General features: G+C 46.2%; 40 protein-coding genes (1 of these 40 running past the window's edge). 24 read left to right on the top strand and 16 right to left on the bottom strand.

Annotation, left to right across the window (positions count from 1 at the left end; translation table 11 throughout):
- The 3 genes from S2091_RS08490 to S2091_RS08500 all read left to right on the top strand — a co-directional run.
- Window positions 1-1,007, top strand: partial view of an efflux RND transporter permease subunit gene (locus S2091_RS08490; protein ID WP_105531367.1) — the final stretch only. It extends 2,089 nt beyond the left edge of the window; only the last 1,007 of its 3,096 coding nucleotides appear in the window; the start codon falls outside the window, past its left edge; its stop codon occupies window positions 1,005-1,007.
- The gene (locus tag S2091_RS08495; RefSeq protein ID WP_105531368.1) at window positions 1,007-2,494 is read left to right on the top strand and encodes an efflux transporter outer membrane subunit; all 1,488 of its coding nucleotides are present in this window, start codon (window positions 1,007-1,009) and stop codon (window positions 2,492-2,494) included. Before S2091_RS08490 ends, S2091_RS08495 begins: the two co-directional genes overlap by 1 nt.
- A 210-nt stretch (window positions 2,495-2,704) precedes the next feature.
- Window positions 2,705-3,070 (top strand): RidA family protein, encoded by a 366-nt coding sequence (locus S2091_RS08500; protein ID WP_105531369.1) that lies wholly within the window; start codon window positions 2,705-2,707, stop codon window positions 3,068-3,070.
- A gap of 3 nt (window positions 3,071-3,073) precedes the next feature.
- On the opposite strand, the gene S2091_RS08505 is transcribed toward S2091_RS08500, so the two are convergent.
- Entirely contained in the window at window positions 3,074-4,519 is a 1,446-nt protein-coding gene (locus S2091_RS08505; RefSeq protein WP_105531370.1) for an aminotransferase-like domain-containing protein, read from the bottom strand.
- Window positions 4,520-4,757: 238 nt separating this feature from the next.
- Here S2091_RS08505 and S2091_RS08510 point away from each other — a divergent pair, with 238 nt between their 5' ends.
- Genes S2091_RS08510 through S2091_RS08540 form a run of 7 tightly spaced genes read left to right on the top strand, consistent with a single transcriptional unit; the run spans window position 4,758 to window position 11,883 of the window.
- Window positions 4,758-5,954 (top strand): ABC transporter substrate-binding protein, encoded by a 1,197-nt coding sequence (locus S2091_RS08510; RefSeq protein ID WP_105531422.1) that lies wholly within the window; start codon window positions 4,758-4,760, stop codon window positions 5,952-5,954.
- 37 nt (window positions 5,955-5,991) lie between these two features.
- The gene (locus tag S2091_RS08515) at window positions 5,992-6,852 is read left to right on the top strand and encodes a branched-chain amino acid ABC transporter permease (RefSeq protein WP_105531371.1); all 861 of its coding nucleotides are present in this window, start codon (window positions 5,992-5,994) and stop codon (window positions 6,850-6,852) included.
- 12 nt (window positions 6,853-6,864) lie between these two features.
- Window positions 6,865-7,863 (top strand): branched-chain amino acid ABC transporter permease, encoded by a 999-nt coding sequence (locus tag S2091_RS08520; RefSeq protein WP_105531372.1) that lies wholly within the window; start codon window positions 6,865-6,867, stop codon window positions 7,861-7,863.
- Complete coding sequence (locus tag S2091_RS08525; protein WP_105531373.1) at window positions 7,860-8,624, top strand: ABC transporter ATP-binding protein; 765 nt, start codon at window positions 7,860-7,862, stop codon at window positions 8,622-8,624. The genes S2091_RS08520 and S2091_RS08525 overlap by 4 nt, the downstream gene beginning before the upstream one ends.
- Window positions 8,621-9,325, top strand: a complete 705-nt coding sequence (locus S2091_RS08530; protein WP_105531374.1) for an ABC transporter ATP-binding protein — start codon at window positions 8,621-8,623, stop codon at window positions 9,323-9,325. The genes S2091_RS08525 and S2091_RS08530 overlap by 4 nt, the downstream gene beginning before the upstream one ends.
- Window positions 9,326-9,347: 22 nt before the next feature.
- Entirely contained in the window at window positions 9,348-10,823 is a 1,476-nt protein-coding gene (locus tag S2091_RS08535) for a M81 family metallopeptidase (RefSeq protein ID WP_105531375.1), read from the top strand.
- A gap of 43 nt (window positions 10,824-10,866) precedes the next feature.
- Window positions 10,867-11,883 (top strand): porin, encoded by a 1,017-nt coding sequence (locus S2091_RS08540; protein ID WP_105531376.1) that lies wholly within the window; start codon window positions 10,867-10,869, stop codon window positions 11,881-11,883.
- Window positions 11,884-11,944: 61 nt separating this feature from the next.
- Here the strand turns inward: S2091_RS08540 and S2091_RS08545 are convergent, their stop codons facing one another.
- From S2091_RS08545 to S2091_RS08570, 6 genes are all read right to left on the bottom strand, one after another.
- Window positions 11,945-12,583 carry a hypothetical protein gene (locus S2091_RS08545; protein WP_105531377.1) on the bottom strand — a complete coding sequence of 213 codons (639 nt, stop codon included), beginning with the start codon at window positions 12,581-12,583 and terminating at the stop codon, window positions 11,945-11,947.
- Between the two features lie 227 nt (window positions 12,584-12,810).
- Entirely contained in the window at window positions 12,811-13,659 is an 849-nt protein-coding gene (locus S2091_RS08550; RefSeq protein WP_105531378.1) for a ferritin family protein, read from the bottom strand.
- A gap of 245 nt (window positions 13,660-13,904) precedes the next feature.
- Complete coding sequence (locus S2091_RS08555) at window positions 13,905-15,014, bottom strand: substrate-binding domain-containing protein (protein WP_105531379.1); 1,110 nt, start codon at window positions 15,012-15,014, stop codon at window positions 13,905-13,907.
- Window positions 15,015-15,348: 334 nt separating this feature from the next.
- Window positions 15,349-16,161: a head GIN domain-containing protein gene (locus S2091_RS08560; protein ID WP_105531380.1), complete on the bottom strand. Its 813-nt coding sequence runs from the start codon at window positions 16,159-16,161 to the stop codon at window positions 15,349-15,351.
- Window positions 16,162-16,188: 27 nt separating this feature from the next.
- On the bottom strand, window positions 16,189-16,929 hold the full coding sequence (locus S2091_RS08565; protein WP_165794951.1) for a DUF1700 domain-containing protein: 741 nt from the start codon (window positions 16,927-16,929) through the stop codon (window positions 16,189-16,191).
- Window positions 16,930-17,051: 122 nt separating this feature from the next.
- Window positions 17,052-17,789, bottom strand: a complete 738-nt coding sequence (locus tag S2091_RS08570; RefSeq protein WP_341476993.1) for an MgtC/SapB family protein — start codon at window positions 17,787-17,789, stop codon at window positions 17,052-17,054.
- Window positions 17,790-18,120: 331 nt separating this feature from the next.
- On the opposite strand from S2091_RS08570, the gene S2091_RS08580 reads away from it, so the two are divergent.
- The 4 genes from S2091_RS08580 (at window position 18,121) to S2091_RS08595 (ending at window position 21,645) form a co-directional block, all read left to right on the top strand.
- Entirely contained in the window at window positions 18,121-19,362 is a 1,242-nt protein-coding gene (locus S2091_RS08580; protein WP_105531384.1) for a TIGR03862 family flavoprotein, read from the top strand.
- Window positions 19,359-19,583: a DUF1289 domain-containing protein gene (locus S2091_RS08585; RefSeq protein WP_105531385.1), complete on the top strand. Its 225-nt coding sequence runs from the start codon at window positions 19,359-19,361 to the stop codon at window positions 19,581-19,583. The genes S2091_RS08580 and S2091_RS08585 overlap by 4 nt, the downstream gene beginning before the upstream one ends.
- 289 nt (window positions 19,584-19,872) lie before the next feature.
- Window positions 19,873-20,691 (top strand): PEP-CTERM sorting domain-containing protein, encoded by an 819-nt coding sequence (locus tag S2091_RS08590; RefSeq protein WP_105531386.1) that lies wholly within the window; start codon window positions 19,873-19,875, stop codon window positions 20,689-20,691.
- A 126-nt stretch (window positions 20,692-20,817) separates the two neighbouring features.
- Complete coding sequence (locus tag S2091_RS08595; RefSeq protein ID WP_105531387.1) at window positions 20,818-21,645, top strand: sterol desaturase family protein; 828 nt, start codon at window positions 20,818-20,820, stop codon at window positions 21,643-21,645.
- Here S2091_RS08595 and S2091_RS08600 read toward each other — a convergent pair whose 3' ends face one another.
- Window positions 21,646-22,320 (bottom strand): TetR/AcrR family transcriptional regulator, encoded by a 675-nt coding sequence (locus S2091_RS08600; RefSeq protein ID WP_105531388.1) that lies wholly within the window; start codon window positions 22,318-22,320, stop codon window positions 21,646-21,648.
- A gap of 104 nt (window positions 22,321-22,424) precedes the next feature.
- Here S2091_RS08600 and S2091_RS08605 point away from each other — a divergent pair, with 104 nt between their 5' ends.
- The 3 genes from S2091_RS08605 (at window position 22,425) to S2091_RS08615 (ending at window position 25,226) form a co-directional block, all read left to right on the top strand.
- Window positions 22,425-23,414, top strand: coding sequence for an NAD(P)H-dependent flavin oxidoreductase (locus S2091_RS08605; protein ID WP_243405358.1), 990 nt, complete (start codon window positions 22,425-22,427; stop codon window positions 23,412-23,414).
- A 153-nt stretch (window positions 23,415-23,567) separates the two neighbouring features.
- Window positions 23,568-24,662 carry a carbonic anhydrase gene (locus tag S2091_RS08610; RefSeq protein WP_105531389.1) on the top strand — a complete coding sequence of 365 codons (1,095 nt, stop codon included), beginning with the start codon at window positions 23,568-23,570 and terminating at the stop codon, window positions 24,660-24,662.
- A 207-nt stretch (window positions 24,663-24,869) separates the two neighbouring features.
- On the top strand, window positions 24,870-25,226 hold the full coding sequence (locus tag S2091_RS08615) for a hypothetical protein (protein WP_105531390.1): 357 nt from the start codon (window positions 24,870-24,872) through the stop codon (window positions 25,224-25,226).
- 91 nt (window positions 25,227-25,317) lie between these two features.
- On the opposite strand, the gene S2091_RS08620 is transcribed toward S2091_RS08615, so the two are convergent.
- Window positions 25,318-27,219, bottom strand: coding sequence for a S53 family peptidase (locus S2091_RS08620; protein ID WP_105531391.1), 1,902 nt, complete (start codon window positions 27,217-27,219; stop codon window positions 25,318-25,320).
- A gap of 500 nt (window positions 27,220-27,719) precedes the next feature.
- Window positions 27,720-29,609: a S53 family peptidase gene (locus S2091_RS08625; RefSeq protein WP_105531392.1), complete on the bottom strand. Its 1,890-nt coding sequence runs from the start codon at window positions 29,607-29,609 to the stop codon at window positions 27,720-27,722.
- A 467-nt stretch (window positions 29,610-30,076) separates the two neighbouring features.
- Here S2091_RS08625 and S2091_RS08630 point away from each other — a divergent pair, with 467 nt between their 5' ends.
- A complete protein-coding gene (locus S2091_RS08630) occupies window positions 30,077-30,889 on the top strand; it encodes a Rossmann-like and DUF2520 domain-containing protein (protein WP_243405359.1) in 813 nt (270 codons plus the stop codon).
- Window positions 30,890-30,915: 26 nt separating this feature from the next.
- Here S2091_RS08630 and S2091_RS08635 read toward each other — a convergent pair whose 3' ends face one another.
- The gene (locus tag S2091_RS08635) at window positions 30,916-32,436 is read right to left on the bottom strand and encodes a sensor domain-containing diguanylate cyclase (protein WP_105531394.1); all 1,521 of its coding nucleotides are present in this window, start codon (window positions 32,434-32,436) and stop codon (window positions 30,916-30,918) included.
- A gap of 207 nt (window positions 32,437-32,643) precedes the next feature.
- On the opposite strand from S2091_RS08635, the gene S2091_RS08640 reads away from it, so the two are divergent.
- Window positions 32,644-33,021 (top strand): MAPEG family protein, encoded by a 378-nt coding sequence (locus S2091_RS08640; protein WP_105531395.1) that lies wholly within the window; start codon window positions 32,644-32,646, stop codon window positions 33,019-33,021.
- Window positions 33,022-33,033: 12 nt separating this feature from the next.
- On the top strand, window positions 33,034-34,056 hold the full coding sequence (locus tag S2091_RS08645; RefSeq protein WP_105531396.1) for an AI-2E family transporter: 1,023 nt from the start codon (window positions 33,034-33,036) through the stop codon (window positions 34,054-34,056).
- Window positions 34,057-34,101: 45 nt separating this feature from the next.
- Here S2091_RS08645 and S2091_RS08650 read toward each other — a convergent pair whose 3' ends face one another.
- A complete protein-coding gene (locus S2091_RS08650; protein ID WP_105531397.1) occupies window positions 34,102-34,776 on the bottom strand; it encodes a hypothetical protein in 675 nt (224 codons plus the stop codon).
- Between the two features lie 146 nt (window positions 34,777-34,922).
- Between S2091_RS08650 and S2091_RS08655 the strand changes: the two genes are divergently transcribed.
- Window positions 34,923-35,408, top strand: coding sequence for an asparaginase domain-containing protein (locus S2091_RS08655; protein ID WP_105531398.1), 486 nt, complete (start codon window positions 34,923-34,925; stop codon window positions 35,406-35,408).
- A gap of 16 nt (window positions 35,409-35,424) precedes the next feature.
- Entirely contained in the window at window positions 35,425-35,754 is a 330-nt protein-coding gene (locus tag S2091_RS08660) for an antibiotic biosynthesis monooxygenase (protein WP_105531399.1), read from the top strand.
- A 104-nt stretch (window positions 35,755-35,858) separates the two neighbouring features.
- Here S2091_RS08660 and S2091_RS08665 read toward each other — a convergent pair whose 3' ends face one another.
- Window positions 35,859-39,428, bottom strand: coding sequence for an indolepyruvate ferredoxin oxidoreductase family protein (locus S2091_RS08665; RefSeq protein WP_105531400.1), 3,570 nt, complete (start codon window positions 39,426-39,428; stop codon window positions 35,859-35,861).
- Between the two features lie 395 nt (window positions 39,429-39,823).
- Here S2091_RS08665 and S2091_RS08670 point away from each other — a divergent pair, with 395 nt between their 5' ends.
- Window positions 39,824-40,498 carry a MarC family NAAT transporter gene (locus S2091_RS08670; protein ID WP_105531401.1) on the top strand — a complete coding sequence of 225 codons (675 nt, stop codon included), beginning with the start codon at window positions 39,824-39,826 and terminating at the stop codon, window positions 40,496-40,498.
- Window positions 40,499-40,576: 78 nt separating this feature from the next.
- On the opposite strand, the gene lnt is transcribed toward S2091_RS08670, so the two are convergent.
- From lnt to S2091_RS08685, 3 genes are all read right to left on the bottom strand, one after another.
- Entirely contained in the window at window positions 40,577-42,109 is a 1,533-nt protein-coding gene (gene lnt, locus S2091_RS08675; protein ID WP_105531402.1) for an apolipoprotein N-acyltransferase, read from the bottom strand.
- Between the two features lie 31 nt (window positions 42,110-42,140).
- Entirely contained in the window at window positions 42,141-43,061 is a 921-nt protein-coding gene (locus tag S2091_RS08680; protein WP_105531403.1) for an HlyC/CorC family transporter, read from the bottom strand.
- A gap of 76 nt (window positions 43,062-43,137) precedes the next feature.
- On the bottom strand, window positions 43,138-43,947 hold the full coding sequence (locus S2091_RS08685; protein ID WP_105531404.1) for a UDP-2,3-diacylglucosamine diphosphatase: 810 nt from the start codon (window positions 43,945-43,947) through the stop codon (window positions 43,138-43,140).
- Window positions 43,948-44,095: 148 nt separating this feature from the next.
- On the opposite strand from S2091_RS08685, the gene S2091_RS24015 reads away from it, so the two are divergent.
- Entirely contained in the window at window positions 44,096-44,305 is a 210-nt protein-coding gene (locus S2091_RS24015; protein WP_165794952.1) for a hypothetical protein, read from the top strand.
- Window positions 44,306-44,879 lie beyond the last annotated feature (574 nt).

The following is a 44,879-nucleotide window of genomic DNA, read 5'->3' on the forward strand; positions in this document are numbered from 1 at the left end:
CATCGGCCTCTTTATTTCAAGAGCCACCCATCCCGCAAATGGCTATAAAAATTAACCGTGAAGCGGCAGCACGTTTTGGCATTAATGTAAATGACATTGCCAACTTAATTCAAACCGGCGTTGGCGGCGCACCAGTCACGACGATTTATCAAAGTGAGCGCATCTACAACTTAACCGTGCGCTTTCCTAAGGCGAATAAAAACAGCCCGGAAGCACTTGGCAATTTGCATTTAAACAGTTCAACCGGTGCAAAAATCCCGCTTTCGCAATTGGCTAGCATTACATTACAAACCGGTGAAAGCACGATTTCGCACGAAACCAGTGAACGTCAGATTACCATTCGGATTGATAACCGTGGCCGTGATCTGACTTCTTACTTAGCCGAGGCACAGCAACGGATAGATAAAGAAGTGAAATTTGATGCGCAACACAATCGTTTGGAATGGGCTGGGCAATTTGAAAATCAGCGCCGTGCACAAGCACGTTTAGTGGTTATTCTTGGCGTCATGTTATTGATGATGGCCGTGCTGCTGTACTTCCAGTTTGGTAAATTACGCCAGTCATTCTTGATACTTGGTGTAGTCCCGCTGGCCACCTTAGGCGGCTTAATTGCCTTGCACGTCACCGGCGAAACCTTGAACGTTGCCACAGCAGTCGGCTTTATTGCGCTGTTTGGTGTGTCAGTACAAAACGGGATCATTATGGTAGCCAATTTCCGGCGTGTGCATGGCGAAGGTTTATCGCTCAGCCAAACCGTGATTGAAGGCGCTACCGAACGGTTACGCCCGGTATTAATGACTGCCACAGTTGCTTCGATCGGTATGTTGCCCGCTGCATTGGCAACCGGCGTTGGCACCGATGTGCAACGAGGTTTAGCCACCGTCGTGGTGGGTGGTTTAGTGGTCTCCACTTTGCTGACTTTATTTATTTTGCCGACCTTTTACTTTGCGATGGAAACGTACGTTGCCGGTAAATCATGGGGCATACGCCGTAGGCAGGATCGCTGATGAAAAATCAATCAAACTCTTTATTCCGTCCATTTTTTCGCCCATCTCCAATCAGTCTGGCGATAGCTTGTATAGCTCTCGTTTCAGGCTGTGCTGTAGGGCCAGATTATATGCGCCCAAACACAGCGCTCCCTACTCAACATACCGAGCAGGCATTGGATGTTGCTGCAGCACCCGAAGGCGAAGTTACGCAAAAATTTGTGGCAGGTCAGGATATTCCGGCGCAGTGGTGGGAGTTATTTCACTCTGCATCGCTCAATGAATTGATACAGGACAGTTTAAAAAACAGCCCTAACATTCAAGCGGCGCAAGCCGCTTTGCGTGCTGCCCAAGAAAACGTGGCCGCCCAGCAAGGCGCTTATTTCCCAACGCTTTCTGCGCAATTTACGCCAACCCGCCAGCATGTGGCGAGCGCATTAGCCAGCCCTGCATCATCCAACGCCAGCATCTATAACCTGCACACAGCACAACTTTCTATTTCCTATGTGCCGGATGTGTTTGGCTTAAATCGACGTCAGGTTGAATCGCTGCAAGCGCAAGCAGACATGCAGAGCTATCAATTGCAAGCTGCCTATTTAACGCTGACGTCCAACCTTGCCAACGCAGCTATTACCGAAGCGTCGTTACGCGCACAATTAGCTGCGTTAAACGATGTGCTGACTGCGCAGCAGAAAATACTGGAAATGGTGCAGCGTCAGTTTAAATTAGGACAATTAGGTGAACTCGATATGGCAGCGCAAGAATCCGCTGTCGCGAATGCGCAAGCCGCCATCGCGCCCGTGCAAAAGCAGTTGGCGCAGCAACGCGATTTGATTAAAGCCTTGGCGGGTCGTTTCCCTAACGACAGCACCGCGGCGCAATTTGAACTCGCCAGTTTGCAGTTGCCGGGCGAAATTCCACTGACATTACCATCCACGTTAGTAGATCATCGTCCCGATATTCTGGCCGCCGAAGCGCAATTACAGTCAGCCAGCGCAGCAGTTGGCGTCGCCATTGCCAACCGTTTACCGAACATTACGCTCGGCGTCGATTCTTACGGATCAGCTGCGTACACATTGGCCAATTTATTTAAATCAAGCACGACATTTTGGAATTTGGCTGGCTCCGTAGTGCAACCGATTTTTGATGGCGGCACACTCAAACATAAGCAAGGTGCGGCGCAAGCGGCATACGAACAAGCCGAAGCGCAGTACCGCTCCACCGTCATTTCGGCCTTCCAGAATGTAGCCGATGCGCTGCAAGCAATTCAAGCTGATGCGCTTGCTTTACACGCTGCAAAAAATGCAGAAATGGCGGCCAATAAAACGTTGGTCATCGCGCAAAAGCAATTGGCTTTAGGGGATATTAGTCCCAGCAGCATGCTCACTATTGAACAAAACTACCAGCAAGCTAAACTAGCTTTAGTGCAGACACAAGCGATGCGCTATGCCGATACTGTGGCGCTGTTTCAGGCTTTGGGCGGCGGTTGGTGGAATGCGAAAGCTTAAGGATTTAGCTGAAATTATTAGGTAATTTATGTGATTTATTTCCTAATTTAGTTTTTTTAAGGCAATATATTACTTGGGATGTGCGCAAGATCGTCATCCTCGCACAAGCGGGGATGACATTAGTAACGATGTGATTTAGCAACGTGTTGAGCTCAACTGAACGACATTATCTACAAGGGAATTCTCCCTTCTACCAAGAAAAGTGACGCTATGAACATCACCCGCTATGAAATGGGACCGCGCTTTAGTGAAATGACGGTAGTGGATTTAGGCACGGCCAAGCTAATTTATCTGGCGGGTCAAGTCGCCCAAAACACCTCACTCGACGTATCAGGCCAAACCCGTGAAGTGCTGCAATACATCGATCAACTACTCGCCAAAGCCGGCGCGACTAAAACCGATATTGTTGCGGCCCGTATTTATCTGGGCTCCACTGGCGACTACGCTGTGATGAATGCCATTTGGGATGATTGGGTAGTGCCAGGCCACACGCCAGCCCGCACTACGGTCGGCTCCAGATTAGTTAATCTGGAATATAAGGTTGAGATTGAAGTGACTGCAGCAATCAACTCCTAACTGTCATTGCTGCCTTCTCACATCATTTTTCGCCAGCAGAGTAAAAAATTCGACTAATTCATTCACATCCGCGTACGCCACATTAAAACGAAACCACGGATGCTGTGGCGCAGTGAAATGAAAAAAATCACCAGGTGCCAACCAAATACCTTGTTGCAAGGCGCGGTCAGCAATTTCGCGTGCGTTTAATGTGGAGTGCTCGAATTTAGCCCAACAAAACAATCCGCCGCGCGCGATAGCAAATGGCTTCAAACCTGACTCCGTTAGCCGTGCATTAACACGAGTGCCGGCATCTAACAATGTCAACGCCAATTGCTCTACATGACGCCGATGATGACCCTCAGTTAATACGCTATGCACCAGCCGTTCGGTAATTTCAGAATTGGTCAGGCTTTGTACCATTTTGGTATGCACCAATTGCCTGGCTAATTCGCGCTGACAAACGATATACCCCAAGCGCAAAGACGGTGCTATCGTCTTCGAATATCCCCCCACATAAATCACCCGTTGCAAACCATCCAGTGCCGCCAGCATCGGATCGGTTGCTTGCCCTAGCTCCCTGAAAATATCATCTTCCACCACCCAAAAATGATGCCGCTCGGCCGCTTGCAATACCTTCATAGCACACGCCGGTGTATAAGACGTACCGGTTGGATTTTGCAGCACACTCGCAGTAAAAAATAATTTAGGCTGATGCAACCGTGCCAAACGATCCAACTGCTCCACATCAATCCCGCCGGGCGTACGCGGCACACCGATCACATTTAAATCTGCCAGCTTTAACATCGCCATCAAATTACAATAGCCAGGTTCATCAATCAATACAGTGTCTCCGCGCTGCGTCATGGTACGAATAATGATGTCTAACGCTTGAGTTGCACCGTGGGTAGTCAGTATTTGTTCCGGTGCAACCTCTAACGACCAGTTTGCCAAAAACTGCGCAATGACCAGCCGCAGCGGCAGATAGCCATGAGGATGCCCATACCCCACTTGTTGCGCTCCCGGTGCGCGCATGAGTCGCCGCTCAGCCTGATGCAAGCCGTCATGATCAAGCCACTTGCTCGGTAACCAGCCGCAACCCGCTTTATTCGGCACCCGTTCATCTGCAAACACTTCTGACAATAACCAGGCCGAATCAATCACCGGTTTGCTTACCTTAAACGTTGGCATGGATTGCGCGACATTACCTTGGAATGCAACAAAGAAACCAGCACCTCGGCGCACCACCAATAAACCACGCGCTACTAATTGTTCATAGGCTTCTACTACGGTAGAAATTCCCATTTTTTGTTCTACTGCAAATTGACGCACAGAGGGCAAACGCTCGCCCGATCGCAATCTCCCTTGCTCAATTAACTGCGTCATCGCCAATACCACCTGCTCCACCAAACGCACTGGACTAGCGCGATTTAACATCAAACTGAATTGCAGAATATGCGGTTTTGCCATAGTCAGATCCTATTTGTGATCAACACAGAGACATCAAAATAACAATACAGTTTTACAACTAAATCAAAAGTGTACCTCACAATTCCATTTATATATTGCGATAATAAATATACATAAATGCCATTTAATGGCAAAACAACTATCAGGAGACAACACCATGAAAAATCACCAGCTGATCTTCAGCCTTCCCATCGCTGTAGCCCGCCCACCTTTTTTAACCCCATCTGGAGTTGCAACCATGATTAATCGCCGTGATTTTCTTAAATTTTCTGCGCTCGCCGCACCCGGACTACTTCCTGCAAGCAACATATTTGCGCAAACTAATACGATCCGTTTTGGCTGTCCGGTACCCATGTCCGGCCCATTTGCAGCCAATGGCAAATTTTCTGAGATGGGAATGAAATTCGCCATTCAGCAAGCTGGCAAGGTGATTGGAAAAGAGCTTTCCTACACAGCGATAGACACAGAAGGCAAGCCGGCCACCGCAGTACGTAAAGTGAAAGACTCAATCGAAAAAGGAACCCGTTTTTTTATCGGCGGCGCATTGTCTTCCGAGTCCTTGGCAATGGGTAAAGAAGCCGCCAGGGCCAACAGCGTTTTTGTTACTGCCGCCGGTGCTGATGAAATTACGGGTAACGAATGTAATCGCGCCACACTCCGCTGGTCAGTGCCCACTTTTGGCGCAATAGAGCAAACCGTGCGCCCTTTACTAGATCAATTTCCGAATGCCAAACGCTGGTACACCATCACACCCCAATACGTTTTTGGCGATGGTTTGCTAGCAACAGCCAAAAACATTTTTAAAGAAAAAGGTATTGAACATGTGGGTAACAGTTCCCACTCGCTGGCAGAAAAGGAATTTAGCGGTTACCTGACTAATGCCATGGCAGCTAAACCAGACGTGCTTTTATTGCTTAATTTTGGCTCGCAATCATCCGACATGCTGCGTCAAGCAGTCAGCTTTGGCCTGAAAAATAAAATGAAAATTTTAATGGCGTGGGCATCCGGTCTGGAGCAATTTGAAACCTTGGGGGCCAATATTTGCGAAGGCGTTTATTTTGGTGTGCAGTATTGGCATGGCGTTGATGCGCCGTTTAATAAACAATTTGTGAGCAACGTTAACAATCACTTAAAGATCGATCCCAACTACAGTTTCGCCGCTATTTATATGGGAACCAAGATTGTATTGGATGCCATTACCAAAGCCAACAGCACCGATCCCAAAGCAGTCATCGCCGCGATTGAGGGTATGAAATATGAAGGCATCACCGGCACGGAAGAAATTCGCGCCAGCGACCATCAGGTAATTAAAAACTACTACCTGCTGAAAGGAAAAGCCAAATCCGCCATGCGCAATAAGAATGATTATGTCGACATTATTTCGTTCGGAAAATCATTTCTACCTCTCGATAAAACCATGTGCAAGATGGCTTAGCTGTCTGAGTTCAAACCACTTAACTAAATAGGACGCCATGAATATTTATTTGCTACAAATTGCCAATGGCATCGGTATCGGTATGTTGTATTTTCTGCTGGGTGTCGGATTAAGCATCGTGTTTGGATTATTGCGATTTGTGAATTTTTCGCATGGCGCTTTCTTTTTATTAGGAGCGTATGTCAGTTTTGAATTGGGGCAACTTGGGCTGGATTTTTGGTGGTCATTATTGCTTGCACCAATTCTGGTTGGCGCTTTCGCATGGCTAATCGAAAAATGTGTGTTACGCCATATTTATCCCTTGCCACATCATTTCCACATTTTGTTCACCGTTGGTCTGGCACTGGTTATACAGGAGGCTGTTATCTGGTACTGGGGGCCGCTCGGTAACAACATTGCTCCTCCGGAGTTGTTACAAGGTGTGGTCATTTTGGGTGATTTTATTTATCCCGCCTATCGCTTGTTCGTCATCGGTTTCACCGCTGTTATGGCCTTATTACTTTGGTGGGTTTTGGAAAAAACACGGCTTGGTTCCATCGTTCGTGCAGGCAGTGAATCGACAGAAATGGTCTCCTTATTAGGAATCAATATCAATCGCATCTTTAGCCTTGTATTCGCACTCGGCGCGTTCACAGCAGGTTTGGCTGGCGCATTAGCAGCGCCGATACGTGGAGCGGAACCGTTCATGGGAATTGAAGCATTGGGAATAGCTTTTGTTGTGGTGGTGATTGGCGGCTTAGGTAGTTTTAGCGGCGCATTGGTTGCCGGGCTTTTAGTCGGCATTATGCAAAGCCTGATGAGCACCATCTGGTCGGAAGGTGCTTTCCTGACGATTTATATTGCCATGGCTGCGGTGATGCTGCTGCGCCCGAATGGCCTGCTTGGTCGAGCCAGTTAACAAGGAAATCTCATGAAAAACATCATCCATTTTCGTACTACTTTACTCATCATTGCTACCGTATTGATTCTGCCCCTGACCTTGGATTCCGGCACGCTCGCTACCGAGGTATTAATTTTTTCACTTGCCGCATTGGGCTGCAATTTATTGCTAGGTTATACCGGCCTGATGTCGTTCGGCCAGGGGATTTTTTTGGGAGTGGGTAGTTATGCAACTGGTTTATCACTGCTGCACTGGCAATTACCTGTTTTGCTTGCGCTGTTATTGACCATGTTAATTGGCGCATTGGTAGCGCTGTTAGTTGGCTGGTTTTCCATTCGCCAGCGCGGCACTTATTTTGTCATGTTGACGCTGGCGTTTTCGCAGATGTTTTATTTTTTAGCCTACACCATGACCAGCGTCACCGGCGGTGACAATGGCCTATTAAATATTCCGCGCCCATCCCTCTCCGTGTTCGGCATAGAACTGTTAGCAACCGCCACGCCGTGGCAATACTACAGTTTTGTTGCGTTGATTTTTGTATTGGTATTTTTCCTGTTGCAGCGAGTAGTAGATTCAGTTCTTGGCCGAACCTTACTTTCCATCCGCGACAATGAAGCGCGTGCGACTGCCATTGGTTACGACATCCGCCAATTCAAACTGGCCGCCTTTATTATCTCCGGCGCCATCACCGGATTAGCCGGTGGACTGCACGCCATGATGACCGGCATTGCGCCACTGACCAATATTGAATATCACATCAGCGAATCGATTTTAATCATGACGGTGATCGGTGGTACCGGCAATTTATTTGCCTCGGTGTTGGGTGCTGCGTTCTATGTATTGATGGGAGACTGGCTGTCTGAATTATGGCCTCGCTGGTTGATGTTATTGGGATTTTTATTAATCGCCATCAGCCTGTATTTGCAACAAGGTTTATTCGGTTTTTCAAAATCACTGATTCAACAAATCACCAATCGATTTCGCCCTGATAGGGCTCCAGACAATGCCAAACAGGAGAAACATTCATGAAACCCATCCTACAGGCCATCAACGTCAGCAAGCACTACGGAAAATTTACCGCCGTTAATGACATTACCCTCGACATCCTGCCCGGCACAATACATTCAGTAATCGGCCCCAATGGCGCAGGTAAAACTACCCTCTTCCACACTCTGACCGGGACTGTGCCGATCAGTGCCGGCAGTATTTTATTGAATGGAGAAGAAGTCGCACATTTACCTGCGTATAAGCGCGTATCAAAAGGCTTGGCGCGTTCGTTTCAGGTTACCAACCTGTTTCCCAATTTAAGCGTGACCGAAAATCTACGACTCGCTGCACAAGGTCGTTATTTCGCACAGGCACTTAATCCATGGCGACGCGTTGAGTCTCTTAATCTGGCTGGTGACATTGCGAGCCAATTAATTGAACAATTACAACTACAACATTTTTCACAGCGCGCCGCCGGCGAATTATCACACGGACAGCAACGTCGCCTGGAAGTTGGCATGGCCATGGCCGGGCAACCCAAAGTCATTTTTTTGGATGAGCCGACATCCGGAATGGGGGTAGATGACATCGCCGAAATGAAGCAATTTATCCATGGTTTGCGCGTTCAATACACGGTACTGCTGATCGAACACAATATGGATATCGTCATGGACATTTCAGACCAGATCACGGTTATGCAACAGGGTCAAATCTTAGCCGCTGGCAAGCCGGAACAAATCCGCAATAACGAACTGGTGCGCCGCGCCTATCTGGGCAGCATGATCACAGGAGGAAAATCATGATACTCACGCTCACTGACGTACATGGTTTTTATGGCAAAAGCCATATTTTGCAAAGCATTAACATCAATGTGGCGGCAGGTGAAGTGGTGACCTTATTGGGTCGTAATGGCGCAGGAAAAACCACCACGCTAAAAAGTATTGTAGGAGTCGTGCCGGCGCAACGCGGCAAGATCATGTTTGAAGGTGAAGACATCACATGTATACCCACTCACAAGATTGCGGAACGCGGCGTTTGTCTCGTTCCAGAACATCGCGGCATTTTTAAATTACTCACAGTAGAAGAAAATTTAACGATGTCGGCCAAACGAGATTCAGCATGGAAACTGGATGACATCTACCGCATTTTTCCAAGATTAAAAGAACGGCGCAACAACGGCGGAGGGCATTTATCCGGCGGCGAACAACAAATGCTGGCAATAGGACGGGCGTTGATGACGCATCCAAAAATACTCATGCTCGATGAGCCGGTAGAGGGATTGGCACCAGTGATTGTCGATGAAATCGTCGCGCAGTTAAAGCTGATCAACGCAACCGGCATGACGATCCTGTTGATTGAGCAAAATCTGGAAGTGTGTACTCAACTGGCTGACCGCCATTACATCATTGAGCAAGGACGCGTCGTGCACTGCGCAAGCAATCAGGAATTTTTGAATGACGATGCCGTGAAAGACCGGTATCTCGGCGTTAATCTTGCAGCATAAACCCTATTTTTAAGAGACAAAAATGCGACTTCTACTAGCCATGTTTAAACATGAAACCAATACCTTTTCACCAGTCCCTACAAAATTTGAACGATTTTTTCCCGGCTATCCAAACGCCTTATCCGGTACCAAAGCCATTAACGAATTGCGAGACACCGGATGTTCGTTGGCCGGTTTTATCAAGGTAGCGGAACAGCACGGTGCAGAAATTGAGGTAGCCGTAGCAGCGACCGCATGGCCGAGCGGCCCGGTAGACAATGAAGCCTATGAGCGTATTTCGGCATTGATACTGGAACAGGTCAAGCAAGGTGGTTTTGATGGAATTCTGTTGGATTTACACGGTGCAATGGTGTCCCATTCCTGTGAAGACGGCGAAGGCAGATTACTGCAACGCCTGCGTGAAATAGACTCGACAACTCCAGTCGGAGTCACCCTGGATATGCACGCCAATATGTACGATGAATTGATCAAGAACGCAACGGTGGTGAATGGTTATCACACCTACCCGCATATCGATATGTTTGAGGCTGGCGTTCGTACCGCCGACATTATTATCCGCACCATTAAAGGTGAAATAAAACCCGTCATGGCATGGGGGATGAAGCCAATGTTGCCGCATGTATTAATGCAAGGTACACATATGGAACCGAATAAATCATTGCAGGAGCAATGCATCGCCATGGAGCAAAGTAAGGTGCTTGCTAGCTCCCTATTTGTCGGTTTTCCGCAGGCCGATATTGCCAATGCTGGTTTAAGCGTGGTGATTTGTACCAATGACGATGCGCAGTTGGCAAGGCAAAAATGCGATACGTTATTGGATGACGCATGGAAGGTACGCGAACAGTTTTTATACCATTCCGAACCGTTAATCGATTCCATCGTCAGAGCAAAACTATGCATCGAATACCCAGTGGTATTACTAGATCATTGTGACAATTGCGCCTCTGGCGGCACCTTGGATTCCACCGTGGTGTTAGCTGAAATTATCAGGCAAGATTTGAATAACGTGGTGTTCTACGCGATTAAAGATCCACTCGCTGCAAGGCAAGCTGCGCACAGCGGAGTTGGCACTAAACTGACATTGCTGTTAGGCGGAAAAACACCGATGCCAGCCTTACGCGACAGCAGCCATCCCATTAGTGTAGAGGCCACCGTGAAGACAATTTCTGACGGAATTTTTTACAATCGCGGCCCGATGTTGCAAGGCATGATGAACAACACTGGACTGACTGTGGTGGTGGATACCGGCCGTGTCGTGATCGTGATTATTTCCGAAGATATTGAACCACATGACATTAATTGTCTGCTCTCGCTTGGCATTGATCCATTAAAAAAATCATATATCGCCTTAAAAAGCCGTGTGCACTGGCGCGCCGGTTTTGGTGAAATGGCACGCCACGTCATTGAATGCGCCGGTCTGGGCGTAACCACATCCGATTACAGCCAACTGGTGTATCGCCATGTACGCCGCCCAATTTATCCACTGGATGCAATGTAAGCAAATAAAAAATATTGCCACTCAATGTTGCTCAGGAGACTAAATGAATTCGTTCACTAAAAACATATTCGCCATCGCAGTAATAGGCCCAGTTTTTTTCATCACTACTCTGCACGCACAAGAAGTCCCGATCAAATTTTATGGCGTATTGGATGCTTATGTCGGCTCGCATAAAATCAATGGAGCCAATACTTCCGCGGCAACAGCTCTGAACAGCGGCGGGATGACAACTTCTTTTTGGGGGCTTAGTGGTTTCGAGAAAATCAATGCGACGCTCAAAGTCAATTTTGCCCTGGAAGGTTTCTTATTGCTTGACTCAGGACAGGGTGGTCGGTACACCGGCGACGGGATGTTTTCACGCAGCGCCTATATTGGATTATCCGATCAATGGGGAGAAGTTAGCGTGGGACGGTTAACCAATCCCATGTATATCATGGCGGCCAAGTCCAATCCATTCGGGGGATCGACACGACTTTCTCCCTTAGTGAATCAAAACTGGATAGGCGCTTATGGCAGAAATGTAGTGGGTGACACGGCCTGGAGCAACTCGATATCGTATTCTTCACCGTCATTTAATGGAGTAAAGCTGGCATCACAATATGGCAGATCAGAAACCGGGCAACAAAACATGTTCGCAGGATTAAGCTATGAACAGAGCCCTGTTTCTGTGCAGGTTGGACTACAGAGTGTTGAATATGGTCCTGGCGTAAAAGCTGAAGGGAAAAAACAATCCTCCTATTTTATTGGCGCTGCGTCACAAATCAGCACAATCAAGATATTTGCCACCTATTTACACGCGAGTACGCCCGATACGGTGAAGAGCAATAATCTTCAACTTGGACTAGCCGTGCCCGTCGCAAAAGGAACGGTTATGCTATCAAGCGCCAGAACGGCATTAAATCACCACAAAACAACCAACACGCATCGCCTGAGTTCTGCACTGGGCTACCGTCATCCCTTATCCAAACGTACGGATGTCTATGCTATTTATTTGCATGACAAGCTCAGCATCGCAGATGCCGGACACAATATCGCTTTGGGATTGCGTCATGCTTTTTAATGAGTAAAAAAAACCGCATGCAACATTACTGCATGCGGTTTTTTTACTTAACCAGTTAATCCTACTGGCAAGTAACTATCGCAGAAGGCGCTGCGGTGGTGCTTGAAATGGTTCCGCTCGCAGAAGTTACCGTACATGTGTGTCCGGTAGGTTGAGTGCCGACCGACACGGTGTAATTTGAGCCTACGCTCAACGAGGTTGGGAAATTCTGTAGTAAAGCGGTGCCAGCCGCAGTAGCTGCGGTGCCTGTCACCGTCAGCGTATCTGTCGGCACATTATTGACAGCGTCGAGCAAGATCAATTGAGCACCCGACGCTAAACCCGTGATACTGGCTGACACTACGCCATTTGCAGCTGTGCCGCCGGAAGAGCAAGTAACCTGGACATCAGTGACATTCCCACCACTATAAGCAACAGTTCCTGAGCCGTTCACAACAGTACAAGTTAGTCCGGTAGGTTGCGTCGTAACGACAACATTATAAGAAGAACCTGAGCTCACTTTTTGATCAAAAGTGAAGTTAGTACCGGAACTATTAAAAACCACAGTGATGGCGTCTGTGCCGTTGTTAGTCAAACCTACTGAATTACCGGCCAATAAGCCGGATACCGTACCGCCGATAGTTGCATTAATTGAGCCGCCACAACCCGCTAACACCATTGATGCAACCACAAATGCGAACGTTAATTTTAAAAATTTCATGCTCAAGCCTCTTCATTAATAGTGGGTCTGTTAATTTACTGCGTGCAGGTACAACGAACAGGCTATCTTTTAAAATGCTCTTAGTCTTACAGCGATATCAGTTTATTTGGAGAATAAAGGAAGGTCGCAAGTAATAGCCTGTACGAAGTTACGTAAAACCAACAGGCATATTATCATTACTTGCGATGAAGTTCACAGTGCAGTTTGTCCCGAACTGTAACGTAGAATTACTCTAACGCCGCAGCGGCCATCCGTGAGGAAATTTCTTTACGGTAGCGATTTAAGTCTTGCACGGTCGCAAAACTTTGCTCAAATAGTAGCGACAGATTATGCAAAATCCGTTCAACCACTTTCTTTTCCCACACACCGTCAAATTTAATCTGTCCATCTAACCAGCGTTCCAGCCAAGCCGGATCAGGCAAACGACTTTGGATTGTGTCGTGTGGAAATAAGGCTTGATTCACATGCAAATTAGTTGGATGCAACGGTTTTTCAGTGCGGCGTGACGACGCCATTAACACACCGATTTTGGCAAAAGCCGAGCTTGCTGCGTCACCAACTTCATTTAATGCTTTTTTCATGTAGCGCAAATAAGCACCGCCATGACGCGCTTCGTCTTGGCTAATCATTTTATAAATTTGTTTAATGACCGGTTCGGTATGCCAATCTGAAGCACAGCGATACCAATGATTCAGACGAATTTCACCGCAGAAATGCAGCATCAGGGTTTCTAGTGGTGGCGCAGGATCAAATTCAAACCGCACCTTATCCAGCTCTTCTTCGGTTGGTACTAATTCAGGGTAGAAGCGACGTAAATACTCCATTAATACCAGCGAATGCTTTTGCTCTTCAAAAAACCAGACTGACATAAATGCGCAAAAATCACTGTCGTTACGGTTGTCACGCAAAAACATTTCCGTTGCGGGCAAGGCAGACCACTCCGTAATGGCATTCATCTTGATGGTTTGAGCCTGCTCTAAAGTCAATTTTGATGCGTCAAACTGATCCCAGGGAATATCAGTTTCCATATTCCAGCGCACTTGTTCCAACGATTTAAATAATTCGGGATACAACATAGTCTCTTGAATACCTTTATTAAAAAGCAAAATTTAGAATAATTTCCCTAATTCTAACAGAACTCAACTACACATCGCACCAGACATAAAACAAACCTGGCTCACTGTGAATTATTCAGAGTTTGCCCACCAATTACTACCGCAGTATGAAACTAGCTTTGAATAAAACAAAAAGCACAATGAACCCAAGTCCATTGTGCTTTTAAGAAGTAAAAATTTCTAACTTACTTATTTTGCTTAATTCTTTACTTCGCTACCCAATACTTTCTATATTGATTCCGATAATCATTGTCAGGCTCGAAGACATTTTTATCTCCACCATCAAACGGGATATTTTGATTGGTTGCCAAATGCACGGGCATCGAATAACCACTCGCTGCCACACCTGAAAAAGCGCGATTCAACTCATCAACCAATTGCCAACCCTGCATATTCGCAGGCTCAGGAACGGTACCAATTTGCACGTTATTAGCGTGAATTCGTTGGTATGAAGTAACAGAACCATCGCCTGCAGACAATCCTTTTAATTTATTGCCTGCAATCAATGCAGCGATAGCTGGCTTTTCCATTACATCAAAATACACATCGCTCACTGCAATAACATGGGTCCATTTAGAACCGTAATGTTTAACTAAATCATCCACTGTTTGTTGCATCTTGGCAGAAGCATCCGATACTGGCATCTCTTCAACACTCAATAACCGACAAATATCGCATTGCTTGATGATCTCAATAAGGGCTGACGATTTCGCGGACAGATACGGGGTGGAGTTATCGGTAAAAATCACCATACCCATTTTGCTGTTTACTTCAGTTACCCCATACAACGCAGCAATTTGTGCGGACTCTCTCGGATTATTACCCACATTCGCAAACAAACCATCCACTGGGCCAGGTTTAGCTATTGCATGCCAACCCACCACCGGAATTTTTTTCTCCTGCGCTTTATCTAAGCCTTTAGCCTGGCTTTGTGCATCGACTCCCGCCAAGATAATGCCATCCGGCTTCATGGCAAGCGCTTGATTAATAACTGGCGCGCCTTGATAACATGCTGCACGGCAATCTATCAATAAAACTTCCCAACCAGCCATGGCAGCAGCTTCTTTCGTGCCCTTATATAGCTCAGCAACAACGGTATTCACCATATCGCCAGCTATAAATACCACGCGTTTTTTATTTTGAAGTTTAGGACCATCCGTCGGACCATCCCAATGATTTTTATGCGAAGCAGCTTTCGCCACCTTTGCATTTGCCTTGCCCATTGCCTGCATGGCATTTTCTTGAGCGAGTGCTGTGCTCCCAAAAAGCAGCATCGCTAGTACGCCAAGTACAATGTTGAATTTTCTTTGTATCATGATTTCATTTAAAAAAATAATCAGTTAAAGCCAAAAACACGTCTGCTGTTTTGCACCGATACAACGCAAGGATTATTACAGATATTCATAATTGGTAACAATATTTTTTAAAAGAAACACTGAAAAATCACACTACTTGCACTTGTAATATGCCGATACACCATCATCAACAACACAACAATTATCCAATTATCATTACAAAATCCATAAAAAAATGGCTCATTTACGCGCAAAAACTGCTAATTGCACGCAAATGAGCCATGACAACGACATTGCAACTATTACTACTTAATTGATTTGAGGCAACACACTAAAGCCACACATTTTCCACACGTTAATTCCAGCTCATGTCACCAGAGCCTGTATTCGTGACGCTACGCTTGGCCGGATTACCAAACACCTCCGCGTCGCCGCTACCGGTCAAAATCACTCTTACGTCCTGAGTTGCATACAATTTTAAGTCCCCTGAACCGTGCGATTCACCTGACGAATGTTGCGCAATCAGACGCTGTGCATCGATATTACCTGAGCCCGTCGTGAGTATGACCAAGTCCATCGCTTTACCTAACGCCACCACATCGCCGGAACCACTGGTATTGAGTTCTACCTTGTCACTCTTTCCAACATCCAATTCCATATTCCCACTCCCCTTGGTTTGCGCCATCAGGTGCTCATATTGACCAGCGAATGCCAAGTCGCCAGAGCCGTTCAGGTTGATATTAATTTGCGGTCCAGTAAAGCCTTGCACCGTACTATCGCCACTACCAAATTGCGTGAGCGCTGTTAGTTTTGGAATGCTTAAGGTCATTTTTAACGTTTGATTCATGGTCACCAATATTCCTTTGGTGCCAATACGCAATGTGTTGCCGTCTTGCTGCACAACAACTTTGGAGAGCAGCCTAGCATCGCCCTCAAGCACTAAGCTGGATTTATCTGCCTGAACAAGATTGACATCAAAAGGGCCGTCCATTTCTACCTTTTCAACCTCATTGGTGATCGCTACATTTTCTTTGGACAGGTTTTGCGTCGCCAGCGTTATCGTCCCATTTTGTTTTAAATTCGTACTCATCACATTGTAGGTAATACCGCCCAAAGCGATTGCTACCAGCAATAGCGCCAACATTGATTTAGCTATGAATTTCATCATCTCACCCTGTAATTTATAAAATAGGTCTTAAGCATTTTTAAGAACAGAAAAATGCCACGCAGCAAACCGACGCAACATACGGAAGGTAAATCGAGTGGCCAGGAAGCAGCACAACATCAAAAGCATTCCAGCCAAGGTAATACCAATCCCATTCCACAATGTGTTTTTATTTAGGTTGGTCGCAATATGCAGACCTTGATCATGCAAAAAATGGGCGTGATTAAATCCAAGCAAACGCTCTTCCATCGCTTTTGTCGGTAAATCAGCGGAAGAAATTAAGGTAGGAACAATCTCAATATCATTCAGATCAAGATGGGTAGTGCCATGCATTGAAATAAAGTTAGGTATACGATGTGCTGGGATATCAATAAAGCTGACCCCAGCCAAGCTCGATGCGCTAACAAAAATGCCTGTCAAATAGGCGACCAAAGCAAGCGCATAAAACACCGACAATAAAGAAAAATACAGCGTCGCTGGAATCAATAAAAAGAAATCCATCAATATCAGCCCAACACCACTCAAGCCTACCCGGGCAACTTTTTCAGCGCTAACTGCTTGTTTTAAGTTGCCATTAAACGTGCCCAGTTTTAATTTTAAAGCGGCATGCTGTGGTGATCCCCAGCGCTCAACAATAGTTTGCTCACTGAGTCCGGATAAAAGTTGATCAGTGAACTGACGCTCATAGTCAGCCAACGCTGCTTCCAATAACTCACTTGGCAATGTGTCGCAGGCTGACTTAAAAGCCGCAATAAATTCCAACTTAGTCACGATTATTCCCCCAATTAGTTTTGCTTAGAGGGAACTATATTCAAAATTGAGGCAATGCGCAGCGCTTTTGCGACCAAGCGCATTTTTTAAGGGATAGTCGGTATAGAAAAGGGCAATTTAGCCTAGTTGCGCGCATGAGATATATACAAATCCTCCACACCATCCACCGCCTGCAACTCAATCGCCAAATTTGGTAACGTTGCGCCTAATATGCGGTCAGTCGCTAAAACGACGAAATGCCACTCTACGCAGCCTTGTTGATGTGAAATGGAAATAGAACCTTGCGCCAAGGAATAACCGCGATTATTTACAGCGGCTTTAAGCCCAGCCAAATTGGGTAAAAAATCCTTTTTAAACTTAAGCACCACAGCTACAGCGGGACGCGATGGCAAATGTGCCTCCAAGCGTGACACTAAGGTCATGCATACAACAGCGCCAAGTGCGAAAAATATGGCCGCTGCATACAGCCCGATTCCCACCATAATACCGACTGCCGACACAGTCCAAAGCGACGCAGCGGTAGTTAAGCCACTAATGCTATAGCCATCTTTCATAATCACACCGGCACATAAAAAACCAATGCCAGTGACAATGCCTTGTATTGAGCGGGTTGGATCGGCATGAAAATTCGCATTCGCCATTTGCGAGCCAAACCAAAGTTCAGGATAACCGCTAATAATCACGATACCAGCCGACACCATGCAAACCAACCCATAGGTGCGCATACCTGCTGCGCGACCATGATAAGTGCGCTCATAACCCAGCACTAAACCAAGCACTAATGCCCCCAGCAAATTAAGTCCAATCACAAAATTTGCCTGAAGATGCTCGTAAGACCAGTAACTCAGAAAGATATCCATCAACCTCATTTGATCCGCCTCTTTTGAATTTTTGAATTAACGTCTCAAAAGTGAACTAGCTGCATGTTTTTGATCGCATCAAACAACAACTGCCCGTTATTTTTAAAACATTTCGACAAAATCAATAACAAAAAACAACGTTTCTTCATCAAGACGAAACATATTTGGCTTAGAATTCGATTTGAAAATTCAAATAGCATTGTTGCAAAGATTTTTTTTAACTTTTGTAAAAAAATAACAGTCCTACATTGGTTAAATTCAACAGAAAAAACAATGAGCAATATTTTTATATTAGGTCGCAAGTCCATTACTCTCAAGAAAATTAATTAAAATGAATCTAAAGAACTCTGTTCCTAACATCGTTGTTATTGGTGGTGGCCCTGCTGGTTTGATGGCGGCCGAAACGCTAGCTCAGGGTGGAGCGCAAGTTGACTTGTTCGATGCAATGCCATCGGTTGGACGCAAATTTTTACTTGCTGGCAAGGGTGGGTTAAATTTAACGCATGCCGAAGATCTTTCTGATTTCATGCGCCGCTATGGCAGTCGCCAAGTGGCAATCAATTCCTGGATTAACGAATTCAATCCACAAAATCTGCGTCAATGGGCAAAAAATCTCGGCGTAGAAACTTTTGTCGGTACCTCTGGCCGGGTTTTCCCAGCTGACATGAAAGCAGCCCCATTACTGCGCTCATGGCTACATCGCATGCGTACTAAAGGTGTGCGCTTTCATATGCGTCACCGTTGGACCGGCTGGAAAGATAACGCGTTATCTTTTTCCACTCCTGATGGTGAAGTACTGCATAAAGCCGATGCCATTGTTTTAGCCTTAGGCGGAGCAAGCTGGCCACAACTTGGTTCCAACGGAGCCTGGTTGCCATTGCTAGCAGAAAAAGGGGTAGATATTGCCCCCCTCGAACCGTCCAATTGCGGTTTTGAAGTTACCTGGAGTGAACACTTTAAAACCAACTTTGCCGGAGAACCATTAAGCCCGATCGCCATTACTCATACCAATGCGACAGGAACCAGCTCGCGCCGCTTAGGCCAATTTGTCGTTACTGAACATGGTGTGGAAGGTAGTTTGATTTACGCGTTGTCAGGATTATTCCGCGAACAAATTAAAGCGCAAGGAAGCGCCCAAATCTATTTAGATTTACTGCCTGATTTACCATTACATCGCGCAGTTCAACATTGCGAACATCCACGCGGCTCTCGCTCGGTTGCAGGTCATTTGCAAAGTCGTTTAAATTTACGCGGCGTCAAAACTGCCTTGTTACGCGAATTCTGCACACCCGAAACGTTACAAGATCCAGTTTTATTAGCCAATGCCATCAAAGCGCTTCCAATCACCTTGTTAGCACCACGTCCAATTGCCGAAGTCATTAGCACCGCAGGTGGCGTCAAGCTAGAAGCGATGAATCGCAACCTGATGCTGAATGAAATGCCCGGCGTATTTTGTGCGGGAGAAATGTTAGATTGGGAAGCGCCGACCGGTGGCTATTTATTAACCGCCTGTTTTGCCAGTGGTAAAGTCGCAGGGAAAGCCGCATTAGATTGGTACGCTAAGAAAAAATGAACACCATCAACTCTTCAGTAGCAGTGACGCCATCCCCCTGCACCAATATTTGCAAAATAGATGCTCAAACAGGCTGGTGTGAAGGATGCTGGCGCACCATCGATGAAATCGCTGGATGGGGTAGCGCTGGCGAACCTGTTAAAGAACTTATTATGCAAAACATAGAGCAGCGAAAAATCCAGCAGCATCAACACGATTTGTCGCAGTTTGATCCTGAATAAACCAAATCGCCGATGTAAAAAATCGGCGATTTATCCAGAACAAAATACTCCAATTAACTATATTTCATCTAAGAAATTTAATAGCCACAGCAGCTAGGTTAAATGCGATGTCGAATAAATTTACATTTACACGAATTAGCTCTTCTAACTAATTGATATTGCACACTTTTTTATCATGGCATAAATCATGCATATATCTATGCGTGCGCCTATTTCGATAGCAGCGCCTTAAATCTGATCGTCATTTTGCTCAGAAGAATTCAAAATTCTGAAACTTGGGAGTGGCATTATGTCTAATTTTTTTCTTAAATCCGCAGCTATTGTCGGCTTGTCAGCTCTGGCCTGTTCAGCTTACGCAAATCCCTATCTGCCGGGATTAACAAATCTTGATTTCAGTTCGTATTCAGGCACTGCGCCGAAGGGATACTTTACCAATGTTGACCCAACCGGCTGGACCGGTGGAACGGGCCTCATTTTCATTGATTCGACTACTCCGGGACAAGACGCCGCCGGCCCAGTTTACCTCCCAACCTATGGCGATCCATCTCCTAACCTGCCCGGCAACTATGTAGAGGCGGACGGTAATCCAACTTATGGAAGTGGGTTTAACTACTCCGTGTCAGGGCTGACACCGGGCGACAACTACACGCTCATTTTCTACCAGGCAGCCAGTCAGCAAACCGGTTTTGGGAATGGCTTAAACACTACCGAGCGGTGGATTGTTTCACTGGGAACTGCTGGGATGGTCTATTGCAATGGTTGCGGTGCCGCTGATTCGTATTATGGCGGGAATGATAGTACTTACTCTAACGCTGACGGCAGTGCCAGCGTCGTAGCGACTCCGTTGATGACAACACCCTCTGGCGGCACAACACCTTGGCAACAAGTGACGTTAAATCTACAAGCAGACTCCACGACTGATCTGTTGAGCTTTCTGGCCTGGGGTGACAACGGCAACACCGTTAATCTTCCACCAATCGTGTTTCTGACTGGGGTTGATACGCCAAACGAAGTGCCAGCACCTGAGCCTGCAGCATTGACGCTTCTTGGTGTCGGCCTTTTAGCCATTATGCTGCGTCGACGCAGCAAACAAGACGGCGCTAAATGAATAATCTGGCGGCTAATGCGCGCGGACGAGAGATAACCCGCCAGTGCGCAGTTGCCGTCCCTGCTGGTTTACTTAATCAAGATAACGTTACCCTTGCCTGCGTTCCTTGACATTCAACATCTTCAAATGCTTTTGATGAGCGTGGTGCGCCTTTGTGCCTGGCTGGTGCTGCTCTCGCTGATTTTTTTGCCGCTCGAAAAACTATTCGCACTGCAACCGCAAAAATTCTTTTGCAAAAGCCTACTCAGCGATCTGGGCTATTTTTTCATCAACGGTTTGCTGCCCGGCTTATTGCTTGCGATACCGCTGTCCTTTCTCGCTTTTGGCGTCCACTCGCTCGTCCCGCATACGATGCAAACTACTGTCGCGGCCTGGCCGCTGTGGCTACGCATTTCCATTGGTTTCGTCGTCGGTGAAATTGGTTTTTATTGGGGGCATCGCTGGTGTCATGAAGTCCCTTTCCTCTGGCGCTTTCATTCACTCCATCACAGTGCCGAGCACATTTATTTTTTAATCAGTTCACGCGCACATCCAGTCGACAACGTATTCATCCGCTTATGCGGCCTGATTCCCGCCTATGTCCTCGGCGTAGCCAGCCCGCTCACACCCAACGGCAGCTTGGTTCCGATACTGATCGTACTGGTTGCGACAACGTGGGGATTTTTTATTCACTCAAATTTGAATTGGCGACTGGGTCCGCTGGAATGGTTAATTTCTACTCCCGCATTCCATCACTGGCACCACACGCTAGGCGAACAGCGCGATTGCAATTATGCATCGATGCTTCCCTGGGTAGATCAACTCTTTGGCACTTACCATTTACCCCGGAATCAATGGCCTTCGGCCTACGGCATCGAGCAGCAGTTGCCAGCCTCGCTAGGTGAACAACTGCTGTATCCATTCCATCCTCATCCGCCGGTCAGCTTGCCTAAAAGCGTTACAGCAGAACAGTAATTACTTAAGGGTTGCCTCTACGGGATGCTGCAAAGAAAACAGCACGGCACGCACCGCCGCGTCGTATAAATGATCAGCCTGTTGCTGAGTAAGGTAGTAGCCTTTCAGCTCCAAATTAATGACGCCATGCATCGCCGCCCACAACAAACGCGCTGCTGAATTGGGGCTGGCGGCAGGCATTAATCCTTGCTCCATGCAACTTGCAAAATGCGCAATCAAAACCGAAAAAGCTTCCCAGGCTATTTGACGCGATTCTGGCGGCGGTACAAATCCTACCAAACCGTCGCCAAACATAATCACGTAATAACTTGGGTTGTGGTGCGCAAAAGCCCGATAACTATTTGCGTAACGCCATAACCTTTCCATTCCAAGCAAGTCACCCAGCTCTTGTTGCGCAAATTCCTGCTTTAATCGGGAAAAGCCTTCCAGATACAGTTCATTGGATAAACCATCTTTACCGCCAAATTGCGAATACAACAGCGTTGTTGAACAATTCACCGCGTCAGCCACCCGGCGTAACGTAAAGCCTGGCAAGCCTTCCTCGCTCAACAATTGGTTTGCTGCAGCTAACATGGCTTGCCGGATTGTGGAGCGCAAAACTTGCTGCTCCTGTTTGAAATCAACTGGGTCTGGAGTGACTTTAGGGTTGATTAACTTATTTTTGGTGGCATTCATTTAGAAGAATTCTTTTATTCAGTCGATGTAAAAAACAGCGTTTTTTCTGATAACATAGATTTTAACGAATAATAACAGATGCCCTTACTTTTATGGAAACCGATATGACTCAACCAATGATCAAACCCGCCCTGCCTCTCGTTTTACAAAACTTAAGTCTGCCTGTCATCGGTTCGCCGATGTTTATTGCCAGCGGCCCAAAACTGGTGGCAGCGCAATGCAAAGCAGGCATTGTCGGATCGTTTCCAGCATTAAATGCCCGTCCGGCAGAATTACTCGACGTTTGGCTGACTGATTTAAAAAAAGAGCTGGCGGAATTTCAGGCGGAACATCCCAACGCCAAAGTCGGGCCGATTGCTGTTAATCAAATTGTGCATCATTCTAATGATCGCTTAGAACACGATGTAGCCGTGTGCGTTAAACATCAAGTTCCTATTATTATTTCTTCATTACGTGCGCCCCCAAAAGAAATGCTGGATGCCATCCACAGTTATGGCGGGATTGTTTTGCACGACGTGATTTCGATTCGTCACGCTCAAAAAGCGCTGGAAGCTGGGGTGGATGGATTGATTTTAGTGGCGACTGGCGCAGGTGGCCATGCCGGCGTTTTATCCCCATTTGCCTTAGTCGGTGAAGTAAGAAAATTCTATCAAGGCCCAATTGCTTTATCGGGCTCTATTGCCAGTGGCGATGCTATTTTAGCAGCACAAGCTCTTGGGGCAGATTTTGCTTACATAGGTTCGCGTTGGTTAGCAACAAAGGAAGCCAATGTCAGTGAAGAATACAAACAAGCCATTATCGACTCCAGCGCAGCGGACATTGTGTACACCAATTTATTCACCGGCATACACGGTAATTATTTAAAAAAATCAATCGTCAGCGCTGGCCTGGACCCAGACAATTTACCGGAAGCAGATAAGAGCAAAATGAATTTTGGTGGCGGTTCTGCAGCCAAAGCCTGGCGTGATATCTGGGGCGCGGGGCAAGGCGTTGGTTTGATGAATGATGCACCGGATGTTGCTGAAGTTGTGGCGCGACTGAAAGAAGAATACCAAGCGGCTCGTGCGCGTTTGAATGCATTAGCTGCAAATTAATTTAGACTAAATTCTTACGCAACATTGCAGTGTATACGTTGAGCGCCAGATTTCAAGGCGCTCTTTTTACATCCACGCCTTTTAAATTAAATTCAAGTTTATTAAGAGAACTGCCGTAACCAGAAGAACTTCTACTCCTCTTTTGCCGACACCATGCGCAGCTCAACCGCTTCCGTGCTCCCACTGCTGTGCTCCTTGCTGTGCTCCTTATTAATAGCGGCATTTTTTAGCGGCACAACTTATGCTGCCGAAGATAGCTCACCACCAAGCAAACCCATTGTTAAAGACACGCTACCGATTAAAATAAAACCAACTGAAAACGCGGATGGAGAATCGAAACCAAAAAGCAAATCCAGTGCAAAAAGCGCCGCCGCTCAACATGATAAAGAAGAGATGGAAGCCGATGAGTTAGCCGACAAAATTGCTAAAAAAATGGCGGAGCTACACAAAGAAAACGAAAGAATAAAAGCGCAAACACCGATGGTGCGCCATCCCCGCGCAGCAACTTCAGCCAGCGCAGTAAGTCCTGGTATGCCGCATGGTGCCAATCTCGCCGCAGATAATATAATGCACTTCGTGCCTTGGAGCTACGATGGCGAAGGCGGCCCATTACGCTGGGGGAAAATTGATCCCGCCAATGCCAAATGCGACACAGGTGAAAGGCAGTCGCCGATTGATATCCGGGATGGGATCCGGGTTGATTTGGAACCGGTAATATTCGACTACAAACCAACCCGTTTTAATGTGGTGGATACTGGACATACGATACAAGTCAACCTCGGCGCAGGCAGCACCATCACCATTTTAGGCCGTCGTTATGAGTTGACTCAATTCCACTTCCACAAACCGTCCGAAGAGCGCGTTAATGGTAGAAATTACGAGATGGTTGCGCATCTAGTGCATAAAGATATAGATGGAAAACTGGTTATGCTTGCCGTGTTAATTGAACAGGGTAAAGCCAACAGCCTGATTCAAACAATTTGGAATAACATGCCGCTTGAAAAAAACGATACCGTTCAACCATCCGGCACTATCGACATGTACCAAATCCTGCCTGCCAATCGTCAGTACTATACCTACATGGGCTCACTCACCACGCCGCCCTGCACGGAGGGTGTGCTCTGGGTAGTGTTTAAGGAGCCGATTGAAGCGTCACAAGATCAAATAAGTATTTTTAGCCGTATGTATCCGATGAATGCCAGACCGATTCAAAATAGTGCAGGACGCTTGATTAAGGAATCAAATTAACGGTTTATTATTTTTTCGTCACTACCCAACAATGTTTGTAACAATTAAGCACGCGCATTGGACTAAAAAATATTTTGTATTACCATTCATTTTGACGTAATTCAACACTACTTAACCAAACTCAACTGCGTCTGTTTTACACATGCTTACGTCCCGCTTCGGTCGGTTGCCGATTCTTTTTTTCGATTTTTAAAAGGAATGCAAATCATGGTTTCTCCTCTTTTTTTCTCTAAAAAAATATCTGCCTTAACAATGTCACGCCGCGACAAACTCCCATTATTTTCTTACAGCATCATGGGCATGCTCATCATGGCGATGTTGTTGTCCTTCACCATGGTGAGTCGGCACGCTACAGCACAAACGCCAGCGTCGCCACCCGCTTCAGCGCCAGCAGGCGCAGGTGCTGGTGCAAAGTTTGCTGATCACAAAACAAAAGAATTAGCGCGTATTGCGCATCATTTAGAAGTGCTACAAACATTACAGTCATGCGTACAAGCTGCAAATGATCATGCTGCCATGAAAACCTGCAACGAAACTGCTAAAGCATCAGAGCATCAAAAGTAATTTGAGTACGCTTTAAAACAAAAAACCTCATTCTTGCGAATGAGGTTTTTTTTACTTCAACAACTTACTAAGAACTTAAAACACAAGTATCTTATTTAGGAGGGAATACTGTTGGATTAGCTGTGATGTAAGCATTAACAGCATCGATATTCAAACTACCGAAGCCAGTTGCTGCACTCCATCCTGATGCGGCGGCGCTCATACCTGGATAAGTTGTGCTCCAGCCGTTGTATTCAATCGAATCACCATCAACAGTAGCGCTAGTCACAGGAAATACTAAACCTGGATTTGCTGGAATAGCTTTATAAAATGCCGAATTTGGAAAGCCTAAATTGTTACCATGAGCTGATTCCAAACGTGCCCAAAAGCCAGCAAACATCGGTGCGGCCATACTTGTACCACCAACTGCTGCATAAGCTGTTCCATTAGCCGCTTGGTTAATGTAGATATTCGTACCGCTAGCTTGCGCTGCATCAAAAACGATATCTGGCAAACCACGATAAGTGTGTCCTGAACCAACGATACTTGCTGTCTGCCAAGCTGGGGCCAATTCATTTTTACTGAAACCGCCACCAGTAGACCAGATACGCACAGCGCTACCATCACCAGTTGAAGCAGAACCTTCATTCCATACTGCCTGACCAGCGTATGCGCCAGTAGAAGTAGTGAATAACGCAGTACCACCTACAGCAACAACATACGGTGAGCTAGCTGGCTCACTAACGTCATAGGTTTTTTTCTGGGTAGTAGTTTTTGCTACGCCAGGGTTACCTTGTGAGTCAGTATCGCAGTTATACGGACCAGCATCACCAGCAGCAACGGAGAATGTAATCCCTTGTGCTACGGCTTGTTTAAAGACAGCGTCATCAGCTGCTTGTGAGCCGGATGATTTAGCAGAAGCTTCGCACTCACCCAAAGAAACGTTAACTACACTAGCAACGTTAGCGGTTACAGCAGCGTTATAAGCGGCTGTCAGTGCTGCATCTTCCATGGAGTTTGCTGTGTAGAATATCAGCTGTTTAACACCACCAGCCGCACCATAAATTACTTGACTATCCAAGGCCCATTCAACTTCACCGGATTCATCAGTAGTATTTTCGCCACCAACATAAACAACCGTTGGAGTCAATTTTGGCAAGCTTGGATTATTGCTAAGGAAGGTTGCAAAATCTTGCAAGGTGTAAGTCATGTTTCCTTCAGCAATCGTTCCAACAATCGCTGTAGAAGCAGCTGGTGTAGTCACAGCGTTATAAATCCCTGGGTATTGAGTTGGGATATGAGCGACTTCTGTACCAGTAGCAGCTTGAGTTCCTGATTTTGCTGCAGTATGAACACCGCTATGAGTTGCATGATGTATTGCAGCATTTTGCAAACCCAGTACTGAACCAACGATATCAGCTAATGCAGCTGGAATCTGTGCAGGTTTGTCGTTTGCGTAAACGCTACGGCCTTCGTGCGTGAAGCGCTTCAATGAAGTATTAAACGCTTGTTTTACCGTTGCAGCAGTACCATCAGCACTCACCAAGGTACGGTTTGAGCTAACGCTAATGTTTTTAAATCCAGCTGAAGTTAAGTGAGCAACAACCGCATCAACTTGTGCTTGAGTTGGCGAGTATTGTGCAGCGAATTGTGCTGGTGTCAGGAATTTATGGTACGAAGCATTGCCCGGTGTATGCAACGCTGTCAAGAAACTTTCCAACTGTGCTTGATTACGTAATTGCAAACTCACTGTAACGCTCTTCTGTTCGCCTTGCGCCATTTCTACAGCGATTTGGTCTGCAGTAACTTCCGCACCAGTACTGTCGTGTGTATGTACTTTAGCTAAAAATGCTTCTGTCTTAGTTGGGACCCATGATGAAGTATCAACGGCTGCTTGCGCACCCATTACTCCACATGCCAAGGAAATTGCTAATGCCAATGAAGAGATGCGTGGAAGCACAAATTCTCCTGCGGATGCGTTTGATTGCAAATTAAAGTTGCTGCTAAATTTCATCGTCGTTCCTCCGAATACACAATTTTATAACCCGAGTTACTTGTGGCAACCAGGCCGCTTATACCGATCATTTTTCAGATTTTTACTTCCTATCTTTTTATAAAAATGATCGTCTTTGAAAAACCTAAATCCTTTAGGAGTTATTTCTATTTAAGAATATTTCTAAAGAACATCTAGATTCTTGCGAGCAAGTTTAAGCGTGATTTTTTTAAATTACTAGATGGTATTTGTCGAAATTGACCCGCATTACAACACTCATTTTTAGAAGGAAAATTTCAATTATTGTGCTGCGATAAAATTTGATTGCCTTACGAAAGTGCTTTAAATTTCAAGCATTTAAATTTCATTGGCGATGACTTCTTTTCCTTATTTATTTCATCATTTTTAAAATTTTTTTCACATCATCAACACAAAAACAATTCTTACAATAAAAAACCCCATTCTTGCGAATGAGGTTTTTTTACTGCATCAACTCACTAAAAAATTAAAATCCAACCGCCTTATTTAGGAGGGAAAACTGTTGGATTAGCAGTGATGTAAGCATTCAATGCATCGATATTCAAACTACCGAAGCCAGTTGCTGCGCTCCATCCTGATGCTGCTGCTTTCATACCTGGATAAGTGGTGCTCCAGCCGTTGTAGTCAACTGAATCACCATCAACCGTGGCGCTAGTCACAGGGAATACTAAGCCTGCATTAGCTGGAATAGCTTTGTAGAAGGCCGAATTCGGGAAGCCCAAATTATTGCCATGTGCTGATTCCATACGAGCCCAGATACCGACAAATATCGGTGAAGCCATACTTGTACCACCAACAGTACCGTACGCAGTGCCGTTGGCTGCTTCATTGATATAAATATTAGTACCACTTGCTGAAGCAGCATCAAATACAAGGTCAGGCAAACCACGATATGTGTGGCCTGAACCAACGATGCTCGCTGTTTGCCAGCTTGGTGCCAATTCGTCTTTACTAAAACCGCCGCCTGTAGACCAGATACGCACAGCACTACCATCGCCAGTTGAAGCAGTGCCTTCATTCCATACTGCCTGGCCACTATATCCGCCAGAAGATGTAGTGAATAAAGCAGTACCGCCTACTGCAACAACATACGGAGAACTAGCTGGCTCACTAACGTCATAAGTTTTTTTCTGTGTAGTGGTCTTTGCTACACCAGGGTTTCCTTGCGAGTCAGTATCGCAGTTATACGGGCCGGCATCACCTGAAGCGATTGAGAAGGTAATTCCTTGTGCTACGGCTTGTTTAAAGACCGCATCGTCAGCTGCTTGTGAACCAGATGACTTAGCGTCCGCTTCGCACTCACCTAATGAAACATTGACTACGCTGACTACGTTAGCTGTCACAGCAGCGTTATAGGTGGCCGTCAGTGGTGCATCTTCCATTGAACTTGCTACATAAAAGATCAGTTTTTTTGGCACGCCAGTACCGTAGATCACTTGGCTATCCAAGGCCCATTCGACTTCACCGGATTCATCGCCAGACGCAGTTCCAACATTGACGACTGTAGGCACATAACCTTGTGGCAAAGTTGGGTTAGCTTTAAGGAATGCAGCAAAATCTTGAAGCGTGTATGTCATGCTACCTTCAGCAATTGTTCCTACAGTCGCATTGGATGCAATAGGCGTAGTCACGTCACCATAGATTCCTGGATATTGGGTTGGGATATGGGCGACTTCTGTGCCAGTCGACGCAGCAGCTGTGCTAGATTTTTTGGCTGCATCATGAACACCGCTATGCATGACATGATGAATTGCCGCATTTTGCAGACCCATTACTGAACCAATAATATTGCCCAATTCAGCTGGAACCTGTGCAGGTTTGTCATTAGCAAAAACGTGGCGACCTTGATGATTAAAACTTTTCAGTGAAGTATTAAATGCTTGCTTCACCGTTGCAACAGTACCATCAGCGCTTACCAGTGTGCGGTTAGAGCTAACGCTAATGTTTTTAAAACCAGCGCTGCTCAAGTGAGCAACGACAGCATCAACTTGCGCTTGTGTCGGGGAATATTGTGCGGCGAACTGCTCTGGCGTCAGGAACTTGTGATAAGACGCATTACCCGGTGTATGCAACGCTGTCAAAAAGCTTTCCAGCTGGTCTTGATTACGTAATTGCAGACTCACGGTAATACTCTTTTTTTCACCTTGCGCCAACTCCACTGCGATTGCGTCCGCAGTAACAGCAGCACCGGTACTATCAACAGTATGCACTCTGGGTAAAAAGGCTTCTGTTTTAGTTCCTACCCAAGATGAAGTGTCACTGGCTGCTTGCGCACCCATTACACCGCATGCTAAGGAAAGCGCTATTGCTAATGTGGAGATACGTGGAAGTACTAAGTCTCCTGCTTTAACTGCTGATGCTTTAGAATTCATTTTTCTTATTCCTCTAAAAGTAAACAACATGAAAAACACTTGAACATCGCACTGGACTCCATTTGTAATGAGAACCATGCGCTAATGAAGACCTCCCTACGAATTCACCACCGTTGATATAACGATGAACTCCCGGGTTACGAGAACCAACCTTCATCAGTACGCCAAGCGTCAATATTGAGAATCACACATCTCTAGATTTAAATTCCCCGGAAGAATATTTCTAAAGGACATGCTGAATCTCGGAACTGAGTTTAGGCGCGTATTTTTTAAATTACTAGGTGGTAAACATGAAATTTACTCGGAACATTGAAACTCATTTGTAAATAAAAATTTACGTTTATTGTCCTGCGATAAAATCTGATTGATTTCTTCATTTTTTATTTTTTAATTACCGCAAAGAAATCTTTTAAAAACTTACATTGTCGTGCTTTGCGGCAATAATATTCAGGATCTTCAAGGAATTGATGAAACCAACTCTCAGCATTATTGGCGCAGGAAAAGTAGGGCGAGTCCTCGGTCAGCAATTTTTTAAACACCACATATTTACACTGCACGATGTATTGAATCGCTCTTTAAGTAGCAGCTTAGCGGCGTGTAAGTTTATGGGCGCAGGTAACGCCATCAGTGAATTTTCCGAGCTACGTCAAGCCGATGTCTATATGTTGGCCGTCTCTGACGATCAAATAAAATCGTGCAGCCAGCAACTCCAACAGCTCGGGCTCATTAATCCTGACACGCTGGTTTTCCATTGCAGCGGCGCACTTTGCGCCAGTGAATTAGGTATGACTAACGGCGCAGCCAGCTTGCATCCGATTCGTAGCTTTGCCGACCCGACTACCGTTGCTGCGCAATTTACTGACACCATTTGCAGCGTGGAAGGTAACGCCAATGCGGCACAAATATTAACTACGGCATTAGAAAAAATGGGCGCACAGGTAGTGCACTTAGAGCCAGAAGGGAAAGCGCTTTATCATGCTGCTGCGGTGTTTGCCAGCAACTACCTAGTTACCTTAATGGATGCCGCACTCACGACATTTCAGGCCGCTGGAATTCCGTTGAAAATGGCACAGCACATGACAGAACCATTAGCGCGAGAAACCCTGGAAAATGTATTTCGCTTAGGCGCAAAAAATGCATTGACCGGCCCGATTGCACGTGGAGATTTTTTGACGGTAAAGCGTCATCACGACGCACTAAACAGTACGAACCCAGACAATGCCGAGCTGTATATGGCATTAGCTGAGTCAACTAAACAAATGAAAGACCGCGACGCATAAGTGGTGCTAATTTCAAACATACACTTTCAGCCACTTACATAATAAGAAACCTCAGCGCGATTTCTCCCTTCCGATTTGGCGAAATACATCGCCTCATCGACACGCGCAAATAATTCGTCAGCACTTTCATTTTCAGCCCACTCCGCCACGCCCAAACTAATCGTGACAGAGGCAGCGCCGTCTGCAATGGAGAACGCATGGTTTTGCACATTCAAGCGCAATTGCTCGGCAACTTTATAGGCTTGTTCCAATTCACATTTCTTTAATAGCAGCGCGAATTGCTCACCACCCCAACGACACAGCAAATCACTACCGCGCACCGATTCCTTACTCATTCTAGCGATATCCATAATGATCTGATCACCGGTGACGTGACCGTGCAATTCATTAATTTTCTTTAAAAAATCAATGTCAAATAAAATGAACGAAAGAGGATATTTAGCACGCCGCATGTCAAGCACCGTTTGTTGAAATGATGTGGTGAATGACTGCCGGTTCATCAAGCCAGTCATGCCGTCGCAATTAGTTAAAGCCAGCAAGCGGCTCTGATGATGCGCAATTGAAAACCACGCCAACAACAATGCCAGGGTGGTGATGATGACACCTATGGCGGCATTCACAAAAAACAGCGGCTGCACTTGAGCTGCTTCGTCAGCTGCATCGCTCTCCACAATCAAATGCCAGCCCAGCTCGGGAATATAACGTGCATTGAACAAAATATTGGTCGCTGCTAATTCGTATGAGGAGTTCAGTTCAGTGTGTTCATTGTTTAAAATTTCTTCGGCAATTTGCTTAATGCCCTCCTGCTCGTGAATATTTCCATGCAAATTGTGCTGATTATCGGATAAAACAATCTTCCCGCTGGTATCTACAAAATACACAGAGCGCTTAAAATCATTCACATAATGATCCATCGCTTTAGTAACCAGCTCTAGCGGCATGCTGACGCCAGCTGCGCCTAAAAATTTTCCTTCTGAATTTTGAATCCGGTAGCTGATATACAGATTGGGATGATTAGTTTCATCCGACTCAGCTGCTACCGTCGTTTCATAGGCGTGCTTTGCAGCGCGCGTTTTAAAATACCAGGTGTCATGAAAATTTTCAGGGTTAATCGTTCTGATCACGCCTTGACTGTCATAAAACTGCCGATCTTTTTCTGTCACTAAAAAATGGGAAGTAGATTGGTCTTTTTGTTGGGCAGACTTTAAATGTGCCAACAGTCTTGCACTGTCATGCTCATCACTTAAAATCCAGTCACGTACCACGGCATCATCCGCCATCCGCGCTGAAGTAAGGATTGAGCGAGCGATATTACGTTGAATTTCGGCCGATAAACTGTCACCCGTTAACGGCAAGGTTTTCTGGGCGCTGGTTTGCACCATCAGGGCACGCGTCGAATACAGCGTCACCGCGCTATTAGCGACGATGCCAATAATTAACAACAATCCTAACCAAACCAACAATCGATACTTTTTATATAAGTGGCGCATATAAACAGTTAAGTTGATGAATGAGGAAACCGTGCTTGCTGATTCTAATTCATGCACATGCGTTTGTTGCTGAGTTTATTGCTTATTATGTTGGCGCACTTAAAGATTGATGTTATTTTATTTGCCAAAATGGTATTTCAGTTTCATAAACTACACGACAAAAGCATCTCAATTTGTCATTTTGTTTCACTATTTAGCTGTATCATTCCTACGTTAAAATTTGAACGTTGAAATTTAAATACCATAATCCTAACTGGAGACACTATGAAATTAACTGCCTGGGCCACACTCGCTAGCGTGCTGATGTACATTTGGGTTTTTGCCAAAGTTGGAAAAGCGAGAGGCGTGCATAAAGTTCCCGCACCGCTGACTGATGGCCCGGTTGAATTTTTAATTGCCTTACGAGTACAGGCAAATACGGTGGAACAGCTCATTATATTTTTACCTCTTTTATGGTTATGCTGCATTTTCATGAGCGACCAAATTGCCGCAATATTGGGTGCAATCTGGGTCGTTGGCCGTATTCTTTATGCTCTCGGCTATTATCAAGCGCCAGACAAGCGCAGCCTTGGTTTCTTAATCTCCAGCGTTGCTGCCATAGGCTTATTAATTAGTGCGGTAACTGGCCTGATCATTCACTAAACACACGGCATTATGAATAACAAACTCACTTTACCGCTCGTATCTTCTTACCTGTTAGCTGTGCTGGCAGGCATTGTGGTGTTAAAAGCGGGTTTATTATTAGCCCTTTTTTCCGGCCTGCTAGTCTATTCCCTGGTGCATTTACTGACCCCGCTGGTCGGCAAAAAAATCAAGTTTGTTAAAGCCCGCATCTTTGTTTTAGCGATCTTGTCGGTCATTGTAATTAGCGGTTTAACGGCGCTGATATTTAGCGCCGTTACCTTTGCTAAAAGCGATGCCGGCAGTTTGCATATGTTGTTGCAAAATTTGGCTGGCATCATCGAAGTGTCGCGCTCACAAGTTCCGACCTGGCTAAGCGATTACCTTCCTACCGGCAGCGATGCATTGCGCGAAGTAATGTCGGACTGGCTGCGTGAACACGGGCAAGAAGCCAAATTATGGGGGCAAGAAGCCGGGCACTCCATCATTCACCTGTTAATGGGCATGATTATTGGTGGCATGATTGCTATCAACGATGCGCGTTCTAAATTACCTGAGTTTGCGGGGGCGCTATTACAACGCTCAGTTAATTTGCACACAGCGTTTCAGCGCATCGTGTTTGCCCAGGTACGTATTTCCGCCATTAATGCCGCATTTTCCGCGATTTATTTACTCGTGATTTTGCCCGCTTGCGGCGTGCATTTGCCGTTCTCAAAAACCATGGTACTGATTACTTTTGTCACGGGCTTATTACCTGTGGTAGGTAACATTATTTCCAACACCGTAGTTGTGATTGTCAGCCTTTCGCACTCGTTAGAAATTGCCATGTTTTCGCTACTGTATATGGTGCTGATCCACAAATTTGAATATTTTTTGAATGCCAAAATAATCGGCACACAAATCAATGCTAAAGCCTGGGAATTGTTGATCGCTATCCTGGTAATGGAGTCGCTGTTTGGCATTCCCGGATTAATCGCGGCACCGGTATTTTATGCTTGGTTAAAAATTGAGTTGGGGATGGGATGTACACCGGCAGCGCCTGTACAACACTACTAACTGAATTGCCAGAGTTTTCATTTGTGATTTTTCTTCAAAAATCCCTTAAAACTTGTAATTTATTCCAGCGCGTAACACGGGCAAATAACGTAGTTTATTTGCCTTATCCTCCACCGTATTGCGCTCTCCCGCCAAATCATTATCTAAGTTCTGGCATAAATTAACGCCACCAACAACGCCTAGCGTGCAACCCGTATTCGTGATGCTCGTGTTGGCGCTTCCCTGAAACATCACGCCCAGATCAGCATTAAATCCCCAGCCTTTTTGTTGCACATGAGCAGTATCCCAGCCAACTCCCAAATAGGGTGCCACGGTTCGGTAATCTATCTTGGCATTAATTGCGCCAGCCTCTGCGGCGTTATACACATCACCTTGAATCACATAATTTTGATTTCCGTCGGCTTGCGCTACCCCGGTAAATTTATTGCCGTTGAGCATCACACCACCCGACAAATGGAATGCGCCTTGCAATGGATACCAATCCAGCAACATATCCAAGGTGCGCAATTTTAATTTTAGATCGTAGTTAATATCAGATGGAGTGCGATTGGTATTTACATCGAGAAGATTGACACCTAAGCGCGCTTGTAAATCACTGTGAAACGCATAACCCATTTGCACGCCAAACCCGGTCGTGCCTGCATTCAAACTTAGCACGGGTTCGTCCGCCAACACAGTGTGAGCAATTAGTACACTCAACATCCAGAACCATTTTTTCATGATGAATTCCTCAGCGCGTGAGTTCAGATACATGGGCACAGGTCGAACTATTATCGTAGTTGCCTTTTATTCTTGGTGCAAGGCAATATTACAAATATTTACTACACCCTTTACAATAGTGGTTTTTCACCGACTACGAGCACCTTATGTCCCTGCGCATCCTCGCCACTGGTGGCACTTTTGATAAACATTACGACGAAATCGCTGGCAAACTGACCTTTGCAAAAAGCCATTTACCCGACGTTATCGCACGCGCCAGAATTACTCTTCCCACCCAGCTTGAGATCGTCGCCATGCTCGATTCGTTGGATATGCAGGACGCAGACCGCAGCAACGTGCTAGCGGCTTGCCAGCAGGCTACGGAAGCCGCTATCGTGATTATTCATGGAACAGACACCATGAGCGAAACCGCCCACGTGATCGGCAACGCCAAATTGGCTAAAACGATCATTTTGACCGGCGCCATGATTCCGTATGAAATCGCCAATTCGGATGCCTTGTTCAATTTAGGCTTTGCTTGCGGTATTGCACAGGCTTTACCGCATGGCGTTTATATTGCGATGAACGGGCAGATTTTTAATTGGGACAATGTGAAAAAAAATCGCACACAAGGCGTGTTTATTCAAAAATAACCGGGTAAGGATTTCCATGTATTGCGCAACCTTCATCTTCAAGAAAAAGCAATTCGATGACGAGTTTTACCAACTGGACCAATCGATTGCCGAATTTGCCAGACAAACCACCGACTATATCGGCGAAGAGACGTCAGAAAACCTGGAGACCGGTTGCGTATCAAACATGTATTACTGGCGCACCATGGAAGGCATGCAAGAGTTGATGCAACATCCCAAACACCTGCAAGCCAAGGCCGCGCAGACGAATTGGCTGGACGGATATCAGGTGGTGATTTCGCAAGTCTTGCGTTGCTATGGGGATGGCACTATTCCACATCCGACTGAGTCGTTCATCAATAGCTAGACATTGACAGTAATAAAAAAGGACACCGCGGTGTCCTTTTTTATTACTTCTAAAATCATCAACTACCGTCATTCCCACCTGCGCGGGAATGACAGCTTGTAGCGTTAAGCCACTTGCTTCTTCACTTCGTTAAAACCAGCCAACAAAGTAGCCTGCTTGGCTTGCGCTAACGCCAAATGACGTTCCTTGACATGGCCATAACCGCGAATTTCTTCAGGGATGCTGGCGATGGCAATCGCTTTCGATAAATTATCTTTGCTCAACTGCGCCAACAAAGCAGTAATCGTTGCGCGATATTCCACCGGCAAAGCGCGTTCCATCTTACGCTCGGCGGTATAACCGAAAATATCCAAAGCAGTACCACGTAACGATTTGAATTTAGCCAGAACACCAAATGCCGATGTCATCCAAGGGCCAAATTTCTGCTTAACCAAATGCCCCTTAGAATCACGTTTAGCCAACAACGGTGGTGCCAGGTGGTAGTTGATTTTGTAATCGCCTTCAAACATGTCCGCGATCTTTTTAGCGAAATCACCGGACGTATGCAAGCGCGCTACTTCATATTCATCCTTGTACGCCATCAACTTGAATAAATACTTGGCCACCGCTTCAGTCAAACGTGTGCCGGTCTCAGTTACGCGGCCTTCAGCCAACTTCACTTGCGCAACAAAGTCAGCGTATTGCTGAGCATAAGCCGCGTTTTGATAGTCAGTTAAAAACTTGACGCGTTTGGCAATGGTTGCTTCTAACGTTGGTGCACGTTTGAATTCAATCACTGTTGCAGGCGTTGCGATTTTTTGCACGGCTGGCAAATCAAATGCAGCTTTACGGCCCCATTCAAAAGCAGATTTATTGAAGCCGATAGAAACACCATTCAGTTCAACTGCGCGCATTAAGGACGCTTCAGTTAATGGTACCCAGCCTTTTTGCCATGCATAACCCAACATAAACATATTGGTCGCGATATTGTCGCCCATTAAAGCGGTAGCAATATCACCTGCGGCGATCAATGACACACGGTCAGTTCCGCAAGCATGACGAATCGCAGCTTCTGCGCTGTCACCTGGGAATTGCCAGTCAGGATTTTTAACAAACGCTGCCGTTGGTGAAGTCGTGGTGTTAATGGCTGCATAAGTGCGTCCTTCGCCCATGCGTGACAATGCGTCGCGCCCAGCGGTAACAATCACATCACAACCGATGACCAGATCAGCTGCGCCAGTACCAACGCGGGTGGAATGAATATCGGCATCATGGTCGGCAATACGCACATGTGACAATACCGGTCCGCCCTTTTGCGCCAAACCGCTCATATCCAATACAGAACAAGCCTTGCCTTCGATATGTGCTGCCACCGCTAAAATCTGACCAACCGTCACCACGCCGGTACCACCAACGCCGGTCACGATAATACCGAACGGCTCTGCCGTTGAAGGTAATTGTGGCGTTGGCAATTGCATCGGCGTGCCAACTACTTCGACTTTTTTCGGCTTCTTCAACGCGCCACCTTCGACCGTCACAAAGCTCGGGCAGAAGCCATTCACGCAGGAATAATCCTTATTACAGCTAGACTGATTAATTTGACGCTTACGACCAAGTTCCGTTTCTAACGGTTCTACCGACAAGCAATTCGACTGCACACTACAGTCCCCACAACCTTCACACACGGCTTCATTAATTACCGCGCGAATTGCTGGGTCTGGGAATTCTTTACGCTTCCGGCGGCGGCGTTTTTCACTCGCACAGGTTTGGTCGTAAATCATAGCGGAAACGCCTTTAACTTCACGCAATTCACGTTGCACCGCATCGAGCTCGCTGCGGTGACGCACCGTAACGCCTTCGGCCCATTTGTAATCTGCTGGATATTTATCCGGCTCATCCGTCACTACAATAATCGGGCTGACACCTTCTGCAGCGATCTGACGCGAGATCATACCTGGATCAAGTGGGCCGTCAAATACCTGCCCACCAGTCATGGCGACTGCGTCGTTGTATAAAATTTTGTAGGTGATATTTACTTTTCCAGCGACGGCTGCGCGGATCGCCAGCAAGCCGGAATGAAAATAAGTACCATCGCCCAAATTGGTAAACACATGTTGCTCAGTAGTGAACGGCGCTTGTCCAACCCAACTCACACCTTCGGCACCCATGTGACTGAAGTTGGTGGTTTCACGATCCATCCACAACACCATGTAATGGCAACCGATACCGGCTAATGCGCGGCTACCGTCAGGCAATTTGGTGGACGTATTATGTGGGCAACCTGAGCAGAAATGCGGAACACGATCTTTAGTCGGATCAGGTTTGGCCGCAACTGAAAGCAAAGTTTCTTTAGCTTCCAAAAAGGCGATACGTTCCGCTACTTTTTCCGCCACCGGATGACCGGCAAAATACTTTGAGATCCGTGAAGCGATAGCGCGGGCGATTTGCGCCGGGCTCAGTTCATAAGTCGCTGGCAGCAACCAGTCGCCATGACCTGCACCTTGCAAATTACTCCATTCGCCAGTGTCGTCAAATTTACCGACTACACGTGGGCGAACTTTATCTACCCAGCAATACAGCTCTTCTTTTAACTGGTATTCCAGAATCTGGCGTTTTTCTTCCACGACCAGAATCTCTTCCAAACCTGTTGCAAACTGGCGTACGCCTTCGGATTCAAGCGGCCAGATCATACCGATTTTATACAGACGCAAACCGATATCGCGCGCTACTTGCTCATCAATACCCAAATCTGCCAAAGCTTGGCGGGTATCCAGATACGATTTACCGGCAGTGATAATACCGATTTTGGCGTGATCGCTATCCCAAATAATTTGATTCAGTTTGTTGGCACGCGCATACGCCAACGCGGCATACCATTTGAAGTTATTCATGCGCGCTTCTTGCGCCAATACCGCGTCGTTCTGACGAATATTCAAGCCGTCCGCTGGCAGTGTTAAATCTGTTGGAATAACTGGTTGCACACGGTCAGGATCAATCTCAACCACCGCGCCGGACTCTACGATATCCGTCACACATTTCATCGCTACCCACAAACCGGTATAACGGCTCATGGCGAAGCCGTGCATACCGTAATCCAAATATTCCTGTACTGAGGACGGATATAAAACCGGAATGCCGCAAGCATTTAATATATGTTCACTTTGATGTGCCGTAGTGGACGATTTTGCCGCATGATCGTCACCGGCCAATACCACAACACCACCGTATTTGGAGGTACCGGCATTATTAGCGTGCTTGAATACGTCGCCGCAGCGATCAACGCCCGGGCCTTTACCGTACCAAATTGAAAATACACCGTCGTATTTCGCGCCGGGGAACAAGTTGACTTGTTGCGTACCCCACACCGTGGTGGCCGCCAAATCTTCGTTCATGCCAGGATGGAATTTGACGTGTTCAGCTTCCAGATATTTTTTCGCTTTTTCAGCGGTTGTATCCACACCACCCAATGGCGAGCCGCGATAACCAGTGATGTAACCAGCGGTATTTAAACCTGCTTTTACGTCACTTTGGTGCTGCAACATCGCCAGGCGAATAAAGGCTTGCGTACCTGTCATAAAAGCACGGCCACGCTTAAGCGCGTATTTATCTTCTAATGAGATCGCGTCTGAAGCGGGGGCTCCTGGGGAGGCCGATAGTGCTAGTTCAGACGGTGAAGGCTTACTAATGTCGTTCATGTGTGTCTCCGTGCCATGTTTGGGTGCGGTGTTGGATGTAAAGCTTAGGTGATAACCTTGCGGCTTATTTTTTGGCTTATTGCTACGGCTTATTTTTACAAGCCTCTATCCGCTTATTGCCGGTATTGAGCCAATGTTGAGCTACCTCCACGATAATTCCTTATGAAAATTAACGTGGGTGCGGCACATTAGCACAGCGCAAAGTGCGACTCAATGCACACACTTTAATTTTCTTACCGGTACAGTTGCTGATACTGTATTGGCAATAAATGTAATTCAGCTCTTATTAGCAGCTTAGTTTGATCCATTTTTGGATAAGCATCAACACTCAGTCGGCTATTAACGCTAAAATCAAAAAATCGCAAAAAACAACATAAAAACGGAAGACATCAGGCATGCAACATATTTTCTATGAAATTTTCGCCACCATTTTAGCCACCATGACCGCCCTGCTGCCCATCGCCAATCCGCTCACCACGGTTGCCGTTCTACCAGCGATTGCAGCGCACCTGACTCCAACAGAACGTGCAATTCAAGTCCGACGGGCCTGTTTTTACATGGCCGCCATCCTGGTAGTTTTTTTGCTGGCTGGTGCAGTCTTGATGGATTTTTTTAGCATTTCCATTCCTGGCTTACGGATTGCGGGCGGCTTAATTGTCTGCAAATTCGGCTTTAACATGCTGTTTCCCCCTGCTGAACAGACTCATGAACAGAATCTGAATAACAAACGCGATATTTCATTTAGCCCACTCGCGATGCCAACGCTGTCTGGCCCCGGTTCAATTGCGGTGGTGATTTCCATGTCGACCGGCGTGCACAGTCAAACCGCATTGCCGATCTGGCTGGGCTATCTTTCTGTGGTGTTTGGTATTTTGCTGGTGGCGTATACGTCGTGGCTAGTGTTACGCGCTTCGGAACGCTTAACTTCCCTACTCGGCGCAGATGGTATTGAAGCGGTTTCACGCATCATGGGATTTTTGCTGATCTGTATCGGTGTGCAATTTGTGATTAACGGCATCGGCAATCTATTGCATGATCCGCTGTTTTGGCCTGAGTTACTGACGCTGTGAGTTGACTAAAATTTTAATACTCTGGAAATAGAGGAGGTATATGAAAAACGCCCTCCTCTATTTTGACTATCTTTTTAACTATCGAACACGCTTTTTCCAGAAGTAACTGCAAGCCGTCACCAACGCCAGCAAGCTCATCAAACCCAGCCACAAGTAATTGCCGCATACAATATACGGCGTTAAACCTTGGTAACCCTGCACGCTCACGTCCAGTTCCCCCCGCACAAAAGGTGCTAACTGTTTCACAATCTGGCCTTGCGCATTCACCAACGTAGTTACGCCAGTATTGGTTGAGCGCAGCATAGGACGCCCCATTTCCAGGGTGCGCATTTGAGTAATTTGTACATGTTGCGGCATCGCCCAAGAATCGCCGAACCACGCCAGATTAGTCATATTTAATAAAATCGTCGGCATGGCTTGCTGGGTAAAATAGGCATGGGCAATTTTGGCGGCGATTTCTTCACCGAACACATCTTCATAACAAATATTGGGCAAAATTTGCTGATCTTTTACGGCAAATGGTGCTGCCAATAATGCACCGCGTTGTTGATCACCCATAGGAATATTCATGAAATGATAAAACCAGCCGAAGCCCCAAGGAATAAACTCGCCGAACGGAACCAGGTGATGTTTGTCGTAGCGATAAGTTGTTTTTTGCGGCGTTGGTGTAATACCGATCATGCTGTTGGCATATAAATTAGGCCCGTCACTACTAAACATGCCAAGTGCAATATGGCTGTTAGTTTGCGTGGCAAATTTTTGTAAATCCGGTAAATATTCCGGCGGTAAAAATTGCATCGGCAACGGCAAGGCTGATTCTGGCGTAACGATTAAATCGGCCGGCTTTTTTAAAATAGCATCGTAATAAAAGCGCAGTGAATCAATTAAATGCTCTTGTTCAAATTTAATTGCCTGGTCCACATTTCCCTGCAACAGCCGCACAGTTAACGGCGCGCCGCTTGGCGTAGTCCAGCTCACATACTGAAGCGCACCGCCTAACAAAAAAATACCGACGGCGACTGCACTAAAGCTACGTTTCCCATCTAAAAATAACACCACAGAACCCGCAAAAATCGCTGTCAACCAAGTAATGCCGAATACACCAATAATCGGCGCATAACCGGCTAAGGGGCTGGCATTGTGCGCATAGCCGGAAACCAACCAAGGGAAGCCGGTAAACAGCCAATCGCGCGTCCATTCTGCCAAGCTCCAAAGTGTCGGAAACCAGACCAGACAGATAACGGCGGGTGAAAAATGCGCTTTATAGCGCGCCGCAAGGCCCATAAATAAAACGGGGATGCAGGCAATCGCACCTGTGAATAAAAACACGGCAAAAACAGCTAGCCAGACTGGCATATCACCGTAACGAAACATCGTCACGGTCAACCAGATCACGCCAAAAAACAACCATGAAAAACAATACAGCCAGGTAGTTTTCATGATTTTTTTGATGTCATTTTCAACATACAGCACGCAAAACAAAGCCGATAAACTCAGCAGTTGCAACGGCCAGTATCCAATCGGCGCAAACGCCAACACGTTAAGCCCACCGGCTAAAAAGGCACACAGAAAAAGTACCCAATTAGGGCAGCGGGAAATGACACTTTGCATTGAGTCTTAGTTATGAGGTAAACAGGGAGTATTAAAGTAAATCGACATCATTTTCACTGTGCGGCAGTCGTTCAATCAACAACACATGCACCTGCCTTGGGTCGGCGCGCAGCACCTCAAAACTGATACGGCCAATAGCAAACTTATCGCCTTTATGCGGAACCCGCGCCAGATGGTTCGCCACTAAACCGCCGATGGTATCCACATCTTCATCTGAAAAATGGCTACCGATGATATCGTTAAACTGACTAATTTCGGTCAGCCCTTTAACCCGCCAGCGTGCGCCTTGAGTGCCGGGATCGATAGATAAGATATTGTCTTCTTCTTCGTCAAAATCGTACTCATCTTCAATGTCGCCAACAATTTGTTCCAGCACATCTTCAATGGTAATCAAACCATCCACGCCGCCGTATTCATCCACCACCATCGCAATGTGATTTCGGTTAGCGCGGAAGTCGCGCAGCAATACATTCAAGCGTTTTGATTCAGGAATAAAAACGGCTGGGCGCAGCATGTCGCGCACATCAAATTCTTCATCAAAATAATAACGTAACAAATCTTTAGCCAGCAGCACACCGACCACTTTATCGCGATTCCCTTCCACCGCCGGAAAACGCGAATGTGCCGTGCTTATCACATGCGGCATCCATTCTTCGATCGGCTTGGAGATATCAATCACGTCCATTTGCGAACGCGGCACCATGATGTCACGGGCGCATAAATCAGAAACCTGAAATACGCCTTCGATCATTGAGAGCGCATCGGCATCAATTAAATTGCGTTCGTGCGCGTCTTGCAGCACTTCCAGCAATTCAACGCGGCTTTCAGGTTCAGGGGAAATCAGTGCAGTCAGGCGTTCAAATAAAGACCTGTGCGGTTTAATGTCAGAAGATGCTGCCTTGGTTGCAGTTTTAAATACAGCATTTCTGACGTTACTAGGATGTTCTGGCATAAGAGGCGGAGCGCCGATGTTTGAATATTATAGGATACATTAAATGCGCTTAATTTCCAAAACCCTTACAACAAAATTAAGCCGCAACCCGCAATTCGGATAAACGCTGATTGTAATGATCCAGCCAATGCAGTATTTCCAGCTTCCCATCCATATGCTCAACCAGCGCGGTACAACTCTCGACCCAGTCGCCGTCGTTACAGTAAGTTAATCCATTAATATCGCGAATTTCCGCATGATGGATATGCCCACAAACCACACCATCCACGTTTTGATGTGCTGCGTCAGCGGCAACTACACCTTCAAAACACGAAATAAAGTTAACTGCATTTTTCACTTTGAGCTTTAAATATTGCGACAACGACCAGTGCGACAAGCCAAACCAGCGTCGTACTTTGTTAATCGGCTGATTCAAACGCAGCAGCATTTCATACGCGTTGTCACCTAAAAATGCCAGCCAACGCGAATACAGCATTACGTTGTCATACTGATCGCCATGAATCACGAGCAGGCGTTTTCCGTCAGCAGTTTCATGAATCGGATTATTTTTAATTTCAACATCGCCAAACGACAGATCAAAATAATGGCGCAAAAATTCATCATGATTACCCGGCACATAAATAATCCGACTCCCCTTACGTGCTTTTCGTAGTAATTTTTGCACGACATCGTTGTGCGAACGCGGCCAATACCATGAGCGCTTCAAACGCCATCCATCCACAATATCACCGACTAAATAGTAAGTTTCGGCATTACAGCGTTTTAAAAAATCCAGTAAAACCTCAGCCTGACAACCCTTGGTACCCAAATGAATATCTGAAATAAAGATAGTGCGTAACTTAAAATCAAACTGCTCTTCCTCACTAACACTTCCCTTATTATTCATTGTATTACTCACTCATTGCTCCTTCATTTTGGCAAAGCAGACTGCATGGGTACGGATATTTTCGTGAGCTTAATTAAGTTGTGTGTCAACTTGATGAAATAGCGTGATTTTCATAAAAACTACAACATTCATGTCATTTTGTTGATGAATGATTGAGTTTTTACTACTGATTTTGATGGTCGGTGATACTGGTGCGGTTTTGAAGTTGGTGTTGGTGTTGAAGTTGGTGTTGAAGTTGGTGTTGAAGTTGGTGTTGAAGTTGGTGTTGAAGTTGGTGTTGAAGTTGATTTTGAAGTTGGTGTTGAAGTTGATTTTGAAGTTGTCTTTGACTTTGCTTTTGACCTACCCCCACTTCTAGTTCGGCCGGTTTTTCTAAGGAAAAAAGGATAAGAAAGGTTCGCTGTTTGAGCGTAGCGAGTTTCGAACTTTTCCCTTTTTTTCTTAGAAAAATCGGGGTTTCCGAAATAGCGTGGTCGCCTTTTTTGGCCTACCTTTTTTGGCGACGCAAAAAAGGCAGGTAGCTGCCGGTCTACCACCGGCCTACAAGCCTAAAATCAACCCAGAAAGTAATACAAAACTAACCGTATATCAACCGGTTTTGACTTATTTCCAGATTTCAAGATGATGTTGCACAGACTTAAATTAATCAGCCGAAATGACAAATTTAAGGCTTGGGGCCGGTGGTAGACCCTGTATCCCTATAGGGAGGGAGTCTCCGCCTGCATGCGGAGACCGTTCCGCAGGTGAGTGGCATGCCACTCAAAACCCCTGCTACACCGGCGACTAGTCACCTTTTTTGCTTCGCTGTTTAGACGTGGGACATAGGTAACGGGTGTATCCAGACATGGGTAACACATTTAAGCCGAATTAGTTGCAGCGCGCAAGTCGATTTTAAGAATCTTCTGGCGACAGTAAAATACATTAAATACACC

The organism is Solimicrobium silvestre (assembly GCF_002976435.1).
In the GTDB taxonomy this organism is placed as follows: domain Bacteria; phylum Pseudomonadota; class Gammaproteobacteria; order Burkholderiales; family Burkholderiaceae_D; genus Solimicrobium; species Solimicrobium silvestre.

What these genes read in the sequence shown, in the direction of transcription:
- S2091_RS08590 (WP_105531386.1), top strand. Translation starts at nt 19,873, where the DNA reads ATGTCTAATTTTTTTCTTAAATCCGCAGCTATTGTCGGCTTGTCAGCT.
- S2091_RS08550 (WP_105531378.1), bottom strand. Translation starts at nt 13,659, where the DNA reads ATGTTGTATCCCGAATTATTTAAATCGTTGGAACAAGTGCGCTGGAAT.
- S2091_RS08660 (WP_105531399.1), top strand. Translation starts at nt 35,425, where the DNA reads ATGTATTGCGCAACCTTCATCTTCAAGAAAAAGCAATTCGATGACGAG.
- S2091_RS08640 (WP_105531395.1), top strand. Translation starts at nt 32,644, where the DNA reads ATGAAATTAACTGCCTGGGCCACACTCGCTAGCGTGCTGATGTACATT.
- S2091_RS08570 (WP_341476993.1), bottom strand. Translation starts at nt 17,789, where the DNA reads ATGGATATCTTTCTGAGTTACTGGTCTTACGAGCATCTTCAGGCAAAT.
- S2091_RS08580 (WP_105531384.1), top strand. Translation starts at nt 18,121, where the DNA reads ATGAATCTAAAGAACTCTGTTCCTAACATCGTTGTTATTGGTGGTGGC.
- S2091_RS08585 (WP_105531385.1), top strand. Translation starts at nt 19,359, where the DNA reads ATGAACACCATCAACTCTTCAGTAGCAGTGACGCCATCCCCCTGCACC.
- S2091_RS08540 (WP_105531376.1), top strand. Translation starts at nt 10,867, where the DNA reads ATGAATTCGTTCACTAAAAACATATTCGCCATCGCAGTAATAGGCCCA.
- S2091_RS08515 (WP_105531371.1), top strand. Translation starts at nt 5,992, where the DNA reads ATGAATATTTATTTGCTACAAATTGCCAATGGCATCGGTATCGGTATG.
- S2091_RS08645 (WP_105531396.1), top strand. Translation starts at nt 33,034, where the DNA reads ATGAATAACAAACTCACTTTACCGCTCGTATCTTCTTACCTGTTAGCT.
- S2091_RS08600 (WP_105531388.1), bottom strand. Translation starts at nt 22,320, where the DNA reads ATGAATGCCACCAAAAATAAGTTAATCAACCCTAAAGTCACTCCAGAC.
- S2091_RS08610 (WP_105531389.1), top strand. Translation starts at nt 23,568, where the DNA reads ATGCGCAGCTCAACCGCTTCCGTGCTCCCACTGCTGTGCTCCTTGCTG.
- S2091_RS08630 (WP_243405359.1), top strand. Translation starts at nt 30,077, where the DNA reads ATGAAACCAACTCTCAGCATTATTGGCGCAGGAAAAGTAGGGCGAGTC.
- S2091_RS08545 (WP_105531377.1), bottom strand. Translation starts at nt 12,583, where the DNA reads ATGAAATTTTTAAAATTAACGTTCGCATTTGTGGTTGCATCAATGGTG.
- S2091_RS08680 (WP_105531403.1), bottom strand. Translation starts at nt 43,061, where the DNA reads ATGCCAGAACATCCTAGTAACGTCAGAAATGCTGTATTTAAAACTGCA.
- S2091_RS08595 (WP_105531387.1), top strand. Translation starts at nt 20,818, where the DNA reads ATGCTTTTGATGAGCGTGGTGCGCCTTTGTGCCTGGCTGGTGCTGCTC.
- S2091_RS08670 (WP_105531401.1), top strand. Translation starts at nt 39,824, where the DNA reads ATGCAACATATTTTCTATGAAATTTTCGCCACCATTTTAGCCACCATG.
- lnt (WP_105531402.1), bottom strand. Translation starts at nt 42,109, where the DNA reads ATGCAAAGTGTCATTTCCCGCTGCCCTAATTGGGTACTTTTTCTGTGT.
- S2091_RS08655 (WP_105531398.1), top strand. Translation starts at nt 34,923, where the DNA reads ATGTCCCTGCGCATCCTCGCCACTGGTGGCACTTTTGATAAACATTAC.
- S2091_RS08530 (WP_105531374.1), top strand. Translation starts at nt 8,621, where the DNA reads ATGATACTCACGCTCACTGACGTACATGGTTTTTATGGCAAAAGCCAT.
- S2091_RS08510 (WP_105531422.1), top strand. Translation starts at nt 4,758, where the DNA reads ATGATTAATCGCCGTGATTTTCTTAAATTTTCTGCGCTCGCCGCACCC.
- S2091_RS08650 (WP_105531397.1), bottom strand. Translation starts at nt 34,776, where the DNA reads ATGAAAAAATGGTTCTGGATGTTGAGTGTACTAATTGCTCACACTGTG.
- S2091_RS08560 (WP_105531380.1), bottom strand. Translation starts at nt 16,161, where the DNA reads ATGATGAAATTCATAGCTAAATCAATGTTGGCGCTATTGCTGGTAGCA.
- S2091_RS08520 (WP_105531372.1), top strand. Translation starts at nt 6,865, where the DNA reads ATGAAAAACATCATCCATTTTCGTACTACTTTACTCATCATTGCTACC.
- S2091_RS08665 (WP_105531400.1), bottom strand. Translation starts at nt 39,428, where the DNA reads ATGAACGACATTAGTAAGCCTTCACCGTCTGAACTAGCACTATCGGCC.
- S2091_RS08620 (WP_105531391.1), bottom strand. Translation starts at nt 27,219, where the DNA reads ATGAAATTTAGCAGCAACTTTAATTTGCAATCAAACGCATCCGCAGGA.
- S2091_RS08625 (WP_105531392.1), bottom strand. Translation starts at nt 29,609, where the DNA reads ATGAATTCTAAAGCATCAGCAGTTAAAGCAGGAGACTTAGTACTTCCA.
- S2091_RS08525 (WP_105531373.1), top strand. Translation starts at nt 7,860, where the DNA reads ATGAAACCCATCCTACAGGCCATCAACGTCAGCAAGCACTACGGAAAA.
- S2091_RS08500 (WP_105531369.1), top strand. Translation starts at nt 2,705, where the DNA reads ATGAACATCACCCGCTATGAAATGGGACCGCGCTTTAGTGAAATGACG.
- S2091_RS08685 (WP_105531404.1), bottom strand. Translation starts at nt 43,947, where the DNA reads ATGAATAATAAGGGAAGTGTTAGTGAGGAAGAGCAGTTTGATTTTAAG.
- S2091_RS08505 (WP_105531370.1), bottom strand. Translation starts at nt 4,519, where the DNA reads ATGGCAAAACCGCATATTCTGCAATTCAGTTTGATGTTAAATCGCGCT.
- S2091_RS08535 (WP_105531375.1), top strand. Translation starts at nt 9,348, where the DNA reads ATGCGACTTCTACTAGCCATGTTTAAACATGAAACCAATACCTTTTCA.
- S2091_RS24015 (WP_165794952.1), top strand. Translation starts at nt 44,096, where the DNA reads ATGATTGAGTTTTTACTACTGATTTTGATGGTCGGTGATACTGGTGCG.
- S2091_RS08555 (WP_105531379.1), bottom strand. Translation starts at nt 15,014, where the DNA reads ATGATACAAAGAAAATTCAACATTGTACTTGGCGTACTAGCGATGCTG.
- S2091_RS08615 (WP_105531390.1), top strand. Translation starts at nt 24,870, where the DNA reads ATGGTTTCTCCTCTTTTTTTCTCTAAAAAAATATCTGCCTTAACAATG.
- S2091_RS08605 (WP_243405358.1), top strand. Translation starts at nt 22,425, where the DNA reads ATGACTCAACCAATGATCAAACCCGCCCTGCCTCTCGTTTTACAAAAC.
- S2091_RS08495 (WP_105531368.1), top strand. Translation starts at nt 1,007, where the DNA reads ATGAAAAATCAATCAAACTCTTTATTCCGTCCATTTTTTCGCCCATCT.